At 44.4% G+C, this 57,545-nt stretch carries 60 protein-coding genes (2 of these 60 cut by a window edge); 39 read left to right on the top strand and 21 right to left on the bottom strand.

What is annotated here, in order from left to right; translation table 11 throughout:
• Positions 1-716: the 3' portion of an ABC transporter ATP-binding protein gene (locus LCM10_RS16050; protein WP_224877311.1), read on the top strand. 1,042 nt of this gene lie to the left of the window's left edge; only the last 716 of its 1,758 coding nucleotides appear in the window; the start codon falls outside the window, past its left edge; it ends in the stop codon at positions 714-716.
• A complete protein-coding gene (locus LCM10_RS16045) occupies positions 713-2,731 on the top strand; it encodes an ABC transporter ATP-binding protein (RefSeq protein WP_224877310.1) in 2,019 nt (672 codons plus the stop codon). Before LCM10_RS16050 ends, LCM10_RS16045 begins: the two co-directional genes overlap by 4 nt.
• 96 nt (positions 2,732-2,827) lie before the next feature.
• Here LCM10_RS16045 and LCM10_RS16040 read toward each other — a convergent pair whose 3' ends face one another.
• Positions 2,828-3,445, bottom strand: a complete 618-nt coding sequence (locus LCM10_RS16040) for an NAD(P)-dependent oxidoreductase (protein WP_224877309.1) — start codon at positions 3,443-3,445, stop codon at positions 2,828-2,830.
• Between the two features lie 184 nt (positions 3,446-3,629).
• On the opposite strand from LCM10_RS16040, the gene LCM10_RS16035 reads away from it, so the two are divergent.
• The 6 genes from LCM10_RS16035 to fumC all read left to right on the top strand — a co-directional run bounded on the left by LCM10_RS16035 (position 3,630) and on the right by fumC (position 9,369).
• Positions 3,630-4,442: an amino acid ABC transporter substrate-binding protein gene (locus tag LCM10_RS16035; protein ID WP_224877308.1), complete on the top strand. Its 813-nt coding sequence runs from the start codon at positions 3,630-3,632 to the stop codon at positions 4,440-4,442.
• Positions 4,426-5,130, top strand: coding sequence for an amino acid ABC transporter permease (locus LCM10_RS16030; protein ID WP_224877307.1), 705 nt, complete (start codon positions 4,426-4,428; stop codon positions 5,128-5,130). Before LCM10_RS16035 ends, LCM10_RS16030 begins: the two co-directional genes overlap by 17 nt.
• Positions 5,131-5,145: 15 nt before the next feature.
• Positions 5,146-5,880 (top strand): amino acid ABC transporter ATP-binding protein, encoded by a 735-nt coding sequence (locus LCM10_RS16025; RefSeq protein WP_224877306.1) that lies wholly within the window; start codon positions 5,146-5,148, stop codon positions 5,878-5,880.
• Positions 5,881-5,993: 113 nt separating this feature from the next.
• Positions 5,994-6,887: a hypothetical protein gene (locus LCM10_RS16020; RefSeq protein ID WP_224877305.1), complete on the top strand. Its 894-nt coding sequence runs from the start codon at positions 5,994-5,996 to the stop codon at positions 6,885-6,887.
• A complete protein-coding gene (locus LCM10_RS16015; protein WP_224877304.1) occupies positions 6,880-7,902 on the top strand; it encodes an ABC transporter permease subunit in 1,023 nt (340 codons plus the stop codon). Before LCM10_RS16020 ends, LCM10_RS16015 begins: the two co-directional genes overlap by 8 nt.
• Positions 7,903-7,983: 81 nt before the next feature.
• On the top strand, positions 7,984-9,369 hold the full coding sequence (fumC, locus tag LCM10_RS16010) for a class II fumarate hydratase (RefSeq protein WP_224877303.1): 1,386 nt from the start codon (positions 7,984-7,986) through the stop codon (positions 9,367-9,369).
• A 215-nt stretch (positions 9,370-9,584) separates the two neighbouring features.
• Here fumC and LCM10_RS16005 read toward each other — a convergent pair whose 3' ends face one another.
• Positions 9,585-9,797, bottom strand: a complete 213-nt coding sequence (locus tag LCM10_RS16005; protein WP_224877302.1) for an alpha/beta-type small acid-soluble spore protein — start codon at positions 9,795-9,797, stop codon at positions 9,585-9,587.
• 350 nt (positions 9,798-10,147) lie between these two features.
• Here LCM10_RS16005 and LCM10_RS16000 point away from each other — a divergent pair, with 350 nt between their 5' ends.
• On the top strand, positions 10,148-10,327 hold the full coding sequence (locus LCM10_RS16000; RefSeq protein ID WP_224877301.1) for a hypothetical protein: 180 nt from the start codon (positions 10,148-10,150) through the stop codon (positions 10,325-10,327).
• A 56-nt stretch (positions 10,328-10,383) separates the two neighbouring features.
• Here the strand turns inward: LCM10_RS16000 and LCM10_RS15995 are convergent, their stop codons facing one another.
• Positions 10,384-11,481 carry an ABC transporter ATP-binding protein gene (locus LCM10_RS15995; protein WP_224877300.1) on the bottom strand — a complete coding sequence of 366 codons (1,098 nt, stop codon included), beginning with the start codon at positions 11,479-11,481 and terminating at the stop codon, positions 10,384-10,386.
• Between the two features lie 100 nt (positions 11,482-11,581).
• On the bottom strand, positions 11,582-12,496 hold the full coding sequence (locus LCM10_RS15990) for a PucR family transcriptional regulator (protein ID WP_224877299.1): 915 nt from the start codon (positions 12,494-12,496) through the stop codon (positions 11,582-11,584).
• A 140-nt stretch (positions 12,497-12,636) separates the two neighbouring features.
• Here LCM10_RS15990 and LCM10_RS15985 point away from each other — a divergent pair, with 140 nt between their 5' ends.
• On the top strand, positions 12,637-12,897 hold the full coding sequence (locus LCM10_RS15985; protein ID WP_224877298.1) for a metal-sensitive transcriptional regulator: 261 nt from the start codon (positions 12,637-12,639) through the stop codon (positions 12,895-12,897).
• Between the two features lie 97 nt (positions 12,898-12,994).
• Here the strand turns inward: LCM10_RS15985 and LCM10_RS15980 are convergent, their stop codons facing one another.
• Together LCM10_RS15980 and LCM10_RS15975 are read right to left on the bottom strand one after the other, a co-directional pair.
• Positions 12,995-13,189 carry a hypothetical protein gene (locus LCM10_RS15980; protein WP_224877297.1) on the bottom strand — a complete coding sequence of 65 codons (195 nt, stop codon included), beginning with the start codon at positions 13,187-13,189 and terminating at the stop codon, positions 12,995-12,997.
• Positions 13,190-13,710: 521 nt separating this feature from the next.
• Entirely contained in the window at positions 13,711-13,926 is a 216-nt protein-coding gene (locus tag LCM10_RS15975; RefSeq protein ID WP_224877296.1) for a DUF5342 family protein, read from the bottom strand.
• Positions 13,927-14,050: 124 nt separating this feature from the next.
• On the opposite strand from LCM10_RS15975, the gene LCM10_RS15970 reads away from it, so the two are divergent.
• Positions 14,051-14,449: a ferritin-like domain-containing protein gene (locus LCM10_RS15970; RefSeq protein ID WP_224877295.1), complete on the top strand. Its 399-nt coding sequence runs from the start codon at positions 14,051-14,053 to the stop codon at positions 14,447-14,449.
• Between the two features lie 31 nt (positions 14,450-14,480).
• On the opposite strand, the gene LCM10_RS15965 is transcribed toward LCM10_RS15970, so the two are convergent.
• From LCM10_RS15965 to LCM10_RS15950, 4 genes are read right to left on the bottom strand one after another with little or no spacing between them, the layout of a single operon-like run.
• Complete coding sequence (locus tag LCM10_RS15965; RefSeq protein WP_224877294.1) at positions 14,481-15,617, bottom strand: YheC/YheD family protein; 1,137 nt, start codon at positions 15,615-15,617, stop codon at positions 14,481-14,483.
• 50 nt (positions 15,618-15,667) lie between these two features.
• A complete protein-coding gene (locus LCM10_RS15960; protein ID WP_224877394.1) occupies positions 15,668-17,041 on the bottom strand; it encodes a YheC/YheD family protein in 1,374 nt (457 codons plus the stop codon).
• Positions 17,041-18,132 carry a YheC/YheD family protein gene (locus tag LCM10_RS15955; RefSeq protein ID WP_224877293.1) on the bottom strand — a complete coding sequence of 364 codons (1,092 nt, stop codon included), beginning with the start codon at positions 18,130-18,132 and terminating at the stop codon, positions 17,041-17,043. The genes LCM10_RS15960 and LCM10_RS15955 overlap by 1 nt, the downstream gene beginning before the upstream one ends.
• A gap of 1 nt (position 18,133) precedes the next feature.
• A complete protein-coding gene (locus LCM10_RS15950) occupies positions 18,134-19,468 on the bottom strand; it encodes a YheC/YheD family protein (RefSeq protein ID WP_224877292.1) in 1,335 nt (444 codons plus the stop codon).
• Between the two features lie 123 nt (positions 19,469-19,591).
• On the opposite strand from LCM10_RS15950, the gene LCM10_RS15945 reads away from it, so the two are divergent.
• The 7 genes from LCM10_RS15945 (at position 19,592) to LCM10_RS15915 (ending at position 28,300) form a co-directional block, all read left to right on the top strand.
• Entirely contained in the window at positions 19,592-20,731 is a 1,140-nt protein-coding gene (locus tag LCM10_RS15945) for a DUF445 domain-containing protein (RefSeq protein ID WP_224877291.1), read from the top strand.
• 171 nt (positions 20,732-20,902) lie between these two features.
• Positions 20,903-21,256: a YlbF family regulator gene (locus tag LCM10_RS15940; RefSeq protein WP_224877290.1), complete on the top strand. Its 354-nt coding sequence runs from the start codon at positions 20,903-20,905 to the stop codon at positions 21,254-21,256.
• A gap of 240 nt (positions 21,257-21,496) precedes the next feature.
• Positions 21,497-22,366, top strand: a complete 870-nt coding sequence (locus LCM10_RS15935; protein WP_224877289.1) for an HAD-IIB family hydrolase — start codon at positions 21,497-21,499, stop codon at positions 22,364-22,366.
• Positions 22,367-22,507: 141 nt separating this feature from the next.
• Positions 22,508-24,022, top strand: coding sequence for a coproporphyrinogen III oxidase (locus LCM10_RS15930; protein ID WP_224877288.1), 1,515 nt, complete (start codon positions 22,508-22,510; stop codon positions 24,020-24,022).
• A 170-nt stretch (positions 24,023-24,192) separates the two neighbouring features.
• A complete protein-coding gene (locus LCM10_RS15925; RefSeq protein ID WP_224877287.1) occupies positions 24,193-25,806 on the top strand; it encodes a long-chain fatty acid--CoA ligase in 1,614 nt (537 codons plus the stop codon).
• Positions 25,807-25,933: 127 nt separating this feature from the next.
• Positions 25,934-26,728 carry an enoyl-CoA hydratase gene (locus LCM10_RS15920; RefSeq protein WP_224877286.1) on the top strand — a complete coding sequence of 265 codons (795 nt, stop codon included), beginning with the start codon at positions 25,934-25,936 and terminating at the stop codon, positions 26,726-26,728.
• Positions 26,729-26,917: 189 nt separating this feature from the next.
• On the top strand, positions 26,918-28,300 hold the full coding sequence (locus LCM10_RS15915; RefSeq protein ID WP_224877285.1) for an N-acetylmuramoyl-L-alanine amidase: 1,383 nt from the start codon (positions 26,918-26,920) through the stop codon (positions 28,298-28,300).
• Positions 28,301-28,351: 51 nt separating this feature from the next.
• Here the strand turns inward: LCM10_RS15915 and LCM10_RS15910 are convergent, their stop codons facing one another.
• Positions 28,352-28,537: a YhzD family protein gene (locus LCM10_RS15910; protein WP_224877284.1), complete on the bottom strand. Its 186-nt coding sequence runs from the start codon at positions 28,535-28,537 to the stop codon at positions 28,352-28,354.
• A gap of 206 nt (positions 28,538-28,743) precedes the next feature.
• On the opposite strand from LCM10_RS15910, the gene LCM10_RS15905 reads away from it, so the two are divergent.
• The 6 genes from LCM10_RS15905 to LCM10_RS15880 all read left to right on the top strand — a co-directional run bounded on the left by LCM10_RS15905 (position 28,744) and on the right by LCM10_RS15880 (position 36,725).
• Positions 28,744-29,643 (top strand): ABC transporter ATP-binding protein, encoded by a 900-nt coding sequence (locus LCM10_RS15905; RefSeq protein ID WP_224877283.1) that lies wholly within the window; start codon positions 28,744-28,746, stop codon positions 29,641-29,643.
• Positions 29,636-30,886: an ABC transporter permease gene (locus LCM10_RS15900; protein ID WP_224877282.1), complete on the top strand. Its 1,251-nt coding sequence runs from the start codon at positions 29,636-29,638 to the stop codon at positions 30,884-30,886. The genes LCM10_RS15905 and LCM10_RS15900 overlap by 8 nt, the downstream gene beginning before the upstream one ends.
• Positions 30,887-31,025: 139 nt before the next feature.
• Positions 31,026-32,246: a metallophosphoesterase family protein gene (locus tag LCM10_RS15895; protein WP_224877281.1), complete on the top strand. Its 1,221-nt coding sequence runs from the start codon at positions 31,026-31,028 to the stop codon at positions 32,244-32,246.
• A 17-nt stretch (positions 32,247-32,263) separates the two neighbouring features.
• On the top strand, positions 32,264-35,233 hold the full coding sequence (locus tag LCM10_RS15890) for an ATP-binding protein (RefSeq protein WP_224877280.1): 2,970 nt from the start codon (positions 32,264-32,266) through the stop codon (positions 35,231-35,233).
• A gap of 153 nt (positions 35,234-35,386) precedes the next feature.
• Complete coding sequence (gene yhaM, locus LCM10_RS15885; protein ID WP_224877279.1) at positions 35,387-36,331, top strand: 3'-5' exoribonuclease YhaM; 945 nt, start codon at positions 35,387-35,389, stop codon at positions 36,329-36,331.
• 217 nt (positions 36,332-36,548) lie between these two features.
• Positions 36,549-36,725 (top strand): sporulation YhaL family protein, encoded by a 177-nt coding sequence (locus LCM10_RS15880; protein WP_224877278.1) that lies wholly within the window; start codon positions 36,549-36,551, stop codon positions 36,723-36,725.
• Positions 36,726-36,836: 111 nt separating this feature from the next.
• Here LCM10_RS15880 and LCM10_RS15875 read toward each other — a convergent pair whose 3' ends face one another.
• A complete protein-coding gene (locus LCM10_RS15875; RefSeq protein ID WP_224877277.1) occupies positions 36,837-37,760 on the bottom strand; it encodes a peptidylprolyl isomerase in 924 nt (307 codons plus the stop codon).
• 185 nt (positions 37,761-37,945) lie between these two features.
• Here LCM10_RS15875 and LCM10_RS15870 point away from each other — a divergent pair, with 185 nt between their 5' ends.
• The 3 genes from LCM10_RS15870 (at position 37,946) to LCM10_RS15860 (ending at position 38,391) form a co-directional block, all read left to right on the top strand.
• The gene (locus LCM10_RS15870) at positions 37,946-38,032 is read left to right on the top strand and encodes a YjcZ family sporulation protein (protein ID WP_034763301.1); all 87 of its coding nucleotides are present in this window, start codon (positions 37,946-37,948) and stop codon (positions 38,030-38,032) included.
• Positions 38,033-38,116: 84 nt separating this feature from the next.
• The gene (locus LCM10_RS15865; protein WP_032089274.1) at positions 38,117-38,200 is read left to right on the top strand and encodes a YjcZ family sporulation protein; all 84 of its coding nucleotides are present in this window, start codon (positions 38,117-38,119) and stop codon (positions 38,198-38,200) included.
• Between the two features lie 104 nt (positions 38,201-38,304).
• Positions 38,305-38,391, top strand: a complete 87-nt coding sequence (locus LCM10_RS15860) for a YjcZ family sporulation protein (RefSeq protein WP_224877393.1) — start codon at positions 38,305-38,307, stop codon at positions 38,389-38,391.
• A 97-nt stretch (positions 38,392-38,488) separates the two neighbouring features.
• Here the strand turns inward: LCM10_RS15860 and LCM10_RS15855 are convergent, their stop codons facing one another.
• The 4 genes from LCM10_RS15855 to LCM10_RS15840 form a co-directional block, all read right to left on the bottom strand.
• Positions 38,489-38,668: a hypothetical protein gene (locus LCM10_RS15855; RefSeq protein ID WP_224877276.1), complete on the bottom strand. Its 180-nt coding sequence runs from the start codon at positions 38,666-38,668 to the stop codon at positions 38,489-38,491.
• A gap of 144 nt (positions 38,669-38,812) precedes the next feature.
• On the bottom strand, positions 38,813-39,352 hold the full coding sequence (locus LCM10_RS15850) for a DUF3267 domain-containing protein (protein ID WP_224877275.1): 540 nt from the start codon (positions 39,350-39,352) through the stop codon (positions 38,813-38,815).
• Between the two features lie 426 nt (positions 39,353-39,778).
• The gene (locus LCM10_RS15845) at positions 39,779-40,354 is read right to left on the bottom strand and encodes an HTH-type transcriptional regulator Hpr (RefSeq protein WP_224877274.1); all 576 of its coding nucleotides are present in this window, start codon (positions 40,352-40,354) and stop codon (positions 39,779-39,781) included.
• A 284-nt stretch (positions 40,355-40,638) separates the two neighbouring features.
• Positions 40,639-41,007, bottom strand: a complete 369-nt coding sequence (locus LCM10_RS15840) for a YtxH domain-containing protein (RefSeq protein ID WP_224877273.1) — start codon at positions 41,005-41,007, stop codon at positions 40,639-40,641.
• 157 nt (positions 41,008-41,164) lie between these two features.
• Between LCM10_RS15840 and LCM10_RS15835 the strand changes: the two genes are divergently transcribed.
• Positions 41,165-41,356 (top strand): hypothetical protein, encoded by a 192-nt coding sequence (locus LCM10_RS15835; RefSeq protein ID WP_224877272.1) that lies wholly within the window; start codon positions 41,165-41,167, stop codon positions 41,354-41,356.
• Positions 41,357-41,422: 66 nt separating this feature from the next.
• On the opposite strand, the gene LCM10_RS15830 is transcribed toward LCM10_RS15835, so the two are convergent.
• Entirely contained in the window at positions 41,423-41,959 is a 537-nt protein-coding gene (locus tag LCM10_RS15830) for a tryptophan transporter (RefSeq protein ID WP_224877271.1), read from the bottom strand.
• Positions 41,960-42,217: 258 nt separating this feature from the next.
• Complete coding sequence (locus LCM10_RS15825) at positions 42,218-42,640, bottom strand: HIT family protein (protein ID WP_224877270.1); 423 nt, start codon at positions 42,638-42,640, stop codon at positions 42,218-42,220.
• Positions 42,641-43,336: 696 nt separating this feature from the next.
• Here LCM10_RS15825 and LCM10_RS15820 point away from each other — a divergent pair.
• From LCM10_RS15820 to LCM10_RS15810, 3 genes are read left to right on the top strand one after another with little or no spacing between them, the layout of a single operon-like run.
• On the top strand, positions 43,337-44,080 hold the full coding sequence (locus tag LCM10_RS15820; RefSeq protein ID WP_224877269.1) for an ABC transporter ATP-binding protein: 744 nt from the start codon (positions 43,337-43,339) through the stop codon (positions 44,078-44,080).
• Positions 44,070-45,302: an ABC transporter permease gene (locus LCM10_RS15815; RefSeq protein WP_224877268.1), complete on the top strand. Its 1,233-nt coding sequence runs from the start codon at positions 44,070-44,072 to the stop codon at positions 45,300-45,302. The genes LCM10_RS15820 and LCM10_RS15815 overlap by 11 nt, the downstream gene beginning before the upstream one ends.
• 57 nt (positions 45,303-45,359) lie before the next feature.
• Positions 45,360-46,061, top strand: a complete 702-nt coding sequence (locus LCM10_RS15810; RefSeq protein ID WP_224877267.1) for an EcsC family protein — start codon at positions 45,360-45,362, stop codon at positions 46,059-46,061.
• Positions 46,062-46,100: 39 nt separating this feature from the next.
• On the opposite strand, the gene LCM10_RS15805 is transcribed toward LCM10_RS15810, so the two are convergent.
• Positions 46,101-47,306 (bottom strand): M20 family metallopeptidase, encoded by a 1,206-nt coding sequence (locus LCM10_RS15805; protein WP_318247503.1) that lies wholly within the window; start codon positions 47,304-47,306, stop codon positions 46,101-46,103.
• Positions 47,307-47,420: 114 nt separating this feature from the next.
• On the opposite strand from LCM10_RS15805, the gene LCM10_RS15800 reads away from it, so the two are divergent.
• The 4 genes from LCM10_RS15800 (at position 47,421) to LCM10_RS15785 (ending at position 51,232) form a co-directional block, all read left to right on the top strand.
• Positions 47,421-48,011, top strand: a complete 591-nt coding sequence (locus LCM10_RS15800) for a phosphatase PAP2 family protein (RefSeq protein ID WP_224877266.1) — start codon at positions 47,421-47,423, stop codon at positions 48,009-48,011.
• A gap of 689 nt (positions 48,012-48,700) precedes the next feature.
• Positions 48,701-49,501 carry a cell wall-active antibiotics response protein LiaF gene (liaF, locus tag LCM10_RS15795; RefSeq protein WP_224877265.1) on the top strand — a complete coding sequence of 267 codons (801 nt, stop codon included), beginning with the start codon at positions 48,701-48,703 and terminating at the stop codon, positions 49,499-49,501.
• A 38-nt stretch (positions 49,502-49,539) separates the two neighbouring features.
• The gene (locus LCM10_RS15790; protein WP_224877264.1) at positions 49,540-50,568 is read left to right on the top strand and encodes a sensor histidine kinase; all 1,029 of its coding nucleotides are present in this window, start codon (positions 49,540-49,542) and stop codon (positions 50,566-50,568) included.
• Positions 50,569-50,587: 19 nt separating this feature from the next.
• Complete coding sequence (locus LCM10_RS15785) at positions 50,588-51,232, top strand: response regulator (RefSeq protein ID WP_224877263.1); 645 nt, start codon at positions 50,588-50,590, stop codon at positions 51,230-51,232.
• A gap of 83 nt (positions 51,233-51,315) precedes the next feature.
• Here the strand turns inward: LCM10_RS15785 and LCM10_RS15780 are convergent, their stop codons facing one another.
• Complete coding sequence (locus LCM10_RS15780) at positions 51,316-51,822, bottom strand: antibiotic biosynthesis monooxygenase family protein (protein ID WP_224877262.1); 507 nt, start codon at positions 51,820-51,822, stop codon at positions 51,316-51,318.
• A gap of 246 nt (positions 51,823-52,068) precedes the next feature.
• Between LCM10_RS15780 and hemE the strand changes: the two genes are divergently transcribed.
• From hemE to hemY, 3 genes are all read left to right on the top strand, one after another.
• Positions 52,069-53,103: a uroporphyrinogen decarboxylase gene (gene hemE / locus LCM10_RS15775; protein WP_224877261.1), complete on the top strand. Its 1,035-nt coding sequence runs from the start codon at positions 52,069-52,071 to the stop codon at positions 53,101-53,103.
• A gap of 65 nt (positions 53,104-53,168) precedes the next feature.
• Positions 53,169-54,101: a ferrochelatase gene (hemH, locus tag LCM10_RS15770; RefSeq protein ID WP_224877260.1), complete on the top strand. Its 933-nt coding sequence runs from the start codon at positions 53,169-53,171 to the stop codon at positions 54,099-54,101.
• A gap of 169 nt (positions 54,102-54,270) precedes the next feature.
• Positions 54,271-55,677: a protoporphyrinogen oxidase gene (gene hemY, locus LCM10_RS15765; RefSeq protein WP_224877259.1), complete on the top strand. Its 1,407-nt coding sequence runs from the start codon at positions 54,271-54,273 to the stop codon at positions 55,675-55,677.
• 33 nt (positions 55,678-55,710) lie between these two features.
• On the opposite strand, the gene LCM10_RS15760 is transcribed toward hemY, so the two are convergent.
• Positions 55,711-57,117: a LysM peptidoglycan-binding domain-containing protein gene (locus LCM10_RS15760; RefSeq protein ID WP_224877258.1), complete on the bottom strand. Its 1,407-nt coding sequence runs from the start codon at positions 57,115-57,117 to the stop codon at positions 55,711-55,713.
• Positions 57,118-57,282: 165 nt separating this feature from the next.
• Here LCM10_RS15760 and LCM10_RS15755 point away from each other — a divergent pair, with 165 nt between their 5' ends.
• Positions 57,283-57,545, top strand: partial view of a TetR/AcrR family transcriptional regulator gene (locus LCM10_RS15755; protein WP_224877257.1) — the start only. The gene runs 313 nt beyond the window's last position; only the first 263 of its 576 coding nucleotides appear in the window; the start codon lies at positions 57,283-57,285; the stop codon falls past the right edge of the window.

Here is a 57,545-nt window from a genome sequence, read left to right as displayed (position 1 = left end):
CATCAAACGTGAAGAACCTGGAGAGTCTCACATTGAAAATCCGCCAGGGCGATACACTTGGTGTAGTCGGGAAAACGGGGAGTGGTAAAACGACCTTTATTAAGCAGCTTCTTCGTGAGTATCCTGCAGGCGCTGGTTCCCTTTCGATTGGGGGAGTTCCGATTGGTGACCTCACCCTTCAGCAGGTAAGGAGCTGGATTGGCTATGTTCCCCAGGATCATGTACTGTTTTCGAGGACCGTAAAAGAAAATATTCTTTTTGGGCGCTATGATGCGGATGAAAGAGACCTGGAAAAAGCGATTGAGCTTGCCGATTTCAAGAAAGATTTAGAGATGCTTCCCGACGGCTTGGCTACGCTCGTGGGAGAAAAAGGGGTTGCGCTCTCCGGGGGACAGAAACAGCGTATATCCATCGCGAGGGCCCTCATAAAAAATCCGGAGATTCTGATTTTGGATGACTCCCTTTCAGCGGTCGATGCCAAAACAGAAGCGAAAATCATTGAAAATATTCGAAACGAACGTGAAGGAAAAACAACGATCATCACGACCCATCGCCTATCGGCAGTCCAGCATGCGGACTGGATCATTGTATTGGAAGATGGGAAAGTGGTGGAAGAAGGAGTCCACGGGACACTTCTTGAAAATGACGGGTGGTATAAAGAGCAATTCGACCGTCAGCAGGTTGAAGATTCCTCACTTGAGGAGGTGGGCGCATGAAAGTCGGAAAAAGACTCGTAAACTATGCGCTTTTATATAAAAAAATCATTATCGCAGCACTGCTGATGCTGACCGTTTCAGTGGCGGCAGAGCTTGCTGGCCCTTTCATCGCCAAAAAAATGATTGACGATCATATTCTTGGGATCGAAGCGGCATGGCATGAAACTGAAAAAGGGAAAGATGCCGTATCCTATGATGGGCAATGGTATAAAAGAGAACAGTATTTTAACAGTGATGAAGAAAAAGGAAAAGAGGTAAGGATCCTTCAAGTCGGAAGGGAATTTTATTTTATCCCTGCTCCCATTTCATTTGATGGGAAGCGGAAAATTCAAAACGGCACGATCACCATAACAAAAGGAGAAGACGCTGAAACCCATCCTGCGAAAAAACTGAACAGCAACGAGTTATTGGATTTCTACAATCCGGAAATCCCCAAAATCATCAAACTGATTGCGTTTTACTTTGGGCTTTTGGTCGTTGCGTCCTTCTTTCAATATGGGCAGCGATTCTTTCTTCAAAAAGCGGCCAACAGGGTCATCCAGAAGATGCGCAACGATATCTTTCAGCATATCCAGAAGCTGCCGATCCGTTATTTTGATAATCTGCCGGCAGGGAAGGTCGTTGCCCGGATTACAAATGACACAGAAGCAATTCGGGATTTGTATGTGACCGTATTATCAACGTTTTTCACAAGTACCATCTATATCATAGGGATATACATCGCCCTGTTCATTCTGGATGTGAAACTTGCGGCCATCTGTCTGATCCTGATTCCGATCCTTGTCGTCTGGACGTATCTATATCGGATCTATGCATCTAAATACAATCATATCATCCGATCGAAGGTCAGTGACATCAACGCGATGATCAATGAATCGATCCAAGGGATGAACATCATCCAGGCGTTCAGCAGGGAGAAGCAAACAAACAGTGAATTTGAAGAACTGAACGGTACCCATTATAAGTTTCAGAATAAGCTCTTAAGCTTGAATTCCATGACTTCCCACAACCTTGTGGGGGTTCTGAGGAATGTGACGTTCGTGGCATTCATCTGGTATTTCGGTGGAGGATCGATCGGAGTGGGTTCTGTCGTGACCCTGGGTGTCCTCTATGCATTCGTAGACTATATCAACCGGTTATTCCAGCCGGTGACCGGGATCGTCAATCAGCTTGCAAACCTTGAGCAGGCACTCGTTGCAGGGGAGCGCGTATTCAAGCTGTTGGATGAGGGTGGAACCGAGGTAGCCGATGACAAAATGCCCCGCTATCAAGGGAACGTCAGCTTTCAACAAGTATTCTTCGGTTATAAAGAAAACGAATATGTGCTAAAGGATATAACTTTCCAAGCAAATCAAGGGGAGACCGTCGCGCTTGTCGGACACACCGGTTCAGGAAAGAGTTCCATCATGAATCTGTTATTCCGTTTCTATGATGCGAACGAAGGGAAAATCATGATTGACGGACAGGATATTCGGGATATCCCATATCAGACAATCCGTGACCATATGGGAATCGTCTTGCAGGATCCGTATTTGTTTACCGGCACGATCGCATCGAATGTCAGCCTCGATGATCCAAGGATATCACGGGAGACTGTCGAAGATGCACTGAAAGCGGTCGGAGCTGAAAAGGTATTCAAGAATCTTGAAAAAGGCTATGACGAGCCGGTCATTGAAAAGGGAAGCACCCTTTCATCCGGCCAGCGTCAGTTGATTTCCTTTGCCCGTGCACTGGCCTTCAACCCGGCCATCCTGATTCTGGATGAAGCGACCTCAAGCATCGATACTGAAACAGAGGCAGTCATCCAGGAAGCAATGGAAGTGTTGAAAAAGGGAAGAACGACATTCATCATCGCCCACCGCCTTTCCACGATTAAAAACGCTGATCAGATCCTCGTATTGGACCGAGGAGAAATCGTAGAAAAAGGCAATCATGACGAACTCATGAAGGCGAAAGGCCGATATTATCAAATGTATCAGCTTCAGCAAGGCTCATCTTCAAATTTAGCGGGATGAAGATAAGTAGAAAGCACCTGGCTCTATGCAGGTGCTTTCTTTGTTATGTGTTGGAGAGTGTTGATTTTGCCAACGGATTTCAATCATTTAACTTCATTAATAACAGATCCCGACTCTCCTCCGCACGAATTGAGGTTCCATCAATTCCTTGTACATAAAGTCACCGGTATCATATATCGAGATGCTTCTCCCGTCCTTCGGGAGCGTGTTCTCCGAAGTCCTGTATACTCCGATCCGTTCACCATCCGGAAGATAGGTGGGACAGACAACGGTCCAATCCAGTCCTGACGCTTGAAGCATCATGAATGCCCTCAGGTGATCCTCCGCGGCTATTGTGCTCCTTCTCTTTGCTTCGCTGGATTGGAACCGGTATAAATGAGGTTCAATCCTTGAATCCAGGATCCCGGCAGTCCCGCATGTAACGATCCGGTTTATTTTATGCTGCCTCATCGCTTTCAATATCAATGGCATGCTTCTGGACAGCACGTCCTCCTTATCAGTATTAAGACAGCAGAGCACTGCATCGCATCCGGCAATTGTCTCCGATACATCTCCTTCGTTCAGCACATCTCCGACCACCACATGTTCATCGGTAGCCAAGGTATCCGGTTCAATGTGCCTCCTGACCAATCGCCGGATAGAATGATCATGTTTAGCATGGTTGTAAACGACAGAGCCAACTCTGCCTGTACTACCGAATAATGCGAGTTTCATTTCAATTCCTCCTATGATTAGGGAATTTGTTTTCTGCATACTGGTTAGATTAACTGTATAACAAAAGAATCGTTTCTACAAAAAAATCTCGAGATTAAGATGTTTTCATTGACATTTCATTTGTAACGTTTTATGATATCAATCGTGTTAATTAATTCCGATAAGAATAGTGGGGGTTTAGATAATGAAAAAATGGAAATACTCGCTTGTTCTGCTGCTGGCTCTATCGCTGGTGCTTTCTGCATGCGGACAATCAAAAGAAAAAGAAGGATCTAAAGGGGACAAAGAACAGTCCCTCTACGATAAAGTGAAAGAAGAAGGCACGCTATTAGTGGGAACGGAAGGGACGTACCCTCCTTTCACCTTCCACGATGAATCTGGCAAGCTGACAGGATTCGATGTTGAAATTGCACGTGAAGTCGCAAAACGCCTTGGTGTCGAAGCTGAATTCAAGGAAACCCAATGGGATGCGATGTTTGAAGGGTTGAACTCCAATCGCTTTGACATGATCGCCAACCAAGTGGGGATCCGTGAAGACCGACAAAAGAAGTATGATTTCTCAATCCCATATATCGAATCAAGCGCAGTCGTAGTCGTTTCAAAAGATAACGATGACGTGAAATCATTCGAAGACATCAAAGGGCTTACGTCAGCTCAATCATTGACTAGTAACTATCGTGATATCGCAGAAGAAAATGGCGCGGTCATCCAAGGTGTCGATGGACTTGCTCAATCAATCCAGCTTCTTGAACAAGGACGGGTTGATGTGACAGTGAATGATAAAATCTCAATCCTTGATTATATGAACAAACAAAAGAATGCCAATATCAAAATCGCTGCCGAAGCTGAAGATGCAGGACAAAGCGGTTTGATGTTCCGCAAAGGCAACGACAAATTAGTAGAAGAAGTCAATAAAGCGTTAGAGGAAATGATGGAAGACGGTACGTACGAAGAGATCTCGAATAAATGGTTCGGTGAGAATGTATCTCCTAAATAGTATCTTTCAGAATCCTGACGAAATGCTCGATATTTTACAAAGCTCCCTGCTTCCGATGATCAAGGGAGCTTTGTATTATTCTATCCCTCTAACGCTCATTTCGTTTACAGTTGGATTGGTGATTGCCGTCTTCACTGCTTTGGCCAGACTGTCAAGGTTCTCCGTCTTAAGGGGGATTGCAAGGGTGTATGTGTCGGCGATCAGGGGAACACCTTTATTGGTTCAATTGTTCATCATATACTTTGGACTCGGTTCTCTCGGTATCGAATTCCTAAAGCTCGAACCATTTCCTGCTGCCGTCATCGCGTTTTCATTGAATATGGGAGCCTATTCCTCTGAAATTGTGAGGGCTGCCATTCAATCGATACCAAAAGGACAGTGGGAAGCAGGTTATTCAATCGGGATGAGCTATTCCCAGACGCTGAAGCGGATCATCCTGCCACAGGCGACACGGGTATCCATTCCGCCCTTGTCGAACTCATTCATCAGCCTTGTAAAGGATACATCGCTTGCCTCTTTGGTCTTTGTATCGGAGATGTTCAGAAAGGCTCAGGAAATCGCTGCAACGAATTATGAGTTCCTATTCATGTATATGGAAGCGGCACTCCTTTATTGGATCATCTGCTTTATCTTGTCGATCATTCAAGGGAGACTTGAAGCGAGACTGGATCGTTATATAGCGAAATAGAGAGGAGGGTACAACATGATTTCTATTAAAGGGCTGAAGAAACGCTTTGATGACCTCGAAGTCCTGAAGGGCATGGATGTGGAAGTGCGAAAAGGGGAAGTAATCGTACTGATCGGCCCATCGGGATCCGGGAAAACAACGTTCCTCAGATGCTTGAATGCACTTGAAACACCGAATGAAGGCAGTGTGTCGATCGGTGAGATGAATGTGGATTTCTCTGAAAAAGTGACAACGGCGGAACTGTTAAAATTAAGAAGGCGGACCGGCATGGTCTTCCAGAACTATAACTTGTTCCCGCATATGACGGCGCTCCAAAATGTCATGGAAGGTCCTGTCATGGTTCAAGGAAAGCCAAAGGCTGAAATGAAAGAAAAAGCAATCAGGCTGCTTGAGAAGGTCGGACTCGGTGACAAGGTCGATTATTATCCGTACCAGCTTTCAGGTGGTCAGCAGCAAAGGGTCGGGATTGCAAGGGCGCTTGCAATCGAGCCTCAGGTGATGCTGTTCGATGAGCCGACCTCCGCACTCGACCCCGAATTAGTCGGGGAGGTGCTCAAGGTCATGAAAGACCTTGCAGAAGAAGGCATGACCATGGTGGTCGTCACCCATGAAATGAGATTTGCCAAAGAAGCTGCGGACCGAGTCATCTTCATGGACGGCGGACACATTGTTGAAGAAGGGAGTCCGCAGGACGTTTTTGAAGCACCAAAACACGAGCGGACCCGTCAATTCTTGAATTTGATAAAATGAACGTCTTAGATGAATGGAAACAATCCATTCATCTTTTTTTTTGATTTTGTAAAAAAAAGGAGGATTTTGACCTATTGGAAAGAAAAGGTATTAAATGAGAAAAGGGGGATACCATGAAACTATTCAGGAGACTGCTGCTCATTTTTATGGGGTTGATCTTCATAAGTGCGCTGCCGACTTTATTTTTCAATACTGATTTCCAGCTTGTATATTTGAATGGGGAAAGCGGAACATTCGGGTTCTATCCGATTGAATTTGCCGTTGCCATTTATCATGTGTTTCTGAATCTGTTACAGCCCGAACAATGGTCCCTAGTTGTGATGGGAAAGGAATATGTGTTGACTGAAGTGATTGCTGAAAGGGTTACATACTCCATCAAGGTGTTCATGTTCTCATTGGCACTGGCCGTGATCATCGCATTTCTGATCAGCGTTTTAATATCACTGACATCGGGGGTCGTCAATCGACTGCTTCTTTCGATTGTGGACCTATTGGAGTCACTGCCGGATATCTTCATCATCATCGGTGTCCAGTTGCTTGTGGTCATCTATTTCCGTGAGACAGGGATCTTGATTGGGGATATCGCCATGCTTGATGAAGAAATTTACCTATTACCCGTCACCTGTCTGACCGTGATCCCGGCTGTATTCTTGATCAAGACGATTGTACTGCTTTTAAAGGAAGAAGAACAGAAATCATATATCGAACTTGCCCGGGGGAAAGGACTAAGCTCTCTTTACATATTAGTGGTACATAGTTTCCGTAATGTGATTTATAGTCTGTTTTATCGATCGAAACTCATCTTTTCATTGATGCTGTCCAATCTATTCATTTTGGAGCGTTTATTTAACATGCGCGGGGTGATGGACCTCTTGATGTGGTCTACTGGCTACACATTTGTCATCATCTGTACGATGATCTTCCTTCCGTTCTTCCTGCTGTTCACATTTGTGGAGAATCGTATGAAGAAGAGTATCGGAATGAAGGAGGATGGTACGTATGCTTAGGGGCTTATGGAAGGAACCAAAATTTTTAGTGGGATTCATTTTTCTCTCGGTACTTTTGAGTCTGAGTTTCATGTATGAGCCATTTTTAAAGAAAGGCGTGGAAATGGTCAGCTTCCTGCATAAGGACGGCGAGATTGTAGGACCGCCTTTCACCCCATTTGAACTGCCTCCGCTCGGTTCAGACAGGGTAGGTACCCCGATTTGGACGTATGTCGTACAAGGGGCGAAATATACGATTTTACTGGGGGTAATTATCAGTTTCCTTCAAATCGCATGTTCACTGCTGCTCTCCATCGTATTAACCAGATATACAAAAGGTGTCCTGCACATTTTCGAAGAATTGGTGGAATCGATGATTTATGTTCCGATGGCCGTCATTGCATTCATGTTGTTATTTCCCATTCGCTTTGTGGTCGATGCAGGCGTTGAGCCGGTTAAGTATCTCATCATTCAAATCTTCTTGATTACCATCATAGGTCTCCCTCAGATTGTCGTCGTGCTGTCAAAGGAGATACAGAAGGCACTTCAGGAGGAATTTGTTTTAAGTGCCAAGACTTTAGGTGCAAGAGGGTTGTATTTATACCGTCGTCATATCCTTAATAACCTGCTTCCACGCATCTTCTTGCTTTTCTTTCAGAGAAATGTCAGCGTCCTGATCTTATTTGCGCATCTCGGCTTTCTCGGGGTGTTGCTCGGGGGAGGGGTGGAAAAAGAAATCATGGTAGGGGAAACACGCCTGTTCTCACTTTCGAATGAATGGGCAGGGAATATTGGGAATGCCAGGGTTGAAATCATGACAGGTCCCTGGATCATCTTTGCCCCCCTTGCTGCACTTTCCCTGACGGTCCTAGCGTACAATTTGATGGCTGCCGGACTCCAGACCATCATGCTTGGAGAGAAGAAAATAAAGAAGCAAGAAACGAGGCCAACAGAGGTGCCGCATTCCTCTATCGTCCCACCACATATGAACAAGGAGCATTTCTCGTTCAGTCGAAAGCAATCGATGGATGGATAATATTTTCACTGTAACATGGTTAGTTCACCAGGATTAGTGGAAATATGGTTATGAGATGATAATACGAGGGAGGAAGAGGAGATGGAATACCGAATCGAACGTGATACGATTGGAGAAATGAAGGTCCCAAAGGAGAAGTATTGGGGGGCGCAAACACAGAGGAGCAAAGAAAACTTTCAAATTGGAACGGAAAGAATGCCGCTCGAGGTTACATACGCCTTCGCCGAGCTGAAGAAAGCGGCTGCGATTGCGAATCATTCACTTGGGAAGCTTCCTGAACACAAAAAGAAGGCCATTGTCATCGCGTGCGAAGAGATACTAGAAGGGAAATGGGATGAGCACTTTCCATTGGTCGTCTGGCAGACCGGAAGCGGTACGCAATCAAATATGAATGTAAATGAAGTCGTTGCTTACCGTGCCAACGAGATTCTAAGAGAGTCGGGAAGTGAAGGAACGGTTCACCCGAATGATGATGTAAATATGTCGCAAAGCTCAAACGATACCTTTCCTACAGCGATGCATATTGCCGCATATAAAGAAATATCTTTAAAGCTGCTGCCTGTCATCGATGAATTCGTCACGACACTTCAGGAGAAAGAACAGAAGTTCAAGGATATCATCAAAATCGGTCGCACCCACCTTCAGGATGCCACCCCCCTGACACTCGGGCAGGAAGTGAGCGGGTGGAGGGCCATGATGGAAAAATCGCGTCATATGGTCGAGGGCAGCCTCGGACAGATCATCAACCTGGCAATCGGAGGAACGGCAGTCGGAACGGGAATCAATGCAGATCCGACTTTTGGCGACAAAGTGGCACATGAGCTTGAGCGTCAAACCGGTATCGCATTCGTCTCGTCCGATAATAAGTTCCACGCTCTCACGTCCCATGATGAAATCGTATATGTCCACGGTGCTTTAAAAGCCCTTGCTGCGGACTTAATGAAGGTGGCAAACGATGTCCGCTGGTTGTCGAGCGGTCCTCGAAGCGGGATCGGGGAAATCACGATCCCTGCCAACGAGCCTGGAAGCTCGATCATGCCGGGGAAAGTGAATCCAACTCAAAGTGAAGCGGTCACAATGGTCGTCACCCAGGTTCTCGGAAACGATGCCAGCATCGGCTTCGCAGCGAGTCAAGGAAACTTTGAATTGAACGTCTTCAAACCCGTGATCATATATAACCTCCTCCAATCGGTACGGCTGCTGACTGATGGAATACGTTCGTTCAATGATAAATGTGTAAAAGGATTGGAAGCAAACGAGGAGGTCATTGAAGATTTCGTTCAGCGCTCATTGATGCTTGTAACTGCCTTGAATCCACATATCGGGTATGAGAAAGCAGCGGAAATCGCCAAGGATGCACATAAAAGCGGCTTGACTTTAAAAGAAGCTGCCATAAAATCAGGCTATCTGACAGAAGAACAATACGATGAATGGATCAACCCTGCGAATATGGTTAATAACAAATGAATGTAGGTTGCGACTAACTGGTAAACTTAGTGGTGGTTCACACATTAAAATTAGAAGTGTGCCTGACGGGTTACAGTGGTTGATTGGAGTGCATGACTAAGAATCATGGAAAAATGCTAATGTAATAAAAACCAATCGCGAAATCATTTCAGTCTTCAATAAAAAACCCCTGGCATCCGCCAGGGGTTTATCCATTCATATTCAATTGCTGGTAATTAGTATTGTCCGCCGCCGAATTGTTGTTCAGCCATTTGAACTAGGCGCTTAGTGATTTCTCCACCAACAGAACCGTTAGCGCGAGCTGTTGCGTCTGGCCCTAATTGTACGCCAAACTCAGAAGCGATTTCGTACTTCATTTGGTCGATTGCTTGTTGAGCTCCAGGAGCTACTAATTGGTTAGATGAGTTGCTGCGAGATTGTTGTTGCATAATCTGTCATCTCCTTAAATATAGTATGTTTTTTATGGTTGGGTCAGCTGGAGTTGCACCAGCACGCATTCCATTAGCGACCATCTAGTAGTGGTGTGACCCAAGGTTAAAGGCTGTTCCCGCCTTGTTACTAACTATTATGGTTCAGGGAGATGATTCTATACAAAACGTGTACAGGGAATTTATTCCTGAAGGATTCCCTTTAATTTTCCTACATAAAACGGTATCAATCATTAAAGGATAAAGTTATACACTTAGTTGAAAGATTGGTGACACACATGAAAGCATGTGCTTTATGTAATGGCATTGTTGAATATAAAGGATTATGCCCGAAATGCGGGGATTCAACAATGGACCAGGGAAGATATTATGATTATTACGATGAATATAGTGCCTATATGGATATCAATCATGTCCAGCTGGCTGACGGGATCCCTAATAGCAGCTGTACGGATACATGCCTGCATCTATTCACATGTATAAGGTGTGGAGAAGAAGAGGGGAAGAGTATCAACCTCACGGAGTTTTAACATGACGAATCAAAAAAACCACACTCGGATGGAGTGTGGTTTTTTATTTAAGAATATCAGCGGATTCTGCTTTCGGATTCAGAATCGAAGAAATGCGCTTTGTTCATGTCGAATGCAAGTTCAATGGTCTGACCTGCAGTGATGTCTGTACGGGAGTCGACGCGGGCCACAAAGTCCTGCCCTTCGATTTGAGAGTATAGCATCGTTTCGGCACCCGTTAACTCGGATACTTCGATTTTTGCCGTGATCTTGGCACCTTGTGCTGAATCGATGAAGATTGGTTCATCATGGATATCTTCAGGTCTTACGCCCAGGATGATGTCTTTTCCAACGTATCCTCCGTCACGGAGTACCTTCATTTTCCCTTCAGGTACTGCCACTTTTGCTTTTCCGACGACGAATGATCCGTCTTCGATCTTACCGTGGAAGAAGTTCATGGCCGGTGAACCGATGAATCCGCCTACGAATACGTTCTCAGGCTTATCGTAAACTTCTTTAGGAGAACCGACCTGCTGGATGACACCGTCTTTCATGACCACGATCCGCGTAGCCATCGTCATTGCTTCCGTTTGGTCATGTGTTACATAGATTGTCGTCGTTTGCAGGCGTTGGTGAAGCTTGGCGATCTCAGCACGCATCTGTACACGAAGCTTCGCATCAAGGTTGGAAAGAGGTTCATCCATCAAGAATACCTTTGCATCACGTACGATGGCACGTCCCAATGCAACACGTTGACGCTGTCCGCCTGATAATGCTTTCGGTTTACGATCCAATAACGCTTCTAGGCCAAGGATTTTCGCTGCTTCCTGTACGCGTCGGTCGATTTCCTTCTTATCGAATTTGCGAAGCTTAAGACCGAACGCCATATTATCATACACACTCATATGAGGATATAGGGCATAGTTCTGGAACACCATCGCGATATCGCGGTCTTTAGGTGCCACATCATTTACACGTTTCCCATCGATTGAGAAATCCCCTTTTGAGATTTCTTCCAATCCTGCGATCATTCGTAGAGTCGTTGATTTACCGCAACCTGATGGTCCAACGAATACGATGAATTCTTTATCATTGATATGAAGATTGAAATCATTTACTGCCGTCACTTTATTATCATAAATCTTGTAGATATTATCTAATTTTAATTCAGCCATTCCAATTTCTCCTCCTGTTTATGAAAACGTTTTACTCTATGGATCCATTGTAAAGAAAGCGGATTCAAAATGGTATGGTCAACCTGCACAAAAATGATCCTCACTTTTTAGGCAGATTGTCTGTTTCAAAATCCAGGACCGCTAAATAAGCAAGTAGTCCCCCTTCGAACGATTTAATATCAATGGCTGTTTTCTCAATGAATTTATCAATCCGGTATTGAACGCTATTTCGGTGCATGAACAACGTCTTGGCTGTCTGGCTGATATTCGATTGATTCTCAAGGAAAGATTTTACGGTTTGAATGAGCTCGGGCTCTTCTTCGAACACCTTTCTTGCTTTTCCGAAGAAATGCTGTTTCCATTTAACGGGCAGTTGATGCAGCATGAATCTCGGCAGGACGGTCTTCACCGACTGTACATACACGGAAGGCTGCCGGGTTCTTGAGAATGTGAATAATTCCCTTTCCTGATGGAAATGGTGAACAAACTCTACATCCAGAGCCTGAAAACTGCCGATGAAAAAAGAGATGCTAACAAAAAAATCAGATTCTATCACATGTGAAATGGAACGCAGCTGGTCACCATCCAAATTCAATTCATTCTGTTCTTCGATGATCAGGCCCTTGTGTTCATCAATGAAGATCAATGTAGAGTGGAGCGGGAGCAGGTGTTCAAATGCTTCCTTCATCGGCTGCATGTCCATTTGCTCCTTCAGTGAAAATTGGATCACACGATATTCGTTGCCGCTGTGTGAAGGGACAGGTCCTTTTTCATATAAGAAGTGGTACCATTCCATGGCGGAGCGTGAATCATTCATAGGCTTTTTCACGGAATCCATTTCATTGAATAGGCATCTTAGAAGTTCAAGTTCATCCTTGGTCAGGTCGTTTGCATCGATTCCGATGAACTCATCCTGGTGTTCATTCGAAAACCAGATCTTACCAGGTTCGGCTGTAGATGGATATTGTTTCTGAACGGTTGCGTTTGGGTATTTTAAAAGTAAAGAAGTGAACATTTCATCCCTCGACTATCATTTAGTTATGTATACTTTCCATTGTACTGAAAAAAATCAGCGAATCAAAGGGTCACGGATTGCAAATTCTTCCTGATTTTAATACTATGAGATAAGGAATAAATCGTTATGGGGTGTCCAATATGGAATACAATAAAGAAGTAACTAATCGTTTGAAGCGCCTTGAAGGACAAGTCAGGGGTGTACTGAAAATGATGGAAGAAGAGAAGCACTGTAAAGATGTCGTCACGCAATTATCGGCGGTGCGCACAGCGGTGGACCGTACAATCGGGTTGATTGTCGCTAAAAATCTCGAGTCCTGCATTCGTGAATCAGAACTTGAAGGCGGCAATGCCGAGGATGCAATAAAAGAAGCCGTCAATATGCTCGTCAAGAGTCGATGATGTAAGAAGCTGCCATGTAGGCGGCTTTTTTTATGATCTTAGGCATGGCACAAGAAAAGAGGGACCCTGTATAACAGGTCCCCCGGACAAAGGATGATTAAGAATGAGCAGGGGGTTCCTCGTAGTCCGCTATCAGAGTCGATTCACCGATATTGGTTGTATCGCCTCTCATATGGACGGAACCTCCCGACATGCCTTCATTAATGAACCTGTCGACATCAAGAAATAAATTGCCTCTTCCTTCATAGTTCGTATCCGGAAGGAATTGATAGTCACTTTTATCTTTGTTCATCCTTATCAGCCTCCTGGATTTAGTTTTCGAAAAGAGGCCGTGGTTCATTCATCGTTCCCGATTTTTTAGAAGAGTGGGTTTGAACTCAGTGCTGGAAGGTTATTGAAAATATAGAAGTGTGTTATGATGCTTGTCGCCTCTGACTAAGTTCTTCTGCTTTTCTAATGGCTAGCCCCTCGAGGTCATAAGCTAAATGGACCAAGAAGGCAAAGAACGCCTTCCCGGTCCATTCATCTTATGCATGTCGGGGCTCTGCAAGCCGCCTCCGCTTTTCTAGTGTCCAGCTCCGGCGGCTAGAGGCTCGAGACATAAGCCATGCCATCCAAAAAGGCAAAGAGCGCCTTTATGGATGCCCTGTCTTATGCTTGTCGCCTCTCGGCAAGCCGCCTCCGCTTTTCTATTGTCCAGCTACAGGGCTTAGAGGCACAGGTCATAAGCCAAACTGTCCAAGAAGGCAAAGAGCGCCTTCGTGGCGACTTCGTCTTATGCCCCACGCCTCTGGGCAAAGCCCTTTCGCTTTTCTATTCATACACATGGTACAGCATGAGTTCGTGTAGTTGTTTTTTTAGGTTTTCTTCTTCTTCTTTTTCTTTTGGAGGATGATGGCCGGTCCACTCGATCCTTCCGTCTTTATGATAATTCCCCTCGTATTTCAATCCGCTGAAATAGAATGAAAATGTCCAGCCAGGGAGCTGCTTGTTTTCAAACATATTTTTATATTGAAAATGCTGTATCAAAATAATCACCTCACTACCATTGTAAACGTTTCATCCAAAGCTGTGTAGGAATTCCTTTTTTGCCATTCATAAATGTGTTCCCCGATTAATAGAATTTAGGGAAGAGATGGAGGAGGGACGAAGCATGAATTCGTTTATTCGTGATTTGGAGAAAGCGATTAGTGACGAGTGGACAGCCTATTATTTTTACAAGGACTTAAAGAACCGGACGAATAATCCGTTATATGTAGAATTCATCGAACATGCCAAGAAAGACGAGAAGGAACATTATGAGATGTTTCAATACCTTCATTATCTATATACCGGAGAATACTATGAGCATAAGAAAGAGAAAATTGAATATACAACGTTCAAAGAAGGCGTACTGCGGGCCTTGAAGGATGAGTTGGGGGCAGCGGAGTTCTACCGTGATTTGCTGCTTGAGATGCCAAACCAGCAGGCGTATAACCCGCTATTCATTGCCATGACGGATGAAATGGAGCATGCGACCCGATTCTCTACCATCTATAACTCTTTGCGTTGAATCAAAGGTTGACCAAGGTTCCTTAAAGCGGTCAACCTTCTTTATGTTGACGGGCTAGCGTGATGAATGTCTGGACAAGCTGCAATCTTCTCTTCGACTCAATCTCCTCTTCATCGAACATCATCGGCTTTGAATTGACTTCAAACAGAACATACCCACCTTCTTCACGGGGAGCAAGATCGATGGAAAATTCCCCTACATAACCGAATGCACGTTCCAGCTCGGATCCACATATTTTTGCAATGGCCCGTAATTCCTTCTGGATATGAGGGGTTGCGACGTCCTTAAATGATAGGATCTTACCTCCTGCCGGGACATGGGTGGTCACTTCCTGTCGCTGTGAGATCCTTACGCCGATGCCCATCAGCTTAAAATCGACGCCTGTATGGACGACGAGGACCCGATAATCATAACGATGATCGCGAAGGGTCTTACAGGCAATCGCTTTTTGCATGATGGAATCCCTTCCCGGTTGAAACCAGTCTTGATAAGAAGACAGAAAGCGTGACAAGGATGTGTATTTTTCAATCTTTTTGATGCTCTTGCATATGATGATCCCGTTTTGGTCGATTTCGATCAGGCGTATGCCCCTTCCCTGTGAGGCAAAGGAAGGCTTTACGTATATCTTCTTGTGACGATCCAGGAACTCAATGAAGCTCTTCTCATCCTTCACCATAGAAGTCGGGGGGAGATATCCCTGGAGTGATTTGCACTGTGAAAGGATTTGGTGGACTTCCCATTTATTGAAAAAATGAGGATTGAAATATGGAATATCATAGTGTTTCATGATTTTTTTCAGGTTGATATAATCTTGATGCTGTTCCGCTTCCCTCGATGGAATGCGGTTGTAGATGACGTTTGGAAGAGGGAATAGACACTTCACCCATTTATTGATGGCTTCATTGTACGTAATCCCGTGGATGGTTTTCCCAGCCACGTCTTCCGGGGAAAACACGAAGCACATCCCACCACGGGAGGCTACATCAAGTTGAATGGAACGGAATAGTTCGAAGTTCCCTTTATAGATTGCCCCTTCTTTGCTTGCAATGATGCCAATCAGGGGGATGGAGATGGCATTTTCACCTGTATGGATGTCGAAGGTATAGGCATCATCCGGCTGTTTTGAAGAAAGCAGGAAGGATTCCCTTGCAAATGGAACCGCAGTCAAAGAATCCTCCCTGTGAAAAAAAACCTTCCTGGACAAATCGTAGAGAATGATCATGGCATCATTTCCTCGGGGTGATTCAAGGCATGCTGGGATAAGAAGACGCCAAACGAGAGGGCGAGCTTCCGAGTCAGAATATCAAAGCTCTTTAATTCCGGATGAGAGAAGATGGCTCTTCCGGGTTTTGAATTTGCTTCGAACATCCAAATCATTCCGTCCTCATCCATCCCTAAATCAAAGCCGATTTCCCCGATATATCCTTCCATGTTGCGTTCAATCGCAGACGAAAGCTCAAGAGCGGCATTCTTAAGCGATTCTTCTACTTCATCTTTCCTCGCCGGATCCGGGAACAGTTCCGATAGGCTTTTCACGACGCCTCCATTATTGGCATGGGAGGTCACGCTTCCAATGCCTGCTACTTTGCCGGCCAGGGCACTCACTTGCCAATTTCCTTCATCATCTTTGTTTGTATGGACCCTGAAATCAAGTGGCCGACTGTCCTCTGTCACGAGGGAGATCCCCTGCTGGATCAGGAAATGGTCGAGGCTACGGTTCTTGAAGACAGAGTTCATCAATCTCTCAAGCGAAGAGAATCTGACGAGCCGATTCTTCCCGTCTTTGTCGCGGTACCGGCAATAATAGTCCTCTGCCCCTCGGTCGAATGTAAGTTTGTGAATGCCATTTCCGAGGCTGCCGTTTTTCGGCTTTATATAAACATGCTTATACTGAGCAAGCATCCTTTCAATTTCATCGAAGGATTGAAAAGAATGGGTTTCAGGAAGATAGCGCGAAACGGACCCGTCCGATTCAAGCCGTTCGAATAAATCGAGTTTATTGAAAAAGCCCGGATTGTACCAAGGAATCCCATACTCCCTTTGCAATCGTTCCTTGATTTCTTTATACGTTTTTCGTTTCTCACTGCGTCGATTCGGAAGTCTGTCATAGATGACGTTTGGAAAGGGGACATTCAATGTCTCCCAACCTTCCCCGAAGTGGAAAAACCCTTTGATCAGCCCGCTTTCCCAGTCTATATGCCGCTCGCCGAATATGAAAGGGATGACACCAAGTGAAGACTGGACAGATAAAAGCTTTCTGAAGAAGTAAGACCTTTCCCCGATCGGACTTAATGTAAAGGTCGTGAATCCAGATGTGAATATACCGATCAGCACACCAAGATAAAGGCTTTCATCTTTCATGAATAAAGAGAGTGATGATACTTTGTCCGGAAGCTTCAACTCACGGGCAAGAGCTGTACTGACACCGATGATGTTCCTGCCGTTTGGGTGCCTTTTGCAGATCATCTTCTGTCTATTGGTACCGAGAACGGCAATTTGAGGCATGTGATCCAACCCGCTATTCCACCCCGTAGGCAGATAGAGGATGTGCTCCTTTTCGGGGAACAATTCAAGCTTATATGTTTTCACCATCAAAAATCACCTCTCCTTAAAGATGCAATGGATTCCGAAGACAAGTATTCGCAATATTCCAGTGGTGTCTGATAAAGAGTCCCCAGTTTTTCATGTGCAAGAGCCTCTACTATCTTATGACCCGGCTTTGAGTTTATATCCAGTATCCACAGTGAATGATCGCTTGCGATGAGGATATCGATGCCAAGTTCGAATAAGGGTGAAAAGGATGCTTCCAGAAGATAAGGAAGCTGTTCCAGGATGTCATTCAGTTCTGCTTCTATCCCGTCCCAATCAGTGTTTGACTGCCCTTTCTTCCATTCGTCCTGGGGAAAATAGGAGCCTCCCCTGCTGATATTCGTCAAGATCCCGCCTTCCGTTCCTTCACGTATCGCTCGCTGGAACTCCCTCCATTCCCCGTACTGGTCTTTATTCATAAGGACCCTTAAGTCGAAAGGAGTTTCGCGTTCCGTCCGGTTGGAAATTCTTTCTTGCACGATGAATGTATGCCGTCCAAGCAGTCGATCAGCCCACCTGAGAAAAGTGGCTGATGATTCGAAGCCTTGACTTGATATCCGTCGTTTCTTGGTCGTTCGGACCGTGACTTTCCCATCAAAGCACGTTATGTGATAGACTGCGAAACCATGTGCCCCATCAACAGGCTTCATGATGATATCTTTATGCGAGGAAAGAAGGTTTAATAAGTGTACATTGTTTTCCACCAAGAATGTTTCCGGGATGTAGGGCGCGAGAGGGGATTCCTTCAATTTTTCATATAGACGCCATTTGTTCGGGAGCCCGTATCCAAGGAAGCGGATGTGAGGGAGGTTTTTCATCCACTGGACAACGAGCTTTGCTTGTCTGGACTGGATGCTCTTATCATAATAAGTCCGGTCATAAATGAATTCAGGGATGTCAAACACTTCTGGTTTCCACGTGCAAGCCGACTTGTTATAGACAAAACCTTCGACTGTTTCATGGTCAGGGGAGATGCTCAGGGGCGAAAATAGCGACAATTCGACTTTACGGGGAACTGAATGCCTCCCGATTTCATTGAAATATGGGTGAGATGGATCAGGGTTCAACGTCATGATGCCAAGTGAATGATCCATATTAGTCCTCCTCTGCCTTCCATATATGGAAGCTATATTCGTATAGTGCCTTGACAGAAGGTCTGATGCGCTCATTATCAACAAATGTCTTCTTGGACGGTTTGGAATTGATTTCGATGATCCACGGTTTTCCTTCCCGGTCGACACCGATATCGATGCCAAACTCAGCATAATGACCCCGGAGGTGCTTTGACAGGGAGGCGGAAGCTGCAATGGATAGCGATTTCATATCCGAGTATAGCGACCGGCTGTCACTGCCCGGAAAAAGTGATTGAAGGACCGATGGGGGAGACTCCATCCTGCCCCCTTGATCAATATTCGAGACAAATTGATCCTTATGGGCAATCCGTGCCACAGCTGAGATCACCTTCCAATCCCCCTCAAGGTCTTTATGGCATAAGAACCGGAAGTCGAGTGGGTTTTTTCCCATCGTCAAGAATGGGATCGTCTGTTGGACAATATAGGTAGAAGACCGGCACCATGATTGAAGTTTCCTTTGAAGGGAGTCAAACGAATTGAAGGGTATCATACGCTCGGGGGAAAAGGAATTCTGATAAACAAGATAGTCCTTTTCCCTTTTCAGGACACGGATGATGTACCTGCCTTTGCTGCCGTTGATCCCTTTAATGAAGACATCACCATAAACCTTCAGCATCTCATCCAGTCTTTCAAGCCCTTTGACCGTATCGGGCAAGTGGGGGTGAAGCTCCGGGTTGTTTTGTAATGCACGATAAACAATGTCCTTTGAAAGAAAAGAAGAATTGAATACATGGACAGCTTGTTCATCCATGTACGTTAGTGCAGAATCATAATGTGGAAGCTTTTCGATCTTTCTAGAATGACTTCTGTTATATAGTACATTGGGAAGCGGGACAGTGCAGGTTTGCCAAGAGTCTTCAATAAACATGAATCCGGTCATCTCATTTTTTAATAATGAAGAAACAGGAAGGAGATAGAAGACTCCGCCCTGCTGACGGAACCATTGCTCGCATTCTGTAAAGAACTTCGTTAAAGAATGTCCATGGAGCCGGTCTAGTGGACAGTCATCGATCAGCAAAGCAGTCACCGGTCCAATCGAAAGTGAGTGTTGTTCCGGGTTCACTTTCACTAGGATGTTGGACATTTCGGGTATGGAGTAAATCGCCGGTTCTGTCGTTTTCAATGTTATGTGTGAAATCCCTGATCCAGCCGGGACAGCATTCATGCGTATTGGCGATGCACCGGCCATAAGGGTTATCTGCTTTTTTCCATCGAGTCTATTGAAAATGGATTGGGGGAGGATGATTTCATTGTCTTCATGATTCATGAAACTGGTAAGAGAGCATTTATACATCATTGGGCATTCCTCGTTTGCTAAGGGACTAAGTTCACTTTATAATTGTGTATTGGGCTAATGTTGATATAGCATTGTATGTAAAGATAGGCAAAATGTTCAAAATAGAAAAGGAAGGTGCCGTTCATGCTGGATGCATTCATCCTCATCGCGTTTATGATTGTGATTGGCGCCCTTATCGGGGGCGTGACCAATTCACTGGCCATTAAGATGTTATTCAGGCCTTATAAGGCTTACTATATTGGAAGATTCAAAGTCCCATTCACACCGGGGCTCATCCCGAAACGAAGAGAAGAACTGGCGGAACAGCTCGGGAATATGGTCGTGGATCATTTAATTACACCGGAAAGCCTGCAAAAGAAAGTCTTGAATGAAGATTTTCAAAGGGATGTCTCTCAGTGGCTTGCGGAAGAATCGGCTCCCGTGTTCAACTCTGATAAGTCAGTCGAGGAATGGCTGGATATGCTAAACATCCCTGTCTCTTCACAGACACTGAATCAATTGCTGAGGGACTGGCTGGAAGAGACGGTAACGGGGGCAGCAACCTCGTATCGCTCAAAAAGGATCGAAGAGGCAATTCCCGGTCTGTGGCAGGATAAAATCGAAGAGAGGATCCCGAAAATGGTCGATTTGATTGCCGACCGCGCTGAAACGTACTTTACGAGTCCGGAAGGGAAAGCCAAGGTCAAGGTGATGATCGATGACTTCCTTAAGGAAAGGGGCATGCTTGGCAATATGCTGGGGATTTTTCTCGGAAATACATCCGTTGCTGACAAGGTTCAGCCAGAAATCGTGAAATTCATCAAACATGAAGGCACCCAGGAAATCCTGCTCAACCTGTTGAGGAAGGAATGGGCGAAGTTCAAGCTCATGAAGGTCGGGGACATCATGGATAAGCTTCCGGAAGATCTCATCATCTCAAATCTCGTAGATACCGTCATCAAAATGGTCGACGTTGATGGACATCTTTCAAAACCACTGTCACACTGGCTGGCTCCTCATCAACAAATATTCACAGAGAAGCTGCTCCCGGAATGGGTACAAAAAGGAACGGACCTTTTGGCCGTGAAGATTCCGAGCTTGATGGCGAAGCTTCATCTTCAGAAAATCGTCCAGGAGCAGGTGGAATCGTTCTCGGTGGCGAGGCTTGAGGAATTGGTCCTTGGGATATCCCGTCGTGAGTTCAAGATGATCACGTACCTTGGGGCACTGCTCGGAGGGGTCATCGGTTTGATTCAAAGTATCTTTGTCATGTTATTCTCATAAGAGGATGGACAATCTTTTTGATACCTTCATAGCTTAGGCCGGATTCTATGCGTTTACGGTCCCGCGCAAGGTCTTGGGGGAAGGTGAAAAGGGAACTTCCTAGAATTCTGGCTCATAGTTTGTTATAGTGGTGGAGGAAACAAAGAGTGAAAATCTTAGGAGGTACGTATTTTGGCAATCAATTTATATGATCAAGCGAACGAATTGGAAAGAGCACTTAGACAAAGTGACGAATTCTTGGAATTGAAAAAAATGTACGATGAAGTGAACAATGACGAATCTGCTAACAAGATGTTTGAAAACTTCAGAAACATCCAAATGACGCTTCAACAGAAGCAAATGAACGGACAGGAAATCACGCAAGAAGAAGTGGAACAAGCTCAAAAAACGGCTCAACTTGTTCAACAGCACGAAAAAATCGGCAAGCTGATGGAAGCTGAACAGCGCATGAGCATGGTGATTAATGACTTAAATAAAGTCATCATGAAGCCACTTGAAGAACTATACGGTTCCATGCAGAAGTAATGGCAACAACATACTGGACTCCCGGATTCGATCCGGGGGTCTTTTTCTTTTGCTTTAGCTCTTCGCGGAAAGCGTGCACCTGGAGCGCTAATCCACCACTACTCGCTTCTTCAATTAATTAGCCTCCTTTTAAACAGGATGCCTGTCCATATTCCATCAAAGGCCTTCCCTTGTCATATTTGTCTTCCACCATTCATAAGAGTATAGAAAGGAAGTAGACAACATATAGGGGGGACACCAATGATTTATAGAATGCTTGCTCTTAATATCGATGGCTCAGTAGTAAATGAAAACGGAAAGATTGCAAAAGAAACAAGGGATGCGATTGAGTACGTGCAAAATAAAGAGGTGCAGGTCACGCTTGTTACAAGCAGGAACTTTGCTTCTGCCAGAAAAGTGGCGAAAGCTCTGAAGATTGACGGCCCGATCATCACGCATGGTGGTTCTTACATTGCGCATGAGCGGGATCAACCTATTTTTGTAAAGAAGATTCCGGAGAATATCACATTCGAAATCACCCAGTTTCTTGAAGGGTTCTCAAGTCAGATTCAGTTGTCCCACGAAAAACAGAGCGTCGTGGGGAAAGCGAATCACCATTCCAAGGCAACCTCCAAGATTTCATGGGAAAGGGATTCCCGTTTCTTATACAGCAAGCAGTACGTGAATGTGGTGAGTGAACATTTACTTGAAAACCCGTTGGCAGTACCTAAAATATCCGTTCTGCTTGAGCATCGGGAGGATGTATGGGATATTGTTGCCGCATTGAAAGGGATGTATGAAGAAGTGGATAGCATCCCGACTTCGGATCATACGCTCGACATCGTACCAAAAGGCGTTTCCAAGCTGAGGGGACTCATGTATTTGTCGGAGAGGCTCGGAATCAAAAAAGAACAAATTGTCATGGTGGGGGCTGGAATCGATGATATCGATGCCATCAGATGCTGCGGCCTCGGCGTGGCGATGGGGGAAGCGCCAAGGGAAGTGAAAGCCCATGCGGACTGGATCACACGCAGTCAGGATCAAAAAGGACTTCCGTATTTCATCACCGAGCTCTTCCGAAAGCAACATCCGATTCCATTCTTGAAGAAGATGAATATCATCAAATCATAAGTGTCACACCCCGTCCCGGAACTTTAAAGGGCGGGGTGTTTTTTCTCTGTAAAATATGGTTGTCCCCCGCACTCATTGACCATTCCTCCCCCATTCTGTACACTAATAAAAGCTAGCTTTATTGAAAGGTGATTTTACAAGGTGAATATATTAATAACTGGGGTAGAGGATGAACGTTTTGAACGTCCTCTGCGATTGATAGCGAATTTATTTTTTGAAGAAACGGCCATTCATTTCAATCAGTGTGATGATATTGATCTGAAGGTCCATATAGACATCATTGACGGTGAGAGGATTGAGGCAGGTGCCAAATTGACCGACCCGGCAACCGGCAAGGAAATCCATTCGGAATATGAAAGGGACTGGCAGCCGTTTGAAACGGATAAGGAACGATTCCGACAGCTTAAAACTGCACTTTCCCACGTATATCTCAATGTCCTTCAGGATTTGACCGGGATCAGGCAAAAGTGGGGGATCCTGACAGGCATTCGTCCTACAAAACTCATTCATAAAGAGAATCAGCTGGGAACACCGAAAGAAGATGTACATGCTAAATTAAGGGAAGAGTATCTGATCACGGATGAAAAAATCGAGTTGATGCAGAATATCGTCGACCGCCAATTATCGGTTGTCCCTGATTTATATGAGGTTCAGAATGAGGTCAGCATATACATCGGGATCCCGTTCTGTCCGACCAAATGTGCCTATTGCACATTCCCGGCATATGCAATCCTCGGGAAGCAGGGACGGGTCGATTCCTTCCTGGCGGGACTCCACTATGAGATACAAGAGACAGGCCGTTGGATGAAAGAAAAGGGAATCAAGATCACGACCATCTATTTTGGAGGAGGGACACCTACTTCCATCACGGCTGAAGAGATGGATGCCCTTTACGAAGAAATGTACCGATCTTTCCCCAACGTTGACAAGGTAAGGGAAGTGACGGTCGAAGCGGGGCGTCCGGATACGATTTCTGTCGAGAAGCTCGAGGTGTTGAATAAATGGAATATCGACCGGATTTCCATCAATCCTCAATCGTATACACAAGAAACCCTGAAAGCGATCGGGCGTCATCATACCGTGGAAGAAACCATTGATAAATTCCATTTAGCCCGGCAGATGGGGATGAATAATATCAATATGGATCTGATCATCGGGCTCCCGAATGAAGGTGTCCCTGAACTTCAACATTCACTGGATGAGACGGAAAAGCTCATGCCGGAGTCGTTGACGGTCCATACATTATCATTCAAGCGTGCATCAGAGATGACAAAGAATAAAGAGAAGTATAAGGTAGCCGACAGGCATGAAATCGAGCGGATGATGAATCTGGCGGAGGAATGGACAAACGCCCACGGTTATGAACCTTACTACCTTTATCGTCAAAAAAATATTCTCGGTAATCTTGAAAATGTCGGATATGCACTTCCAGGACAGGACAGCATCTACAATATCATGATCATGGAAGAGGTCCAGACGATCATTGGCATCGGCTGCGGGGCGGCGAGCAAGTTCATCGATCCCGAGACCGGGAAGATCACTCATTTCGCAAATCCGAAAGAACCGAATGCATACAATCTGGCATTCAAAGAATATACAGAGAAAAAGATCAAGATATTAGACGAGCTATTTCCAACCGTAAAAAGCAGTTCATGAGTGAATTCATGAACTGCTTTTTTTGTTTCCGTGAAATCACAGCCGGAGAAAAAGCAGAATCGGGGACCGGCTGAATTTTAAAAAAATAAAAAGGAGATACCGAAGAAAAAGAGAATAATTACAGTAGATAAATATGAAAGCGCTTCACAATTTGAGGGGAGAGATGGAATATGATGCAAACACCTCTGCTTTTGACACAAATGATCGAACGTGCTGAAAAGTATTTTCCAAAGAAAGAAATCGTATCGCGTACTGAATCCGGGATCGAGCGGTTCACCTACAAAGAGTGGGGAGAACGCACGAGGAGGCTTGCAAGCGCCTTGAATACCCTTGGCGTCAAAGAAGGGGATAAGGTGGGGACGCTCGCATGGAACCATCATAGGCACCTGGAGGCATATTTTGCAATCCCGTGCAGCGGGGCGGTCCTCCACACGATCAACATCCGATTATCACCACAGCATATCTCATATATCATCAATCATGCAGAAGATAAAGTACTCCTGGTCGACCCTGATTTGGTGCCGTTGTTGGAGAAAATCAAGGACAGCATCCCGAATGTCGAAGCTTTCATCGTGATGACAAGTGGTCCGCTCCCCGAAACGTCATTAGACTGTGTGTATCATTATGAAGACCTATTGAAGAAGGGTGATCCCGCATACTCATTCAGGACAGATCTTGATGAAAATGCACCAGCCGGCATGTGCTATACATCCGCAACGACCGGTAATCCAAAAGGGGTCATTTACTCCCATCGTGGAATCGTCCTCCATGCAATGGCACTTGGGTTGGCTGATACAACCGCGGTCAGTGAAAGGGATGTGGCACTTCCTGTCGTACCGATGTTCCATGTGAATGCCTGGGGCTTGCCTTTTGCTTCCGTCTGGTTCGGTACGAAGCAGGTACTGCCCGGTCCCTATTTCACACCGGCCATCCTTGCAAGTCTGATGGAGGAAGAAAAGGTAACGATCACGGCTGGTGTTCCAACAATCTGGCTTGGGCTGTTGAATGAAATGGAAAAGAATTCGTATGACCTCTCGAGTCTGCGTTCTGTTCTTTGTGGAGGTTCTGCCGCCCCAAGGGGGATGATCAAGGCTTTTGAAGAGAAGTTCGGAATACCGTTCATGCATGCTTATGGAATGACCGAAACAAGTCCGCTCGCCGTCATTGCCGCATCAAAAAGTTATCATGACGACCTTTCCTCGGATGAAAAGCTGGATATCAAAGCGAAGCAAGGGATCCTTGTACCGGGACTCGAGATGAAGATCATCGGTAAAGATGGTGAAGTTGCCTGGGACGGGAAGGAAATGGGAGAGCTTGCCCTGAGGGGTCCATGGATCGCATCGGAATATTATCAGGATGAACGAAGTCAGGATGCATTCCGCGACGGCTGGCTCTACACGGGTGATGTCGTTACGATTGATGAGGAAGGATATATCAAGATTGTGGATCGTACCAAGGATCTGATCAAGTCAGGAGGGGAGTGGATTTCCTCCGTCGATCTTGAGAATGCCCTCATGGCTCATGAAGATATCTTCGAGGCTGCAGTCGTGGCAGTGCCGCATGCAGAATGGCAGGAACGTCCGGTTGCCTGCGTCGTCTTGAAAGAAGGTTCAGAGGGCAAGGTGACGAAAGAAGGGATCGTCGAGTTCCTAAAGCCACAATTCGCCAAGTGGTGGATTCCGGATGACATCATTTTTATGGAAGAAATCCCTAAAACATCTGTCGGGAAATTCTTAAAAAGGACGCTCAGGGATCAGGTGCAGGAGAAAACCGCACAGTCTTGATGTAAATAAGGCCAGTCTATCAGGGCTGGCCTTTAGTATTTCGCCACGACAATAGTTTAACTATTCAAAAAATGATTCACTATTCATTTTTTATGAGGTATTCTAGTAAGGAAGGGGAGGGATTATTTTGACAGTGTCAAAACATTATGAAACAGTCAAGCTACATAAGGAAGGCAGGGTGGCCAGGCTCAAGTTGAACCGTCCAAAGTCACTCAATGCTTTGGATGCGGGATTGATGAGGGATCTTGTTGGTGCCTTGAAAGAGGTCAAGGCAGATCCAGAGGTGTCTGTACTCGTCCTTACCGGGGAAGGGAAGGGGTTTTCTTCCGGAGGGGACATTAAATCAATGCTGAGTCTTGGTGGCGAAGAACAATTTTCGGGAATCATGGATACCATCAGTGAACTTGTCATGACACTGTATACGATGCCGAAAGTTGTGGTGACCGGAATTCACGGGGCTGCTGCGGGTCTTGGGTTCAGCCTTGCACTCGCATCCGATTACATTCTTTGTGAAGAAGACAGCAAACTTGCGATGAACTTCATCGGAATCGGGTTGATCCCGGACGGGGGAAGTCATTTTCTCCTTCAGGAAAGACTAGGGACACATAAGGCCAAGAGATTGATCTGGAATGGGAAAGTCCTTGAAGGCCAGGAAGCCTTGATGAAGGGGCTTGTCGATGAGGCACTTCCTTCAGGTAAATTGGAAGAGGGCTTAGAACGATATATTTCACAATGTTTAAAGGCTCCTACCAAAGCGATGCTAAAGACAAAGGAAGTGTATGTGTCCTTGAACAAGGAAAGGTTGCAGCACGCGTTAGAGCTTGAAAAAGAGGGACAGTGGCTCATGAGGCAGACGGGTGACCATCAAGAAGGGATCACTGCGTTCGTTGAGAAGCGGAAGCCGGAATTCAAGGGAAGATAAGTTGATTATAGTATAATTGATTTCAAAAGATCTTAAAAAAGGTTTATTACAGCATTCTGTAATAAACCTTTTTTGCCTAGTTCAGAGGAATGGGCATAAGCATTATTTACTATATTCTGTGGGTTTGTCCAATCGGGAATGATACTTTCTTCATATAATTTAATATTATCTGATTAAAGGAGGACTATTATGAAGACAATGATCATTGACCCTGGACATGGTGGCGTTGATCCAGGTGCCAGATATAAAGGATATGAAGAGAAGACCTTAAATCTGAACCTGGCATTGAAGGTAAGGGATTACTTGCAAAACCGCTACGATGTAAAGATCTTGATGACCCGGAGCGACAATAAGACACTCTCACTGGAGGAACGGTCCGATTATGCCAATCGTACAAGTGCCGATTTCTTTTTATCGATTCATCACAATGCTGGTGGTGGTAGAGGATTCGAAAGTTATACGTTTAATGGCAGCGTATCTTCAGAGACATTGGACTATCAAAAAGTCATTCATGATGCGTTCATAAAAAGACTAAAGAAGAACTATCGCACAGTAATTGACAGAGGCCAGAAAAGGGCGAATTTTCATGTGCTGAGAGAAACCAAAATGCCTTCACTGCTTGTTGAAGTACTTTTCATTGATAATGATGCAGATCTTGCCGTACTGACCAACCCTTCATTCAATAATGATGCCGCTGCATTTTTGGCAGAGGGAGTCGCGGCAGCATTGTCTCTTCCAGAAAAGCAGTCTGAAGCAAGTTTGTACAAAGTTATTGCTGGTTCATTTAAGGATAAAGAGAATGCAGAAAAGCGCCTCGAGTTTCTGAAGAAGAATAAATTTGAGGGGTTCATTGATTCAGAGGTAGTGAACGGGACAACTTTTTACAGAGTACAAGTGGGGGCTTTTTCTGAAAGGGCCAACGCAGAAAATCTAGTCGATGACCTTAAACGTGTGAATGTTGAGGCATTCATAACAGGTGGCGAAAGCAAGGAAGCACCGGTACCCCTTCCGACGGAACCTGCTAAAGAAGACGGAGTGACAATTTTAGGGGAATCTCTCTTATACGGAGCTCAATTGGATGAATTCGTGAGGTCGATCAATCCATCGGCACCTTTACTTGGAGACGATTATATCAAGTTTGGAAGTGAATACGGAATACGTGGGGATATTGCTTTCTGCCAAGCGATCCACGAAACGGATTTCTTTCGTTTTACCGGGCAAGTCAGGCCTTCACAGAATAACTTTGCAGGTATTGGGACTACCGGTCCGGGAGTTGATGGAGCTTCTTTTAAAACGCCTGAAGATGGAGTACTCGCTCATATACAGCACTTATATGCCTATGCCTCCAAAGAAAAGGCCCCATCCTCTTATTCCGTGATCGATCCTCGATTTTCCCTTGTTTCGAGAGGAAGTGCCAAAAACTGGACAGACCTGAATGGTAAATGGGCTGTACCCGGTACAACCTACGGTCAAAGCATCCTAAGCGTATATGGTAGAAACCTTAAGCATGCCCTGCAACAACTGGAAAAGCAACAAAAAGACATTCAGGGCGCACTTGACTTACTCTCATGAACTAAAGGTACGTCCCTCATTGCTTTAAAGCAATGAGGGACGTACCTTTGATCATGCGTGGAATAGTAATAGTTTGCCGAGAGGGGAGGTGCAGCGGTGAGTGTGGTCAAGATATCCTTTCTCCTCAAGCATGGACTCCCCGGTCTTTTTTGCTTCTTGATCGGAAGACGCCTCGAATGTTTCATCAAGGATTTTCTTTCCGTCTTTTTCGAATACGGTCAGCTTATACGTTTTCATATCCATTCCCCTTTGTACATACAGTTTAGCTCCTTTTTCCTTGCATGCAGAAATGCAAGCGTCGATCTAAAGGAAAAAGGGCATCCATTATTATTTTTCCATAATTTTTAAAAAATTTAAAGTGTTTCGTGAAGGGAAATGAAACTTTTTGTCTGTGAGATTCGTAGAACGTAACAAAAGGCGAAGCATGAGAGGGGATACGACAGATGAGCTTGACGATTCAACAAGTCACCAAGAAATTCGGCAGCTTCACAGCGGTCGATCAATTATCACTCACAATAGAACGAGGCGGGATGTTTGGTTTCCTCGGGGCAAATGGTGCTGGAAAGACAACTACATTCAGGATGATATTAGGGTTGTTGGACCCGACTTCAGGCAGTATCACGTGGAATGATCAGCCAATCGATTACTCGACTAGCGGGGGAATTGGATATTTGCCGGAAGAACGCGGGCTTTATCCGAAGATGAAGGTGAACGATCAGATTCATTATTTGGCACGACTCCGGGGTATGGATAAGAAAAGAATCGGAAAGGAGCTAGCTTATTGGCTGGAACGATTCCACATTCCACAATACGCAGATAAGAAAGTAGAGGAGCTCTCAAAAGGCAATCAGCAGAAGATCCAATTCATTTCTTCAGTCATTCATAAGCCCCAACTGCTGATCCTTGATGAGCCATTCAGCGGACTTGACCCGGTCAATGTAGAAATCCTGAAAGACGCCGTCAGGGAAATTAAGAAAAATGGGACGACCATCGTATTTTCCAGTCATCGGATGGAACATGTAGAAGAACTCTGTGAAAGCTTGTGTATCATGCATCATGGGCATCCTGTCGTGCATGGCGGTCTGAAAGACATCAAACGCTCATTTGGAAAAAAGAATGTGATCATCAATGCTGACTTCGACTTAACCCATCTGCAAGATTTCGATGGCGTGACAAAGTACAGGGGAACAACGGAAGGGGTCCTTCTGCAAGTAACCTCGGAAAGTGTGGCAGAAGAAATCTTCCGGCACACTGCAGCGAAAGGATTCCTTCGAAAGTTTGAACTGGAGGATCCGTCATTGAATGATATATTCATTGAAAAGGTGGGTGCGGCCTATGAATAAGTTCTTCATTATGCTTGGGCATTCTTATCTATCAAAATTAAAAGCGAAATCGTTCATCATATCGACTGTCATCATAGCTTTAGCCCTGGTCGTTTTGACAAACTTCGATACAATCATTTCGAATTTCAAGGGTGGTGAAGAGGAGCGGGTGGTCGTGCAGGATGAAACCGGCCATCTCTATTCGATGCTCAAAGCACAGCTGACAGTCTTGAATCAGGATATTACATTATCAAAATCCAATGATTCGGATGATGAAATCGAGAAGAAAATCGAAGAAGGAGAAATCAAAGGACTTTTGACAATCACCGAAGGCGAGGACGGGCTTCCCCGTGCTCTTTACAAAGCCAGCTCCCTATCCGATTCGTCTCTGACCTCTGATTTACAACTGGCCCTTCAGAACATCAAGACTTCCCTGGCAGCTGCTAAACTTGAACTGTCCAATGAAGAATTGGCTGACTTGAGCGGACCTGTCACCTTCGAAAAAGAAGCATTATCAGAGGGTGCCAAGTCCGAGGAAGAATTGAGCCAGGCAAGAGGTGTTGTGTATGTTTTATTATTCTTCATTTATTTTTCTGTCATTGCATATGCCAATATGACTGCAATGGAAGTGGCAACGGAGAAAAGTTCAAGAGTGATGGAAATCCTAATATCAAGCGTATCCCCAGTCAAACAAATGTTTGCAAAGATTCTCGGGATTGGACTTGCGGGACTGACTCAGCTTGCAATCATTTTGGTTGTTGGTTATGTGGCCCTACTGTACCGCAAGGATGACTTGGCGGGGGGCTTTTTTGAAGCTTTCGGATTCCAGTCACTATCGGTGAGTGTCGTATTGTTTGCGGTTGTCTTTTTTTTACTCGGGTATTTCCTATATGCAACACTTGCAGCCTTGTTGGGTTCTCTTGTGAGCAGGATCGAAGATGTACAGCAAATGATCATGCCCATGACATTCTTGATCATGATTGGCTTCTTCATTTCGATGTTCGGACTTGGCAATCCTGAATCGGACGTTATCACCATCACCTCATATATCCCGTTCTTCACCCCCATGGTGATGTTCCTTAGGGTTGGTATGCTTAACCTTCCCCTTTATGAACCTGTGATAGGAATGGTGATCCTACTAATCACCATCATTCTGTTAGGGATTTTCGGAGCACGGGTGTACCGGGGAGGAGTGCTTCTTTACGGTAAATCGAATTCCTACAAAGATATCAAAAAAGCGATTGATTTGACTCAAAATAAATAAAAGTCGGCTGTCTCCACATGTGAGGCAGCTTTTTTATATGGTTTTCTAGTAGTTTTCGCGATAATAGCTGAAATAATCGGGTATTTTAGGATATAATGAGGAACAGAACGTACATTCGTAAAATAGGAGAGGTGATTTGATGGTTAATATCCGTTTCATGCATTGTGCCGACTTGCATTTGGACAGTCCGTTCCTTGGGCTGAAGCACCTTCCTGCAGAACTATTCGAACACATTCAAACTAGCACGTTTGCAGCTTTTGAAAGACTTGTAAGCGAAGCGATACAGAAGCAGGTAGACTTTATGATCATAAGTGGAGATCTATTCGATGTGGAAGACAGAAGCATAAGGGCTCAGGCGAAGCTCTTGAAGCAATTCAACCGCTTGAATGAAGACGGTATACCGGTATATGTCATCCATGGCAATCACGATCATCTCGGGAGCTTCAGATTGGACCTGGATATGCCCCGGAATGTTCATATCTTTGGTGAAGAAACAGAAGTTAAAGAGCTCACCACAAAAAGTGGTGCAGTGGTGAAGCTGGTTGGATTCAGTTATGGAACACGCCATATCATGGAAAACAAAGTTTCAACATATCCGAATCAGCTTGACGGTGATTATTTGATCGGCTTACTGCATGGGAGTGAAGGTAGTGTTGATTCATCCCATGAACGTTATGCCCCATTCACCTTGAACGAATTGAAAGAGAAAAATTATGATTATTGGGCACTCGGACATATCCATCAACGCCAGGTCCTAAGCAGGATGCCCCCGGTTGTTTATCCAGGGAATATCCAAGGGCGCCACCGAAAAGAGACGGGGGAAAAAGGAGGCTATCTTGTAGAGTTGACGAAGCAGGATGCACACCTTGAATTTATTCCGTGCCAGGAACTTCTTTGGATCAGAATCGACGTTTCGCTTGAAGGCATCAAGCGTTTCGGGGAGATTTTCCAGCGAATCAGCACGGAGGTGGAAAATCTCCAAGTGAACGCTGATTGTCTGATACAGGTGGATTTAAAGCACATAAAAGAATTATCCCCTGAAATGATTCGCGCCATTAGTAATGGAGAACTGCTACAAGGTTTACAGGATGAGGTCCCAACGAGCGGAACACTCAAGTGGATTCACTCGATCAAATTTAGCAGCAATGAAAGTGATAATCTTGACACGAGTGATCCATTCATCAATGACGTCCTCCAGACGCTTCAAGACATGAGCGTTGAAGAAGGACTGTCGGCTCTTACAGAAATCTATGATCACCCCTTGCTGCACCGCTATACCGAACCCTTGGATGAAGGAAGGTTAGCACGGTTGGCAGAGGAGACGATGGATATCATCCTTCATCCGTCTAAAATTAGATGAAGGGAGAGGTTGTGTAGATGAGAATCATCCAACTGCAAATATACGGATATGGGAAATTGATAAATAAAGACTATGAACTTAGTGACCAACAGCTCTTCTTTGGTGAAAATGAAGCGGGGAAATCCACGATCATGTCATTCATACATAGTATCTTATTCGGCTTTCCGACAAAACAGCAATCGCAGCTCCGGTATGAACCAAAGAGAACTTCGGAATATGGTGGACGATTGATCTGTGAATTCCAAGGAGTGGGCAGGGTTAGTATCGAACGGATCAAAGGGAAGGCTGCGGGAGATGTGACGGTCCACTTCGAAGACGGTCGTACCGGAGAGGATGAAGCGCTCTCTCAACTGTTGGGGAAAATGGACAAAACCACGTATCAGAACATCTTTTCTTTCAACTTGGAAGGGTTGCAGGATATCCATAAATTAAGGAGAAACGAACTGAATCGCTTCTTATTCAGTGCCGGCTCAACAGGGACGGACCAACTGCTACAGATGGAACAACAATGGCAGAAAGAAAGAGAAGGCCTCTTTAAAAAGTCTGGAAGGAAGCCGATCATCAACCTGAAAATGAACGAATTGAGGCATCTCGAAAAGCAGATCGGGGAAGCGAAGGATAAAAATAAACGATATGGAAAGCTGCTTGAAGAGAAACGGTCATTGGAGTCGGTTATTTCTACATTGGAAGCTGAGAAAGAATCACTGTCCGATGAAAGGGACCGCCTCCTTGCAGTCGAAGAAAACTGGGAGATCCTTTCTGAATATGCATCCATAACGGATAAATTATCGATTTTAAATGAAAGTCCTTACCCTCCCAATGGATCCGAGAGGTTAAGTGAATTGAAAACTGAATGGAGACAGGTGTCCGCAAGCTTGGAGACATTAAAGGCAAAAAAGGATAAACTTTCGGAGAAATTGCATTCACTCACGACCAACCATCTACATGATTCAGATAAACAACAATTAGAATCCTTCCTTTCACAGCAGCCCATGTATTCAAGATGGATGGATGAGTCGTCCCACTACCGCCTGGAAATCGCTTCTTTGAAGGATACCGTGAGTGAAACCATCAGGGAACTGGACCTCTGCATCACCGAGGAACAAATCCCCCTCGTGAATACAAGCCTCTTGATGAATGAAAGAATCGAGAAGGCACTGCAGACCAAGAGCAAGCTGGTCACTGATCATGAAAATGTAACAAAGCACCTTCACTCTGAATCGGCAACGATGGATGTATTAGAGAAGAAATGTGATGAACTTGAAGAACTACTTATCGAAGAAGAAGACTATCAAACATTGCAACGGACCGTGAAATCGCGTTCCTCAGAGAGTGTAGTCCATCAACAGCAAATGTGGTTGGAGCATCAACTTGAAAGCGCTGAAAAAGAAATACACTCAAAGCGGAAAGCTTTCGGGCGTCAAATCCCCTTTACCGCCGCAGTCACGATCATTCTTCTCGCCTTCAGTATATGGACGTGGATGAGTGATAATGGAATGGGTACGATTCTTAGTTTGCTCATCATTGCCTTGGTTGCCTATCAAGGCTTGAGATCAAGGAAAGAACTCAATGAAAAGAAAAACCAGCTTCACCTCCTGAGGAAAAAGGCAAAGGAACTTCCACGTGTAAACAAAGACGATGAAGGAAATCCGTCCGTGGTGGAACACCAAGAAACCATTTTACGGGAGCAGATGGAGTACCGGAGCGAATGGAAGCAGAGGATCCTTCAACTAGAGGAACAAGGGATCAAGGTTGACAAGTTGAAGGAAGAAGAAGCGGATCTGAGCAGGAAAATCGAAGACGCGAACAGGCAACTGACACTCCTGAAAAAAGAGCTATATCTTTCACCGGAGTTTCCGGAAAAGTGGTTAAGGGACGCTTTTGTAAAGCTAAAGGGACTTCTGCGATCATACGAGTCATTGCAGAAGCTAAGGGATGAACATTCCATGATTCATTCGAAGCTCGATGTGTTGACATCCCAATGCAAGGAATGGTTCAACCTGCACTCACTCGGTTTCACGAATATGGATGAAGCATTCCATAAAATGAAAAACATGATGCAGGACGTTGAGAAAAAGAGGCTGATATCGGAGCAAGTGCAATCTGATTTAGAACCGCTCCGTTTAGAAATAGAACAGACAACCATCCACTTGGAGAACGTCAATCGGGACACCCTTTCGTTGTTTGAAGAAGCGGGGTGCAAAGATGAAACCGAATTTCGGCGTTTAGCCATGCAAGAAGAAGAAAGGAAGAATCTTCTTGCAAGATATGAAGGCATGAGGACAAGGATCAATAATAAGACGCTCTCTTCGTTCGATGAATTCCACTATAGGGAGGATGTCACGAAACACATAAAGGGAGTGGCCGGCATGATTGAAGATAAAATGCGGGATCTCTCTCAGCGATATAAGAAGCTTGCTTCAGTCAAGCATGAAATCACCCTATTGGAGGAAGGGAAGAGCTACTCCAGGCTGCTTCAGGAATTCCAAGATAAAAAGTCCGAGATTCAGGAAGATATCCATAGGTGGTCCCAATTGACACTTGCCCAGAATGTACTGAATCATACGATCGAACATTACCAAAGGACAAAGCTGCCAAATGTCATCAAACTGGCAGAAGAGCACTTCAGCATCTTGACGAAAGGTGCTTATACTTCCATCTATGTGACTGACGAGGAAATGATTGAAGTGGAGAGGGAAGATGGCATGCGCTATCACGCCGTCGAGCTTAGTCAGGGAACCAAGGAACAATTATACATTTCAATAAGATTTGCACTTGTCCGTTCATTCAAAGAACAGTACCCCCTTCCTCTCTTAATCGATGACGGGGCGGTCAACTTTGATTCTGAGAGAACGGAGGCGTTTATCCAGCTTCTAAGAAATATGGGGAGTGATCATCAAGTCATCCTATTCACATGCCACCCTCACGTAAAGAACTTCTTTCAAACCAACGAAACGATTCACTTGGAAAGAGCGTTATCTGTTTAAGGCAAGTGAAAGGATCACTCGGAGTGGGTCAGGACGATTGGGAGTATCTTTGTTCAGACCCGGGGCAGGGGAATTCATGCCAATCGTTCCTGCTGGCAATGAACGTGTGAAAATATGTTATACTGGGACTAATCAATAGGAGGACGGAGGATTATGATGACTGGAATAATGACGTTCAATGTAGGGGAAACCATTGATTTACATCTCCTCATTAAACAGATGACTAAAGGAACGACAAATACGGGAAAGCCTTTCTTAACCCTGATCCTTCAGGATAAAAGCGGTGAGATGGAAGCCAAGCTATGGGATGCATCCGAACAGGACGAGAAAGCATACCAACCTGAAACGATCGTGAAGGTCGTAGGGGACATTCATAGCTATCGTGGAAAAAGTCAATTGAAGATCAAGCAAATCCGTCCCGTATCACCTGCAGATGGGCACAAAATCTCGGATTTTCTTCAAACGGCACCGTTATCCATCGATGAGATGACGAGCAAGATCACCCAATACATTTTTGAAATGAGAAATCCAAATATCCAACGGATCACCAGGCACCTGCTCAAGAAATACCAAAAACCGTTTCTGGAATATCCTGCGGCCACTAAAAATCATCATGAATTCGTGTCGGGACTTGCTTATCATGTCGTATCGATGCTGGACTTATCAAAGGCGATTGCGGGCCTATACCCGTCCCTTGATACAGACCTCTTGTACGCCGGTGTCATCCTTCATGATCTAGGGAAGGTCATAGAGCTCTCAGGCGCAACATCGACCACCTACACAGTTGAAGGAAACTTGATTGGACATATCTCCATCATGGTCAATGAAATAGGGAAAACAGCCGAAGAACTCGGGATCGAGGGAGAAGAAGTCATGATTCTCCAACATCTGGTTCTAAGCCATCATGGTAAAGCTGAATGGGGAAGCCCAAAACCACCTATGATCCGGGAAGCGGAAATCCTTCATTATATTGATAATGTGGATGCCAAAATGAATATGCTTGATCGTGCATTGGAACGAGTGAATCCTGGTGAATACACCGAAAGGATCTTTCCTCTGGATAATCGCACATTTTATAAACCGACATTCCATAAGTAATTGAAAATGAATCGCGTTACTTAAGCGTCCAGTCTTGGATCCCCTTCCATGACTGGGCCCTTTTTTGTATCAGAACGGTTCAGCCAATGCGAAACGGTTGATGATAAAGTCCCAGAAGCAAGGTTTCACCGAAGAACTCGAAATATTAAGTTATGTTTCTCCTTAGATTCTCATATAGTGTCAATAAGAGAGGACAAACTATAAGGAGATGAAGTAAATGACTTTGCCAATTTGGATGTATTTCGTTGTGGCTGGTATTTTCGCAAGTGCCTTTATGACCGTTAAATCGGCTAAGGAAGAGAAGAAGATCGAGGATGAATGGATCGAGAAAGAAGGGGAAGTCTACATTTCCAGGATGCATGAAGAGAAAGAGCGTAGACGACAGTTTTCTTAATGAAAAACTGTAAAATAGATGACTTGCTCGGAAACAGGAAGAAACATTTTAGGAGAGCATAAAAAAGAGCTGGGAGATCATGATGATCTTCCAGCTTTTCTTTTCGTGCAATTATTGAGCAGGTGCAGGTGTTTCGCCTTCTTCAGGAGCAGCAGGCGGATTCAATACCTGATCGAAAGATTTTTTCAAGTCTTTATCTTTGATGTTCAAGTCAGCTTTTTCAACTTCGCGCTTCATGGCTTCTTGAATTTTTTGAGGATCTACTTTAGACAATTTCAGCTCTTTTTCAAGCTCTTTTTTCATGTCATCAAATGATTTCTTTTCTTTTTTATCCGTGATTTCAATGATGTGGAAACCGTATTCGGTCTTGATTGGTTCGCTCACTTTGCCTTTTTCTAACGTATCAAGGGCTTTTGAGAATTCAGGTACGAAATTTTGGCGACCTTCATAATCGACCCATCCAAGGCTTCCGCCATTTTCAGCTGAACCGGGATCTTTTGAATATTCTTTCGCAAGATCTTCGAATTTGCTGCCGTCCGCTAATTTCTGTTTTACTTCTTTTGCTGTTTTTTCGTCATCGACCAGGATATGACGGACTTGAATTTCAGGCTTCCATTTATCATAGTACTCTTTTAGCTCTTTTTCAGAAACTTTCACATCTGAAATCGCTGCTTTTTCTTGAAGAAGCTGCAATTTCAAATATTCTTTAAATGACTTCTCATCAAGATTATACTGCTTTAAGAACATGTCAAACTGAGGTCCTAACTGATCTTTGGCTTCATTCAGTTTTTCATCGACTTCTTTTTCAGATACTTCATATTTATCGGAGAGGACTTTCGTATATACAAGCTCTTGAAGGGCCTGCTCCATTTGTGGAGTGAACTTTTGCTTCATTGATTTATATAGTTCATCCTTCGTTACATCCCCGGCTTTCGTCGTCGCTACGACGTCACTGTTATCTGCACCGTCTCCGCTGCATCCTGCAAGCCCCAACATACCGGTTGCAAGTGAAACTGAAATAATCCATTTTTTCATGCTGAACATCTCCTAAGTTTATATTCTAACAGCTTGTCTCAAATCTTCATCACATACTATATCACACTTTTTCCTTTTAAAAAAATATTTTCCAAGCTTAACTTTACAAAAATGGGCGTTTTACACACCCATTTCCCAGATTCCTTCATATGATAAAAGCGAATAGACAAAAGGAGGTAATAAATATGAGCTGTGGATATAATTCCGGATTCGCGTTAATCGTAGTGCTGTTCATCTTATTAATCATCGTTGGTGCCGCGTACATTTACTAAAAAATAAAAAAGATGACAAATGCCTAAACAAAAGGCGACTAACTTGAATAAGATAAATTAGCGCTTCAAAGGAGGTGGAAAGTTATGGGTAACGCATACGGCGGAGGTTTCGCGTTAATTGTTGTACTGTTCATCTTGTTAATCATTGTAGGTGCAGCTTGGCTATAATTTAGCCCCAAGATAGTGTAGTTTCACCGGATAAGGGAATGAGGGGCAGCCAATGCCCCCATCCATGAACCGGTGACTTTCCATAAATGAAAGGAGGAGCACATATGTCTGGTGCTTACGGCGGAGGATTTGCGTTACTAGTAGTTTTATTTATTCTTTTGATCATCATTGGTGCAGCTTACGTTTACTAAACCAATTGAAAAAACCAGCCCGGTTTTCGGGGCTGGTTTTTTTGTTTGCTTCCAAACTTCAATTGTCGCCTCTGGGCAAAGCCCTTCCGCTTTTCTATTATGTATACAATATTTCCACGTATGAAGATACCAAAAGTATGGTGATTAGAATGTTGATGGTTCTGAATACCTTTGGTTGGCGTTCTTCAGGTATTTCTTTTTGTAAGCATAGAGTGTTGGTCATTTTATTTATATAGAATAAAATGAACACAGAAAATACTAAAAACATGGAGATCATTCTAACCCCTCCCCGTTATCTCCTATATGCTATACGATACCAAAAGATGAAGCAGATTGGTAGAGCGAGTATCGTCGAAATGTTGTGCATATGGTGCTGTTTGGATAAAGCACAAGGATGATGGCGATCGTCAATGGATCTGCATCATCCTTGATAAATGAGAATTTCATATCCTTCGTCGTTCTCTTCGATTAAGGCTTCCTTAGGGGAATACATCAATTGCTTGGCATAAATAAAATCGATGGCACAGATGCCAGAATGAAATGCCAATAATATCGCGAAATAATGTGAATAATGAGGGAAAAGGATGCACCCTGACATGAGAATGCTGTTGATCACCAAGAATGGTGCAATTAATGCGATCATGTACAGGTACTTTGAAATCGGCCGATCTACCCTCAAGGATACAATCGGGAGGATAACAAGCTTTCTGTTCCATTTCCATCTCATCAACCTTACATAAGGCAGGATCGGCATGACATGGATCAGCTTATGCAAAGGATAGATGCTAAGAAGCCCTAAAACGAACCCCAGTAAGTGGTTGTCATAGAAAGAACTCGAATAAACCAAATTCATTGGTACGTATATTAATGAGAATACCATCATCATGATAATGGATGAAAGTAAAAAGACTCGATAGAATCCAAATTGTCTTTCGAGATTGATTGTTTTCCAGCAATGCATAAAAAAATCGCCTCCATCGACGACAGTGTTTTAAATGAGCGCTTTACATACTTTATTATGAGTGAAGGAAAAAATCAATACATATTTTGATATTTTTTTGTAAGCAATCGGAAGTGTGATTTCAGGTGCATTGATGAATGCGATGGGACGAGGGATCGACGAAATGTTTAAAGGAATATCCAAACAATTTTGACACGTTTCATTCGCCAAACACTGTCGCCAGGGGAGCTTTTTAAGTAAGGAATCGTTGAAGCCTACTACGTTGTGAAATGATGCACATACATTGATGAAATCAAAAAAGCGGAAGGTCCTTCATATTCCCGCTTTTGAGATATGTAAGATATTCTCTTGAACATCGAAAGCTGATCACAGTGATCTCCCGTCATCAGCCCGAGAGCTTATTACATCTTTAACAGAGGACGGGCACTAAGCAAGTCCTTCTTCATTGTCAAAGATTTGGTTTAACTTTGAGTTGTCTTCGGCAAACTCACTATCGATGTTTGTAAATGATTTTTCGAAAATCTCCATGAAATCATTTCCGTATATATTACGTACGACAGACATCATCTCGATCATTTCAGGGAACTTTCCGTAAAGTTCCTTTAGTGGAGCGACCCCTTGGAAGATCGAATGTGTTTCAGGTTTATAATTCTTCATCAATTCAAGAAGAATTTTTTCCCCTTTTTGTGTCAGTTGGATATACGTATTTCGTTTGTCATTATCCCGTTTGGAGAATTGAAGAAGTTCCCGTTCTTCAAGTTTTTTTGAAAAGTTGAAAGCTGTCGATACATGCATGACACCGAACTTTGCTACATCTGAAATCGATGCCCCTTTAAGGTGATATGCTATCCACAGGATATGATGTTCATTAATATTTAAATCATATGGCTTAATCCATTGCTGCCAGTCTTTCTCGATCGCCTTCCACAGTGCCTTGCTCAGCTGGGCCATCCGTTGACTGAAGATGATCGCCTCTTTCAAAGAATATTCTCTTTCTTCCATCCCTTACACCCACTTTGTTAGAAAATCTTTTCTTTCTATCTTCATGCCCATGAATTCATACGGTAACAACTATCGATATGAAGAAAGCGCTTTTATTTTATTATGCCAATAAAATAAAAATTAATAAAGGATAAATTGACAAAATTTTTTGAAGTATGTGTTTTTCGCTTCCATTTCTAGAGCTAAATAGAAGAACGGTTAACAAAAATTAACAATAATCAGCCTATTTATTAAACAAAAGAAGACCCCCATTGTTGGCAATAAAGGTCTTCCCTAGTCAGTTTTTACTCCGCTTCCTTCGTTGTGTTCAAAGAGCTTTCAAGTTCTTCAATCTTTTCTTGGATCAGTTGGATTTCCTGTTGAAGTTTCTGGTTGTTTGGTTCAGTCGATGCCTTCCACTGTTTGACAGATGCCTGGAGGTCTTTGGATATTTGTTGGACGGTTTCCTTGCCTTCCTGGGAGAGTGTGCTGATGGAATCCTTCAGTTCCCCTAAGTGTGTCTTCATTTCTTCAAAGATTTCGCTCCAATCTTCTTTCTTATCTTTCATTTGGTCCCTCAGTTCTTTTCCTGATGATGGGGCGGAGAGGAGGGATGCGATTCCTCCGATCACTCCGCCGATGATCAATCCGTAAGAAAGAGATTTTATCTTCATACTTATCACCTCGCCATTTCTAATAATACATACTTCTACAAGCTGCTTGTATATTCCTTTTCCCTATGAAGAACGAATGGAAACAAGTGCGTTCATAACCTTATTCAGTCCCGCATAAAAATAAAGGTAAGAGGTGGAGCAGGGGAGGGATAAGAAGATGGACGGGATCATTTTTGGTTTTTTTGCCCTGAGTGGTGTCCTGTTTTTAAGTATGGTGTATAACTTTGTCAGTATTCAACGGCCAGGTATGTATCCTCCTAAAAACATGCTGAAGCGGCGAGCCGCAATTCTCGGGTCTGGCGGTGTCATCACGTTCCTCATCGGAGTATTATGCTGGTTTGCCACGTAAAGGCTCTTGTGGATCGCTATACAATAAAAAAGGACTGTATTGCGGCGCAATACAGTCCTTCATATGTTATGACAATTGTTCTGTAGTAACAGCTTCTTTAATGTTTGATCTTCTCAAGATCGAGTGGACAATCGGATACGTGACGAACATGGCCCCTGCATTGACGATGGTTGCAGGGAGAACGACTGCCGTGAACAGCGCTAGGAATGCACCGGGAAGTCCCACGATGAGGTACGCGGATGACAAGAAGATACTTCCTGATACCAAGGTTCCGAGAGCCGTCAGTACAGATGCTCCGATCACTGAACGTGTAAGCTTGCGTGTAGCAAGGAATAGTCCGTAGAAGACAAAAGCCGTAATGGGTTTATCAATTAAGTTTGGTAGAAATCCGCCTGGAAATTGTGTCGTCAAACCGGAAATGACACCGGTCAGTACGCCAAGCAGTAAAACATTCTTTTTCGCTGGGAACAGGACAATGCCCAAGAACATCATCGTGAGCATCATATCTGGTTTCATCCCTAGGAAGAATCCAGGGATCACCGTATGAAGGACTGCTCCGATCCCAACAAGTAATGATAGGGATACAAGTGTTTTCGTATTCATTTCTCATCTCTCCTCAACTAAGCTAATGTTTACTATCATCCCCTCCTGATGTGCACTCATTGCCATCAGCGAAAAGATAGGTACATTATAACACAGGGAGAAACCTTGTCAAAGATTTAATTTTCGGAAAAAAGAGCGCGAGGGGCACGATACGTGTATGCGCCAGCACGATGGGAGGGCTCTTGATTAGTTGTGAGACATTTTATTTCCAATAAAAAAACACCCGGTGAAGGATCCTCCGGATGCATGCATGTGTGATTAGGACAAATGCTGTGAAATTGATTCTGCAATTTCCTTCAAGTCTTCGCCGCTGTAATCATCATTATGTGTTTTCCAGACTGCCCCAAAACCGTCGCCCTGTCCATAGCGAGGAATGAAGTGCATATGGAAGTGGAAGACAGATTGACCAGCTTGTTCCCCTGTATTGTTCAGTAAGTTGAGTCCGACCGGATTGAATTCAGCTTTAAGGGCATTTGCAATTTTAGGGGCGACAGAGAATAAGTGACTTGCTGTTTCTGGCGTGAGTTCATAGATGTTTTCTTTATGTAGTTTCGGGATCAGAAGAGTGTGTCCTTTCGTCACTTGGCTAATATCAAGGAATGCAAGGACATGCTCATCTTCATACACTTTCATGGAAGGGATTTCGCCATCGATGATTTTACAGAAAATGCAATCGCTCACAATAGTTCCACCTTTCAGTCATAAGATTGAAATTATTTTACCATGAATAGAATTAGAAAGAAAAGGAAAGAAGAGACAGGAACGATTTTCCTGCCTCTCTTTGAAGGGGTTTTTAAAGGGTTAAATGTCAATATCTCTCTTTGATAAACACCTCATTTGCTTTGTAGCTTTAACAGAGATCCCATTCGTATAGTGAATGAAAATTTTGCAATGCGACCATCCCCTTATCTTTTAGCTGGTTAGCTTTAGACAATAGAAACTATAATCGGTCTGCGACAAACACCTCATTTGCTATAAGCATGATATGTGCAATCGTTGAAAATGAATGACTTTGTTCAAAGTGACCATCCCCTAATCTTTTTAAGCTGAAAGCTATGCAAGATGGATCTTAGTCAAAATGTTCTTTAACAAACACCTCATTTATCAATTTTTGTGATGAAATGAACTGGTGAATGTGTCATCCACTATGAAAGACGACTATCCTTTAAGCCGCGAACAATAGTGAAATCGGATTAACTGGTCTTTAACAACCACCCCGTTTTTCTTATTGCTGGCCCCTTCTGTAATTAGAATGCGCAGAGAAGCGGAAGATATAAGTACTAATTATTGGAATATGACTTTCTTTATCGATGCCTTTGGGAAAGAATTTTGCTAAAATAGAGAGAAATGATGAGAATAGAAAGGACGTTGCTGCCCATGGCACTTTTGGAAATAAATCACCTTGTCGGAGGCTACACGCGAAAACCGGTATTAAAGGATATCAGCTTTTCGATCAACAGGAATGAAATCGTTGGACTGATTGGTTTGAACGGAGCGGGTAAAAGTACAACGATCAAGCATATCATCGGGTTGATGGAACCAAAGCAGGGAAATGTCAGGATCAATGGCTATGCCCTGAAGGAAAATGCTGATCACTATCGAAAACAATTTTCATACATACCTGAAACGCCTATCCTATATGATGAACTCACCCTTGAGGAGCATCTGAAACTTACCGCCATGGCATACGGCTTGAAAGATGAAGAATATCAATCAAGGGTCGGAAACCTCCTCAAGGCTTTCCGGATGGAGAAGAAATTGGGGTGGTTCCCTGCTCATTTCTCAAAAGGAATGAAACAAAAGGTGATGATCATGTGTGCATTCCTTATTCAGCCCAGCCTTTATATCATTGATGAACCGTTCGTAGGGCTCGATCCGCTCGGCATCCAGTCTCTGCTGGACTGGATGGAAGAGATGAAGGAGAACGGGGCTGGCATCTTGATGTCGACTCATATCCTCGCTACGGCGGAGAGATATTGTGATTCCTTTATCATCCTTCATGAGGGTCAAATACGGGCAAAGGGGACGCTTAGGGAACTTCAGGCTGAATTTTCCATGCCGGGTGCCACTTTGGACGATATCTATATCCAGCTGACAAAGGAAGAATTACATGATGAATAATATTGAAAGCATCTGGAAGAAACGAATCCTGGAGTATAACCAGGAATTACAGAAGTACTTAAAGTATATGTTTAATGACCATCTCCTATTTGTGCTCATTTTCGCACTCGGGGGTGCAGCGTTTACCTATAATCAATGGGTGAAAACGCTCGACCCGACCTTTCCGGCAGCTTACATCATGGCAGCGCTCCTTGGGTTGGTCCTTGCTTGGAGCCCTGTATATACCTTCCTGAAAGAAGCGGATGCCGTTTTTTTGATCCCGCTTGAGAACAGGCTTTCAAGCTATTTCAGGAAGAATATCTGGATCAGCTTCTTGTTTCAATCTTATATCCAGCTGCTGATCCTCGCTGCAATGATGCCGATGTATGTCGCGGTGTCCGGGAACGGTTTCAATCGTTTTTTTCCCTTGCTTGGCCTGGTGCTTGGATTGAAAGTATGGAATCTATATGTCAGGTGGTACATTTTGAGATTCCAGGAAAGAGAAGTGCATTTCATCGACAGTTCCATACGATTTCTTTTGACGGGTACACTCCTCCTATTGGTTTTATCAGATGCCCACTTGTTGATGGTAGTGGCAGTGGCAATCGTGATGGCGGGCTATTTACTTTACTTTTATCAAACGGCTAAAAGGAAGAATATAAAATGGGACTTGCTCATCCACCTGGAAGAACAGCGGATGCTACTTTTTTACCGCCTTGCCAATATGTTCACGGACGTGCCTAAATTGAAGGGTAAAGTATATAGAAGGAAATGGCTGGACTTCCTTGTGAAGACGGCATTTTCACAAGGAGATACGTACCGGCACCTTTATCTCAGGTCGTTGGTCAGAACGAGCGAATATTCCGGATTGTACCTCCGTTTGACACTTATAGGGGCAGTCGTGATCTATGCCAATCAATCGTTAGTCATCAGCATCATGACGGCCTTATTATTTCTGTATTTGACAGGTTTCCAGCTTATCCCTTTGTATAAGCGGTTTGATTATAAGATTTGGGTATTGATCTATCCGCTTTCAACGGAATTGAAGACCACATCTTTCAAGAAAATCCTGCTTCAATCCATGTTCGTCCAATCCGTTTTCTTTGCACTTCCTTTCTTGATCAAGGGAATGTGGATGGAAAGTGCCATTGAACTTCTCTGTGGTTTCATATTCTCAGTGCTGTTCAGTCAATTTTATTCAACACGCCGATTGAAAAGGATGGAAGAAAATCTGTTTTTATGAAACCTATCGGGTGAAACGAACGTATGACAGTTAATAGCTCCTTAAGGTGGGGTGGATATGGAACAAGAAAGGGAAGAACTTGAACGATGGAAAAGGAAAGTAAGCAAGAAATCCACAATCTTTCAAAGGGTCTCGAAACAAGCTCAAAAAAAGATGAATCAATTCATACCTGAAAAAGCCCATCTCCTGATCACGGAAAGCATCAAGCGAATGGTGGAGATCACCTTGAAAGGTAATGAGTGGTTCACGCCGGACATCACACCTTCATCCCCTTCTTTAAAGGAACGGGAAAAGCGGATGAGGGAAAGGTTGGAGTTTCACCGGAAAGCTGCGGTCATTGAAGGGGCTGGTACAGGTGCCGGGGGGATCTTCCTGGGGTTGGCGGATTTTCCACTGCTTTTATCAATCAAGATGAAATTTCTTAGTGAGTGTTCCGCCATTCATGGATACGATAGTAGGTCCTATGAAGAAAGGTTATTTCTTCTTTATGTCTTTCAGCTTGCTTTCTCAAGTGATGACCATAAAGAGCGCACCATGGAGATCATTGAAAACTGGGATGAAAAGAAAAAGGAGCTGGTGGAGCTTGACTGGCGTTCCTTCCAACAGGAGTACAGGGACTACATCGATTTTGTCAAGATGCTTCAGCTTGTCCCTGGGGTAGGTGCCGTAGTCGGGGCATATGCTAATTATCAGTTGCTTGATCAGCTTGGTGAGACCGCAATCTTCGCTTATCGCATGCGTTACTTTAAAGAGGAATGAAAAAAAGATCGGCATTAGCCGATCTTTTTTCATGTAGGTTCATCTTTTAGCCGCCATCGCTGATTCTGAGTGCTTTCTGTTGTATCGGATCGTTGCCGAGGCCAACGTTTTCGCTGCAATCAGCATGGCTTTTTCATTAAAATCGAATTTCGGATGATGGTGTGGGTAAAGGGTTTCTGCATTCTCAGGCGCTGCACCTGTGAAAAAGAATGTGCCTTTCACTTTTTCAAGATAGTAAGCAAAATCCTCACCGCCCATTTGAAGCTCAATCTCCTCCACGTTATGGACTTCATCGATATCAGCTGCGCACTCAATGATAAGCTGGGTTTCTTCTGAGTGATTCACGACTGCAGGATACCCGCGTTCGAAACGATACTCATATTCACACCCGAAGGAAAGGCAGACCCCTTTGACGATTTGTTCAATTTCCTTTTCAATAAAATCCCTCACTTCCGGATTGAATGTCCGGACCGTACCGATTAATGTCGCTTGATCCGCGATGACGTTAAATGCATTTTCAGCCACAAATGAACCGATCGTGACGACGGCTGGATCAATCGGATTGACCCGCCTGCTCACGATTTGTTGAAGATCATTGATGAGCTGGGCTCCGGCCACGATGGCATCCTTCGTCTTGTGGGGCTGCGCGCCGTGTCCACCGGAACCTTTGATGATGATCTCGAATCGATCGGCAGCAGCCATGATCGGACCGGTTCTGAAAAGGACCCGCCCCAGCTTTTCGGTTGACCATAAATGAGTCCCGAAAATCACATTCACCCCTTCGAGACAGCCAGCCTCAATCATCGGCTTCGCACCGCCGGGAGCATATTCTTCTGCATGCTGATGAATCAATTTGATCGTACCTTGCAGTTGATCCCTGTGTTCATTCAATGTTTTCGCCAACACCAATAGGGTTGCCGTATGGCCATCATGCCCACATGCGTGCATCACTCCGGGTACGGTCGATCGATATTCAACATCCTTTTCGTCCTGGATGGGAAGTGCATCAAAGTCCGCCCGCAGTGCTACGGTTTTTCCCGGCAGTCGCCCTTTAATGGTTGCGACCACCCCGTTTCCACCAACATTCTCACGTACATCGATTCCAAGAGCGCGGTAATAGTCAGCGATGTAGGCAGCGGTCTGTTTTTCTTGAAACGACAATTCTGGGTGTTGGTGTAAATATCTCCTGATTTGTACCATTTCTGACCATCGCTCTTCTAATTTCTGATATAATTCTTTCAGCAAGAGAAGACCTCCTTATAATTGTTGAAGATTTAGAATATTATAACATTAAAAACAGGGAACAAATAGACTCTTGCAATCAGAATTGGCGACAGTGTCCAATGGAAGGAGGATAGCATGAAAAAAACAATCTACATACCAGGAATCATAACATTCATTCTTTTTATGACCGTGGCTCATTTCGTGTACCATGAACTTTCCATGCCCTGGGACCCTTATCTTCTTGATAGGCTTGCCTCCTGGCACCTGTTGAAAATCTTCTCGGTGGTAGGGACGGAATTGGTGATCGGAGGAGGATCGATCCTTTTAATCCTATATTTATGGTGGGGTAAAAAGGACTTCCCTGGCATATTGACCGTAGTGGTAGCGGTTGGGGGGAGTAATGTACTGAATAAAGTCATTAAAAACTTGATGGAACGGGATCGTCCACCTTTTCCCCATGGCGAAGAAGGCTTCAGTTTTCCAAGCGGACATGCCATGGTCGGCATTGTGTTCTTATTGACAGCATCATACTTTATAAGCAGGGAGTTTTCTTCTGTAAAGGTGAAGCGGGGAATCTTCGTGGTGGCATTTATTATCGCGCTACTGACCGGGATAAGCAGGGTCGTGGAACAAGTGCATTATCCGTCCGATGTGCTTGCCGGCTTCCTGATCGGCTTCTCGATCTTTGCACTCACAACGTTTTTGTACGAAAAGCGACCAACCTGAAAAAAGAGTCTGGGACAAAAGTGTTTCAGACAAAATGAAACCCGAACTAATTTCGCAATTGGCAGGCAAATTAGTTCGGGTTTTTAACTATTTTTATAAATTTACGATTAGATTCATCTATCTAGCGGTTAATTGGAGTGCAAGACGAAGACTCCTGCGGGAGAAGTGGCCAATGTGAGACCTGTCTAGCTCCAGTGGTCTGCTCCCGATTGAACATTAACCTTAAAGCCGAATAACATTTTTCAAAGGGAGCAAAACGATCACTTCTGCTTTTCTTCACGCAGGCAAAAGCCGGGGATGCTCACGGGTCACCCGCGGAAAGCGAAGTCTTGCACGCAAATCATTAGCGGATTAAAAACTGAAACTGATAGTATTCGCCTCTATTTATGAGTTTTTTAATTATGACCCAAACTCTACCCTGTTCAGGCAGAGATATAGCAGTTATGGGGTGGGGACGATGAGCCCGATCAGGAATGGTAGCACCATGTTCAAATTGGGTATTCGCCCTGATCTGTACGATAGATTATGAAAGTTGCCTAGAGTTATGAAACTGCAAATTTCGGTCTGTAGACGGAGGGGGAATCGGGCGATTGCTCCTCAAAAGAATGAACCACTCACTCTATAATGAAAGAATGAAAAGGAATTCAAAAACGTATCTCGAATGATATAGAAGTGAAGGTGGTGTACTTGTGAGGAACAGAGGTAGGAAGCACTGGATGTTCTCAGTCATATTGTTAGTGGTTGGTATTTGGCTGTTAATGTTGAATATCGGTGTCATTTCCTTGGAAATAACGCAGATATTTGTCACTATTGTCCCCGCTATACTTGTCATCATCGGAGTGAAGTGGGTGGCGGATGCATTTCTTAGGAAAAGTTTTGGGAAATTATTGTTTGGACTTTTCAGCCTTGTCCTGGGGTCCTTAAGGATACTGGCTGAACTGAACCTGCTTGAATTTGAATATGGGAGCTGGTGGAAGCTGTGGCCGATCTTCATCATTGCGGTCGCCATATCCAGGGTTGCATGGAATAAATCAATCAAAGTGACGGTAACGAATGATCATCACGATGAGGATTATGAGTTTGAATCCCAGGACCCCCATGCAGCTAAAACTGTAACCAATCGAGTGAATAGAGGATTCATTGTTGGGGAAGTGAAATTTGCAGAACCGAATTGGCCGCTCGAACCGATGATCTTTCAAAATGTGGTCGGTGACTATTACTTTGATTTCAGCAAAGCCTTCATTCCGGAAGGTGAGACCCCGATTGAAATAAAAGGATGGGTAGGGGATGTGAAAGTGGTCATTCCTGAGAACGTACCAGTGGAAATCAAGGTCAAGGTCAAGGTCGGGGAAGTGAAGTTGTTTAATCAAGGATCATCTGAAATCAGGAGTGATTTCTATTATAAGAGTCCTGGTTACGAACAATCAGGTAAAAGGATAAAGTTACAAATCAATGTGAAGGTAGCGTCGATCAGAATCAGTGAAGTATGAAAGCTTCAGAACGCTTCTTCGGAGAAAGGGAGAGTGGGATGGAGAGCTCTAAAAGTATGAGGAAATGGTTCCTGAAGAGTTATTTCACAATGGCCGTCATGGCGACACTGATTTATTTTGTTTTCCTGCAAATCTATTTGTTCATTACAAATGGAGAAAGCGCTTCGCTTCATCTGTCCATCATTCTGACTTTCTCGCTATTTATGATCTTACTATTGCTAAGTCTTTACTCTGGTGTCAGGACTAGCTATACATTCAAGGGTCGCATCGATGATTTATCGACATTTGTTACCTTGCTACGAAACGGTAAATTTTCTGCAAGGATTGAGAGCTTTGAACATGATGAACTGGGGATCTTGTCGGATGAATTGAATCAGCTTGCGACGTATATTCAGGAGCAAGTGAAATCATTGCAACGATTGGCGGATGAAAAGTCGGAGCTTGCAGAGAAGGCGCATGGAGCGGCGGTCATGGAAGAAAGGCAGCGACTTGCAAGGGATCTACATGATTCCGTCAGTCAGCAGTTGTTTGCATTGAATATGCTTTCATCGGCTGCAAAAAAAAGTATCGGGCAAGAACCCGATAAGGCAGAAGTGATGATTCAACAGGTTGCGGAAATCGCTGCAAAGGCTCAAGGGGAAATGAGGGCGTTACTGCTCCATTTAAGGCCCGTTGACTTGAAGGGGGAAAGCCTCAGGGAAGCATTACTGATCCTTATCGGGGAAATTAAGCAGAAGACTTCACTTGAAATTGAAGCAACGCTTGAGGGGATCGATCAGCTTTCAAAAGGTACGGAAGCACACATGTTCAGGATCATACAGGAAAGCCTGTCGAATATCCTTCGTCATTCGTGTGCAACGAAAGTGAAGATCGTCACCGAAAAGAAAGGGGACGCAATCACCTTACATATCAGTGATAACGGAAAAGGGTTCGATCTTAATGGGAACAGGATGACCTCTTACGGTCTGCAAACAATGAGGGAGCGTGCAGAAGAAATAGGCGGGTACTTTCAAATCAGGTCGAAGGAAAGGGAAGGGACGTATATCGATCTTAAAATTCCAGTATGAGTAAAGGGGGAGAATGGGCATGGAGAAAGTGAAAGTGATGATTGTGGATGATCATGAGATGGTGAGGCTTGGCATCAAAAGCTATTTACTCACTGAAGACAGAATCGAATTCCTGGGGGAAGCGAAAAGCGGCAATGAAGCCGTCCGTCTTGCCAAGGTCCATGAACCGGACGTCATCCTGATGGATCTTTTGATGGACGACGGAAACGGAATCGAAGCAACCGAAAAGATTCTTACCTTTCTTAAAGACTGCAAGATCATCATCCTTACGAGCTACTATGATGATGAAAAGGTGTTTCCTGCAATCGAAGCAGGAGCACATAGCTATCTGTTGAAAACGGCAAGTGCCGAAGAAGTCACCTCAGCAATCTATAAAGCGATGAAAGGGGAGTCCGTCATTGCATCCAAAGTTGCGGATAAAATGATGACACGGTTCAGACCACAAGAAAGAAAACCACATGAAGACCTGACTGCGCGTGAATTAGACGTGTTACGATGCCTCGGGGAAGGGATGACGAATCAGGAGATTTCAGAAGAATTATTCATCGGGGTCAAAACAGTGAAAACACATGTCAGCAATATCCTGGGGAAATTGGAAGTGGCAGACCGGACGCAGGCAGCCATTTATGCCAATCGTAATGGGATCTTATATAAGAAGAATTGAAGCGATCAAACGGATAATAGGCTGACAGAGGTGTCTGTCAGCCTTCCTTGTCAGTCCACCACATAATGAGTGATGATGCTCATTCATCCTGAGACAATCTCATACTCCGTCACGTAAGAGGCACGTGGGAAGATCTCCTTCTTGGAATCGATGCCTTCTTCCGTCCCTCGTTTTGCATGTGCCTTCTCATATTGCTTCGATTCCTGCCATCCAAGGAAACTCTTCCTGTCCTCCCAAATGGTCATGATGACATATGTATCACTATCGAGCGGCCGGAGAACGCGAATCGCAGAAAAGCCGGGAACTTCTTCGATCAATCGTGCACGGTTCTTGAAACGATATTCAAACAATGGACGCCCCTCATCCGTTACCGGGATATTATTGAAGATGGCATATCCCGTCCTTTCCAGCGCCCCTGCCTCATCGATCACTTCGTAACTCCTCGGTGATTCGAATACGCTTTCCCCGTCCGTCTCATGGACAAGGAGCGCGCTTGATTCCCTCATGAGAATCATTTTTTCTTCGGGGTGCTCATTCATGATCTTTGCTAGGTATTCATGTGTTCCTGTCGTCATATATAACTTCTTCATATTCATTCACCTCTTAAAGTAATCTCTTAGTTAATCTTCCCATTTCTCACATCACTGTAACCTGGTTTTCACAGTTTTTTAAACAAAATCGGCAAATTTATGACATTTACTCATGAAAACTATACATTTTGCCTATAAAAGACTATAGTTTATAAGGGTTGCAGTTTGTACGGTTAAACAATTTTAGAAATCGATTCTTTTATAATACAATAGGATTAACGGATGAGTGAAAGGTGGCCGACAGGTATGAAACAATTTAATGATACATTTTTGAGAGCAGCAAAAGGGGAAGAAACGGACTATACCCCTGTGTGGTACATGAGGCAGGCAGGCCGTTCTCAGCCAGAATATAGAAAGATCAAGGAAAAATACTCCCTATTTGAAATTACGCATCAGCCCGAGTTGTGTGCGTATGTTACACGACTTCCGGTCGAACAATATGGAGTGGATGCTGCCATCCTTTATAAAGATATCATGTCACCTCTTCCTGCAATCGGGGTGGATGTGGAAATCAAGTCAGGGATCGGGCCAGTCATCGATAATCCGATCCGTTCAGCAGCGGACGTCGAAAAACTGGGAGAAATCAACCCGGAAGAAGATGTGCCGTATGTGCTTGAAACGATCAAGCTTCTGACAACGGAGCAATTATCAGTACCGTTGATCGGGTTTGCAGGTGCCCCCTTTACAATGGCAAGCTATATGATTGAAGGCGGTCCATCTAAGAATTATAATAAAACGAAATCATTCATGTATTCTGATCCAAAGGCTTGGTTCGCATTGATGGACAAGCTTGCAGATATGACAATCACATATGGAAAGGCTCAAATCCGTGCAGGGGCAAAAGCTTTCCAAATCTTTGATTCGTGGGTCGGGGCTCTGAATGTCCAGGACTATAGAGTCTTCATCAAACCAGTGATGGAAAGGATCTTCACGGAATTGAAAGAAGAAAATGTACCATTGATCATGTTCGGGGTCGGTGCGAGCCACCTGGCCAATGAATGGCATGACCTTCCATTGGACGTCGTCGGACTTGACTGGCGCCTCCCTATCACTGAAGCACGTCAGAGGGGAATCTCCAAGACCGTCCAGGGGAATTTGGATCCTGCCATCCTTCTTGCACCTTGGGAAGTCATCGAGGAGCGTGCCAAGGCCATACTGGATCAGGGAATGGAGCTTCCGGGTTATATCTTCAACCTTGGCCATGGTGTCTTCCCATCTGTCAATCCAGATACGCTAAAGCGCTTGACTGACTTTGTTCATGAATACAGTTCGAACAAATAGGTTCGGACAAACGATTCTTTTCATTAAAAGTTATGAATCAAAACACATATGAGGTGAATTCGAAAATGGCAAAAAAGAAGATGGGTCTTTTGGTCATGGCATACGGGACCCCTTATAAAGAAGAGGATATAGAACGTTACTATACTCATATTCGTCATGGCAGAACGCCTTCCGAAGACTTGCTGGAAGATCTTCGCGGCAGATACGAAGCAATCGGTGGCATCTCACCGCTTGCGAAAATCACGATGGACCAGGCGAAAAGTCTTGAGGAGCACCTGAATTCCATCCAGGATGAAATTGAATTCAAGATGTATCTGGGACTGAAGCATATTGAGCCTTTCGTTGAAGATGCAGTCGAGCAGATGCATAAAGATGGCATTGAGGAAGCGGTATCCATCGTCCTTGCACCACACTTCTCGACATTCAGCGTCAAGTCCTATAATGGTAGAGCAAAAGAAACAGCAGAAAAACTGGGTGGCCCTTCCATTACTTCAGTGGAAAGCTGGTACGATGAGCCGAAGTTCATTCATTATTGGGTGGAGAAAGTGAAGCAAACCTATAACAGCATGAGCGATGAAGAACGAAAGAATGCTGTCCTGATCGTATCTGCACACAGTCTTCCTGAACGCATCCTTCAGAATGGTGACCCATACCCTCAACAGCTCGAGGACACTGCCCGGATGATAGCTGAAGGTGCAGGGGTAGAGAATTATGCCGTCGGCTGGCAGAGTGAAGGGAATACGCCTGATCCTTGGCTTGGTCCTGATGTACAAGATCTGACACGTGATCTACACAAAGAGAAAGGGTATACCACCTTTGTCTACACGCCCGTTGGGTTTGTGGCCGACCATTTAGAAGTACTATATGATAATGATTATGAATGCAAGGTTGTAACAGATGAAATCGGTGCAACGTATTATCGACCGGAGATGCCGAATGCAAAGCCTGAGTTCATCGACGCAATGGCAGAAGTCATTATGAAGCACTTAAATAGATAAGTCATCCATCATACCAATGGTGTGAGGATGGGAAGGACTGAAGCTGTCGGGTATCATTCTAAGCTCAGTCCTTCTCTTTATGGATGGGGAGAAGAGGATCCGCGAGATTCGTTTTCAGAATAATGAGCTAACTCTGGGAATGAAAAAATAGATAAAGAAGGCGATAGTTATGAGGGGACAACAAGTGAAGACTGTCGTTGTCATCGGTGGGGGGATCACCGGGCTGACAGCCGCTTACTACTTGCAAAAGAAAATCAAGGAAATGAACCTTCCCATACATCTCAAACTGGTAGAGGCCACTCATCGGTTAGGCGGAAAAATACAAACGTTGAAACAGGATGGGTATATCATTGAAAGAGGCCCAGATTCTTTTGTACCGCGAAACCAGAGCCCAATCACGCTCGCAAAGGAAATCGGCCTGGACGACACATTGGTGGCAAGCACCTGGGGGAAATCGTATGTGATTGCGGGTGGGGAGCTATATCCCATGCCAGGCGGGTCGATTATCGGGATCCCGACTCAAATAGCCCCTTTCATCACGACCAACCTATTTTCCCTCACCGGAAAGATGAGGGCCGCTGCTGACTTCATCCTCCCGCGTTCAACTTCATCAGAGGACCAATCACTGGGGAGGTTCTTTCGAAGAAGGATGGGTGATGAAGTAGTCGATAACCTGATTGAGCCACTGCTTACAGGTATTTATGCAGGGGATATCGATCAGTTGAGCTTGATGTCGACATTCCCGGAACTTCATGAAATTGAACAAAAGCATCGCAGTTTGATTGCAGGTATTAAAAAAGCAGCTTCCCGTTATGAAAACGAAGAGAAGAACGGGAGATTCCTTACTTTTTCAAACGGGCTACAGTCACTAGTAGAAGGTCTTGAGAACGCACTGGACCCGGGTGTCGTCAATAAAGGGATGAAGGTATCCGGTATTGACGGGGAAGCGGAGCATGGATATACAATCCGTTTTACGAATGGCCAGGTACTGGATGCCGATGGAGTGGTAATTACAACACCTCATCATTCTATGCAATCGATGTTTCCGAATCTATCATTCATGGATTATTTGAAAGACATGCCAGCGACATCAGTAGCTACCGTCGCAATGGGATTTGACTCGGGAGCGATTAAGAAGAATGTGGAGGGAAATGAATTCATCGTCTCCAGAAACAGTGACTATTCAATTACAGCCTGTACTTGGACCCATAAGAAATGGCCACACACCGTTCCGGATGGCAAGGTATTGATCAGGTGTTACCTCGGGAAGTCAGGGGATGAAACGATCGTTGATTTATCGGACGATCAAATCCAACAGATCGTGCTTGAGGATCTGGAGAAAATCGTGCATCTTGATGGAGAACCTGAATTCACGCTTGTTACAAGGTACAAGGATTCAATGCCTCAATATACGGTTGGCCATAGGGAAAGGACGAAAGACCTGTATCAAAAGCTTGAAGATCGATTGCCAGGGATCTTCATCGCCGGCAGTTCATACGATGGACTAGGGATACCGGAGTGCATCGAGCAGGGGGAAAAGGTAGTAGAGAAAATCATTCAATATATGAAGAGATAGGAAATGGACCCCCACCCTCGGAGGTCCATTTTTTTATTTGACTGTGGTGTATCGTGCATGCTGCATCACCCAGTTCTGAGGAAAGGAACTTCCGAGAACCCAATAGCTGATCCCCCTTAACCGATACTGATCAAGTGTCTGGTGTTTTGCCAAAATGCTGCGCGCATCCTCAAACCATACTTCGTGCTGCTGACCGGATTCATCCCAGTATTTGAAGAAAGGTGCTTGATCGTTATTGTCATATTGGATCCTCACCCCGTATTTACTTGCCAAATCGACTGCTGCAGCTGGTGAAACCGTTTTTGCAAAAGTCCCTTCCTGCCAGGGTATTTTCCAATCCCGTCCATATAATGGCACCCCCATCAAAATCTTGTTCCGGGGAATTTCAGTGACGGCATAATCCAACACTTTTCTCACTTCAGGGATCGGGGCGATGGCCCATGGCTTTCCGCCTGCCCACCCCCATTCGTATGTCATGATGACGACAAAATCGACGATTTCGCCATGTGCTTTGTAATCATGTGCTTCATATAGGAGTCCCTTTTGATCTTCCTTGATTTTGGGGGCGAGGGCAGTCGAAACCGAATAACCCTTCGGTCTGAGGGTGGAGGTCACTTTACGGAGAAACTGATTATACCGTTCGCGATCCTCTGGATACACGTACTCAAAATCAAAGTTCACCCCCTTGTATCCTTTTCTCTCCATTGTCTTCAATAGGTTCGAGATCAGGGTTGCCTGAAGGGACTCACTTCGGAAAATCGTTGCAGCCAAGTCCGAATCAAACTTTGCCCCTGAGTAATTTGTCACGACAAGTAGAGGGTCCGTCCCTGTACCATAAGCAGCCGAAATCAATCCTTCATCATTTAAGGCGGTGATGCCGCCATCTTTCGTTATGGCATGGGTAAACGGAGAAAGATACGTAAAGTAATTTCCTAGACCTCGAACCTCGCCAACCGCTCCATCGCCTGTTTGCGTGATATAGGCATTTACTTCGATGGATTTACGATCATTCGGGATACGGATTTTTTGATCTGGATAGATGAGTGAAGGATTCTGGATGTTGTTGGCTTTCAAGATGTCCTCCAGACCGACCTTATAATTATATGAAATGGTGTAAAGTGTATCACCCGGCTTCACGGAATGAACGAAATATGGAAGGACAATCAACTGCCCTACATAGAGGCGTGAGGGATTGGTAAGTTGATTGGAATCTATCAATTCCTGTAGGCCGATATTCAGCTTTTTACTTATATCATTCAACGTATCGCCGGGCTGTACGATGTATTCTTTATGTGATTCAGGTATGACCAGACTCTGACCGATGACAAGGATGTTACTATTTTTCAATTGATTGCCGTATGAGAGCTGAGACAGGTCGACGTTGAATTGGCGGGCGATCGACCAAAGTGTATCCCCGCTTTTGACAACATGGATGATCATGAGGCACCTCCTGCATGAATGTTCTCTATAACTTATTCTTGAAGGCTTATGTAATATGTACAATAAAAAGAGTTGTTTATTTTTATAAGATGTGATAGATTAATGAATGTGATTATGACTAAAATTCATTTTCGGTCATACAGTCAAACTTAAGGGGGTGAAGGAATGGCAGTTAATCGGAAACAACAAATCGTAGAGGCGGCTTCTAAGTCATTTTCTTTATTCGGTTACAAAGCCACAACCATGGATCAGGTCGCTAAACTTGCCAATGTTGGAAAAGGAACGATCTATACTTTCTTTAAAAATAAGGAAGAATTATTTGATGAAATCGTCTCCTCTTTGCTGAACGAAATGAAAAGGGAAGCGGAGGAAGTGATTGAACCAGAGGATTCGTTTTCCAGCAATGTTCATCGCGCCCTGTTTCGATT

The sequence above is a fragment of the Rossellomorea aquimaris genome (genome assembly GCF_020171925.1).
In the GTDB taxonomy this organism is placed as follows: domain Bacteria; phylum Bacillota; class Bacilli; order Bacillales; family Bacillaceae_B; genus Rossellomorea; species Rossellomorea aquimaris_F.
The sequence above is the reverse complement of the archived record's forward strand: the minus strand, read 5'-3'. Positions and strand labels throughout refer to the sequence as shown.

Coding starts and splice junctions, on each gene's coding strand:
- LCM10_RS16045 (WP_224877310.1), top strand. CDS start 713: ATGAAAGTCGGAAAAAGACTCGTAAACTATGCGCTTTTATATAAAAAA.
- LCM10_RS16040 (WP_224877309.1), bottom strand. CDS start 3,445: ATGAAACTCGCATTATTCGGTAGTACAGGCAGAGTTGGCTCTGTCGTT.
- LCM10_RS16035 (WP_224877308.1), top strand. CDS start 3,630: ATGAAAAAATGGAAATACTCGCTTGTTCTGCTGCTGGCTCTATCGCTG.
- LCM10_RS16030 (WP_224877307.1), top strand. CDS start 4,426: ATGTATCTCCTAAATAGTATCTTTCAGAATCCTGACGAAATGCTCGAT.
- LCM10_RS16025 (WP_224877306.1), top strand. CDS start 5,146: ATGATTTCTATTAAAGGGCTGAAGAAACGCTTTGATGACCTCGAAGTC.
- LCM10_RS16020 (WP_224877305.1), top strand. CDS start 5,994: ATGAAACTATTCAGGAGACTGCTGCTCATTTTTATGGGGTTGATCTTC.
- LCM10_RS16015 (WP_224877304.1), top strand. CDS start 6,880: ATGCTTAGGGGCTTATGGAAGGAACCAAAATTTTTAGTGGGATTCATT.
- fumC (WP_224877303.1), top strand. CDS start 7,984: ATGGAATACCGAATCGAACGTGATACGATTGGAGAAATGAAGGTCCCA.
- LCM10_RS16005 (WP_224877302.1), bottom strand. CDS start 9,797: ATGCAACAACAATCTCGCAGCAACTCATCTAACCAATTAGTAGCTCCT.
- LCM10_RS16000 (WP_224877301.1), top strand. CDS start 10,148: ATGGACCAGGGAAGATATTATGATTATTACGATGAATATAGTGCCTAT.
- LCM10_RS15995 (WP_224877300.1), bottom strand. CDS start 11,481: ATGGCTGAATTAAAATTAGATAATATCTACAAGATTTATGATAATAAA.
- LCM10_RS15990 (WP_224877299.1), bottom strand. CDS start 12,496: ATGTTCACTTCTTTACTTTTAAAATACCCAAACGCAACCGTTCAGAAA.
- LCM10_RS15985 (WP_224877298.1), top strand. CDS start 12,637: ATGGAATACAATAAAGAAGTAACTAATCGTTTGAAGCGCCTTGAAGGA.
- LCM10_RS15980 (WP_224877297.1), bottom strand. CDS start 13,189: ATGAACAAAGATAAAAGTGACTATCAATTCCTTCCGGATACGAACTAT.
- LCM10_RS15970 (WP_224877295.1), top strand. CDS start 14,051: ATGAATTCGTTTATTCGTGATTTGGAGAAAGCGATTAGTGACGAGTGG.
- LCM10_RS15960 (WP_224877394.1), bottom strand. CDS start 17,041: ATGGTGAAAACATATAAGCTTGAATTGTTCCCCGAAAAGGAGCACATC.
- LCM10_RS15955 (WP_224877293.1), bottom strand. CDS start 18,132: ATGGATCATTCACTTGGCATCATGACGTTGAACCCTGATCCATCTCAC.
- LCM10_RS15950 (WP_224877292.1), bottom strand. CDS start 19,468: ATGATGTATAAATGCTCTCTTACCAGTTTCATGAATCATGAAGACAAT.
- LCM10_RS15945 (WP_224877291.1), top strand. CDS start 19,592: ATGCTGGATGCATTCATCCTCATCGCGTTTATGATTGTGATTGGCGCC.
- LCM10_RS15935 (WP_224877289.1), top strand. CDS start 21,497: ATGATTTATAGAATGCTTGCTCTTAATATCGATGGCTCAGTAGTAAAT.
- LCM10_RS15925 (WP_224877287.1), top strand. CDS start 24,193: ATGATGCAAACACCTCTGCTTTTGACACAAATGATCGAACGTGCTGAA.
- LCM10_RS15915 (WP_224877285.1), top strand. CDS start 26,918: ATGAAGACAATGATCATTGACCCTGGACATGGTGGCGTTGATCCAGGT.
- LCM10_RS15910 (WP_224877284.1), bottom strand. CDS start 28,537: ATGAAAACGTATAAGCTGACCGTATTCGAAAAAGACGGAAAGAAAATC.
- LCM10_RS15905 (WP_224877283.1), top strand. CDS start 28,744: ATGAGCTTGACGATTCAACAAGTCACCAAGAAATTCGGCAGCTTCACA.
- LCM10_RS15900 (WP_224877282.1), top strand. CDS start 29,636: ATGAATAAGTTCTTCATTATGCTTGGGCATTCTTATCTATCAAAATTA.
- LCM10_RS15895 (WP_224877281.1), top strand. CDS start 31,026: ATGGTTAATATCCGTTTCATGCATTGTGCCGACTTGCATTTGGACAGT.
- LCM10_RS15890 (WP_224877280.1), top strand. CDS start 32,264: ATGAGAATCATCCAACTGCAAATATACGGATATGGGAAATTGATAAAT.
- yhaM (WP_224877279.1), top strand. CDS start 35,387: ATGATGACTGGAATAATGACGTTCAATGTAGGGGAAACCATTGATTTA.
- LCM10_RS15880 (WP_224877278.1), top strand. CDS start 36,549: ATGACTTTGCCAATTTGGATGTATTTCGTTGTGGCTGGTATTTTCGCA.
- LCM10_RS15875 (WP_224877277.1), bottom strand. CDS start 37,760: ATGAAAAAATGGATTATTTCAGTTTCACTTGCAACCGGTATGTTGGGG.
- LCM10_RS15870 (WP_034763301.1), top strand. CDS start 37,946: ATGAGCTGTGGATATAATTCCGGATTCGCGTTAATCGTAGTGCTGTTC.
- LCM10_RS15865 (WP_032089274.1), top strand. CDS start 38,117: ATGGGTAACGCATACGGCGGAGGTTTCGCGTTAATTGTTGTACTGTTC.
- LCM10_RS15860 (WP_224877393.1), top strand. CDS start 38,305: ATGTCTGGTGCTTACGGCGGAGGATTTGCGTTACTAGTAGTTTTATTT.
- LCM10_RS15855 (WP_224877276.1), bottom strand. CDS start 38,668: ATGATCTCCATGTTTTTAGTATTTTCTGTGTTCATTTTATTCTATATA.
- LCM10_RS15850 (WP_224877275.1), bottom strand. CDS start 39,352: ATGCATTGCTGGAAAACAATCAATCTCGAAAGACAATTTGGATTCTAT.
- LCM10_RS15845 (WP_224877274.1), bottom strand. CDS start 40,354: ATGGAAGAAAGAGAATATTCTTTGAAAGAGGCGATCATCTTCAGTCAA.
- LCM10_RS15840 (WP_224877273.1), bottom strand. CDS start 41,007: ATGAAGATAAAATCTCTTTCTTACGGATTGATCATCGGCGGAGTGATC.
- LCM10_RS15835 (WP_224877272.1), top strand. CDS start 41,165: ATGGACGGGATCATTTTTGGTTTTTTTGCCCTGAGTGGTGTCCTGTTT.
- LCM10_RS15830 (WP_224877271.1), bottom strand. CDS start 41,959: ATGAATACGAAAACACTTGTATCCCTATCATTACTTGTTGGGATCGGA.
- LCM10_RS15820 (WP_224877269.1), top strand. CDS start 43,337: ATGGCACTTTTGGAAATAAATCACCTTGTCGGAGGCTACACGCGAAAA.
- LCM10_RS15815 (WP_224877268.1), top strand. CDS start 44,070: ATGATGAATAATATTGAAAGCATCTGGAAGAAACGAATCCTGGAGTAT.
- LCM10_RS15810 (WP_224877267.1), top strand. CDS start 45,360: ATGGAACAAGAAAGGGAAGAACTTGAACGATGGAAAAGGAAAGTAAGC.
- LCM10_RS15800 (WP_224877266.1), top strand. CDS start 47,421: ATGAAAAAAACAATCTACATACCAGGAATCATAACATTCATTCTTTTT.
- LCM10_RS15790 (WP_224877264.1), top strand. CDS start 49,540: ATGGAGAGCTCTAAAAGTATGAGGAAATGGTTCCTGAAGAGTTATTTC.
- LCM10_RS15785 (WP_224877263.1), top strand. CDS start 50,588: ATGGAGAAAGTGAAAGTGATGATTGTGGATGATCATGAGATGGTGAGG.
- LCM10_RS15780 (WP_224877262.1), bottom strand. CDS start 51,822: ATGAAGAAGTTATATATGACGACAGGAACACATGAATACCTAGCAAAG.
- hemE (WP_224877261.1), top strand. CDS start 52,069: ATGAAACAATTTAATGATACATTTTTGAGAGCAGCAAAAGGGGAAGAA.
- hemH (WP_224877260.1), top strand. CDS start 53,169: ATGGCAAAAAAGAAGATGGGTCTTTTGGTCATGGCATACGGGACCCCT.
- hemY (WP_224877259.1), top strand. CDS start 54,271: ATGAGGGGACAACAAGTGAAGACTGTCGTTGTCATCGGTGGGGGGATC.
- LCM10_RS15760 (WP_224877258.1), bottom strand. CDS start 57,117: ATGATCATCCATGTTGTCAAAAGCGGGGATACACTTTGGTCGATCGCC.